Genomic DNA, 57671 nt, shown 5'->3' with positions numbered 1-57671 from the left:
GATCTTCCAGGCGGGCATTCCGAGGCTGCTGGCGAGCTGGTACGCGCTACCCCGCCCGGCCGACGCCACCCGGGCCACAGTGCGCACCCCGTCGGCCAGGGCATCGGCGATGGGCACCGGGTCGACCCCGACGTGCAGGGCCCAGCGCAGCGCCTCGAGCGCCGCCGGTACGTCGCCGACCATTGTGGCGTCCGCCACCGTGAAGCCGGTCACCTCGACCCGGCCCCGGTAGTAACGGGAGACCGTCTCGGCGCTGATCCGCCCGTCGGTGTCGGCGACCAGTTGGGAGCAGGCGGCGGCCAGCTCACGCATGTCGTTGCCGACAGCGGCGATGAGCGCCTCGGCGGCGTCGTCGGTGCACTTTCCGCCGGCCCGGCGGATCTCGTCGCGGACGAAGGCCACCCGGTCGCGGTGCCCCTTGAGCTTGGCGGCCGGGACCACCGTCGCGCCGGCCGCCCGCAGACCGTCGGCGAACGCCTTGCCCTTGGCGCCGCCCAGGTGCAGCACCAGCAGCTGGACCTCCGGGTCGGGATTCTTCGCGTACGCCAACAGCGCGGCGACCAGGTCCTTGCGGGCGTCCTGGCCGGAACGCAGGATCAGCAGCCGCCGCCCGCCGAACAGCGAGGGGCTGAGCATCTCGGCGATCTCGCCGACGGTGAGCGCGCTGGCCTGGTACTCGCGGACGTCCACCTCGGGGTCCACACTGCGAACCTTCGCGACAGCTTCGGTGACCGCGCGCGTGGCGAGCAGTTCCTCGTCACCGAGGACGAGCAGAATGGGGGCGAGGCTGGCGGGGGTCACGCCGCCCATATTCGCACGGCCTGCGGCGGGATCGTGCCTGCTCATTCACTGCTTGATCGGCGCAGCCCGCACACAGCGCAAATCCAGACATCCAACTCAATTACTCGCTTAAACCGCAAGTCGGCCGATTAATCGGAGGCCTATTCAAGACCGTCGGCCCGCGGGCACACCTCGCCGGGCTACCGCCAGACCGCCGTCCGTTCGGATCGCCGCCACGTCGCCGTCCGTGTCGGTGCGCAGCACCCGCACGCCGCCCCTGCCCAGTTGGGCGATCAGCCCCGGACTCGGGTGCCCGTAGGTGTTGCCCGTGCCCACGGGCACGAGCGCCACCGTCGGCCGCACCGCGTCGAGGAAACCCTGGTCCTGGTACGCCGACCCGTGGTGCGCGACCTTCAACACGTCCGCCCGTAACTGGCCGGGGGCCGCCCGCGCCACCATCGCGTGCTGCTCCTCGGTCTCCGCGTCGCCGGCCAACAGGATCCGTACCCCGGCCACAGTGGCGCGCAGCACCAGCGAGTTGTTGTTCGGGTCGGACCTGGTCCCGGCCAGCGGGTACGGCGGGCCGAGCACCAACAGGTCGACCCCGCCCACGGGGTGGCGAGCGCCGGCCACGGTGGTCAGCAGCGCAGCCCGCCCGCCGTTGGCCGCCGCCCGAACCAGGTCCCGACCGCTCTCCGGGTCGGTGGACGACGGCGTCAGCACGGCACCCACCCGCCGCCCCCGGAACACCCCGGCCACCCCGCCCACGTGGTCCGCATGGAAGTGACTGACCACCAGCAGGGGCACCTCCCGTACGCCGAGCCGACGCAGGCAACCGTCCACGGCACCCGGTTCCGGCCCGGCGTCCACCACCACGGCCCGGCCGGGGTCGACCGGGAGCACCAGGGCGTCGCCCTGCCCCACCGCGCAGGCCACCACCACCCACCCGGCTGGTGGCCAGCCGGCGGCCACCAGCCGAACCGGCAGGGCACCCAGCACGGCGGCGACCCCGACCACCGCCACCAGCCGGCGTACGAGTGGCCGGCGCACCGCGATCAGCAGCGCGACGGTCAGCCCGGTCAGCAGCAGTGCACCGGGCACCCCGCCCAGCCACGGCAGGGTGCCCCCCGGCAGTCGAGCACCCTGGCGGGCGATGAGCACAAGCCACCAGGCCGGCCAACTCGCGAGCCACGCGACGAACTCGGCGCCGGCCGGCCAGATCGGCGACACCATGGCCGCCAACACGCCCAGCACTGTCGCTGGCGCGATGGCCGGCACCGCCAGCAGGTTCGCCGGCACCGCCACCAAGCTCACAGTGCCGGAGATCCCGGCGACGACCGGGCCGCAGGCAAGTTGGGCAGCCGCCGGAACGGCCAGCGCCTCGGCCAGCCCAGGCGGGACGCCTCGCCGACGCAATCCGTCCCGCCAACGCGGCGCGAGCAGCAGCAGGCCACCGGTGGCCAGCACGGAGAGGGCGAACCCGGGATCCCCGGCCAACTCGGGGTCGACGAGCACCAGCACTGTCACGGCGGCGGCCAGCGCGGGCAGCGCCGCCCGAGGTCGCCCGGCGGCGAGCGCGGCCAGCCCGATCGCTCCCATCGTGGCTGCCCGTACGACGCTCGGCGACGGGCGGACCAGAATGACGAACCCCACCAGCGCCACCCCACACAGCGCAGCGGCGAGCCACGGGCCGGCGCGCGACCACCGGGCCAGCAACAACACCGCACCCACAACGATCGCGACGTTGGAGCCGGAGACCGCGTTGAGGTGGGTCATTCCGGTGGCCTGGAAGTCCGCCTCGACGGCGGGTGGCAGTCGGCTGGTGTCGCCCACCACCAGACCGGGCAGCAGCCCACCGGGGTCGTCGGGCAGCGGCGCGCAGGCGCGTTGCAGGCCGGTACGCAGCGTCCCGGCGGCGCGCTGCGCCCAGGACGGCGCGCCGTGCCGTTGCGGCGGACCGTTGGTGCTGAGCACCGCCGCGGTGAGGTCGCCGCCGCGCGGAACGCCGAGCCGGCCGTCGACGGTGAGGCGCTGCCCGGGCAGCAGGCCCCGCCACGCCGGATCGGTCGCCAGGACCAGTAGCCGCACCGACGCGTGGATCCGGCGACCATCCGGGCCGGTGAGCCGGACCAGCTCGGACGGCACCAGCAGCATCCCCGGCCGCCCGGCGCTCCGGATCGGGCGCGGGTCGTCCCGGACGACCAGGTCGGCGGTGATCGGAGCGCGTTGCTCCGCGAGGGCACGGATCGCCGGCGCGTCGCGAACGGCGAGCCGGGCGGCGGTGGCCGCACCACCGCAGACCACACCGAGGCCGACCGCCACGGCCACCCACCCGTAGCGCCGCACCATGGCTCGGGGACGGCCGAGGCGGCCGAGCAGATGCGCAGCACCAATTGCCGTCAGACCGGCCCCCGTGCCGGCCACCAGCAGCGTGGCGTGGCTGCCAAGGTGCAGGCCGGCGAGCGCCGTGAGCCAGGCCGCCACGGCGAGCCCAGCCAGTCGCAGATCCGGCGGCTCCGACCGGGCCCCGCCAACCGGTGGCGTGGCCTGAGCCGACCCAGCCGGCGGCCCGGGCTGAGCCCCGCCGGCCGGTGGGTCAGCGGTCACGGAGAACCCGCTCACACCGTCACCAGGTCCTTGAGCTGCTCGTAACGTGCGTCGCCGATCCCGTCGACCTGACGTAGGTCGCCGACGGACTTGAACCCGCCGTGCTGATCTCGATGGGTGAGGATCCGTTGGGCGAGCACCGGCCCGACCCCGGGCAGCGCGTCGAGCTGCGCCAGCGTCGCGGTGTTGAGGTTCAGCGGCCCGGCGGCGGTTGCCGCACCGCCCGCCGCAGGCCCGGCCGCACCGCCCGGCACCGGCGGTGGCGTCACCCCGACCACGATCAGCTCGCCGTCGGTGACCTTGCGGGCGGGGTTGAGCAGCGCCACGTCGACCCCCGGGAGCGCGCCGCCGGCCGCCTGCACCGCGTCGGCGAGACGGGACCCGGCCGGCAGGCGTACCAAACCGGGTTTTCGGACCTTGCCCGCGACCGCCACCACCAGCTCGGCGGAGCTGGACACGCTCGGATCACCCGCCGGTGCGGCCGACGCGGCGTCGCTGGCCAGCGGGGCGACCGGCTCCGACTGCGGCCGGGCCTGCCAGGCCCAACCTGCCGCACCCGCGACCACCACTACGGCGACCACCGCCAACGCCCGCACGCCCCGCCGCCCAGGATCGAACGCGGACGGGCCGGGCAACCGCGACTCGGGCGGGACCGCAAGGCCCGCCGACGACGGTTGCGCGGCGGGCTGCGAGGACAGCACGTCCGCCGGCAGCGCGCCGGCCAGAGACGACTGGGGTACGCCCGCGAGCGGCACCTCCGGCCGGGGCGGCGGCGCGGCGGCCGTCTCCGTCAGCCGGCGCAGGCGCTGGCGTACCTCTGTCTCCTCGTCGTGCGACACAGCGCGACGCTATGGCGGCGGCCGGGACGGTGGAGGGTCACCGCGTCGTCCTGTGGACAACCACCGGCACTGTGGACAACGCCCTGATCATGCTCGGATCTGCTACGCGGGCGTCGCCTGTCGGCGCGTGGCCTTGGGCGACGGGTCTGGTCGTCGGCGACAGCGTTGCGGGCTCCGCCTCACCAGGTGGGCTGTGGGTCGGTGGCATCGGGCTGGTCGGTCGCCACGATCGCGGGGCGTCAACGTCGGGCAGGGGCCGACCGGCCAGCATGCAGAACGCGGCGAGGACGGCGAAGACGACCGGCAGGAGGATCAGGTTGCCCTGGCCGGTGGCGGTCTCCTCGGGCAGGCGGGCGAGCTGCAGCACCCCGGCGAGCCAGGCACTGACAATTGAGTGTCTGCCGTAGGAGCGGCATCCGTACTCTCTCTGAGTGAGCGAGAGCAATGACTACGTGAGGCTGCGAGAAACTTTCAACGAGGACGCTGAACGGTATGACCGTGCGCGGCCCCGGTACCCGGCACAGATGTTCGATGATCTCGCTGCGGCCGGAGTAGCGCCCGGCGCAAGGGTGTTGGAGATCGGCTGTGGCACTGGGCAGGCGACCGTGCCGCTGGCAAAACGTGGCTACCGGATCGTGGCCGTCGAGTTGGGCGCAGACATGGCTGCTGTGGCTCGGCGAAACCTTGCCGGCTCCGACTCGGTGGAGGTCGTGACGGCAGCGTTCGAGGAGTGGCCCTTGCCTGCGGAACCGTTCGACGTGGTCTTCTCCGCGACGGCGTTTCATTGGATCGATCCGGCCGTGCGGGTGTCGAAGTCTGCTGACGCCTTGTGTATCGGTGGTCTGCTGGCCACCGTGGGAACCCACCACGTCGCCGGTGGCACCTGGACCGAGGCGTTCTTCGTTGAGATTCAGAAGCTTTACGAGCGCTTCGATCCGTCGACCCCACCGGGCCTGCGTCTTGAAGGTGTTCAAGACATTCCGGAGGACGATGGGGAGCTGACCTCGTCGGAGCGGTTCGGGCCTGCGAGCTTCTACCGATACGAGTGGGAGTTGCCGTACTCGACAGCGGACTACCTGGACCTGCTGTTGACCTACTCCGGCCACCGTGCCTTGCCGGACGCGCAGCAGAGCGCATTGCTGAACTCCATCGCGCGGCTCATCGACGTCAACTACGGGGGCCAAGTCGTCAAGCGCTACCTGACTGAGCTGAGGCTCGCCGAACGTGTCCGGTGAATCGCTTCTATCGGTAGCGGTCGTCGGATTCAGCAGAGTGGACGTGCATTCGGCCGAGTCCTGGTTGAGCGGCAACGACGACGCCCCGTGCAGTTCGCCTTGTTCGGCTGCACGGGGCGCCCAAGTTTCTGTGGGCCGCGGTTTCGTCACGGAGGCCCCTCCCGGAGGCTCGCGCGCAGGGCGGTGAGCGAAATGAAGGCCGCGCCGTCGCTGAGTTCGTTCGGTGTCGCGCCGGACGGAGTCGCGATGTCGGCGAGTCGGTTGATGAATCGACGACGACCACGCGGCCTCATGGGCAGCAGAGTAGGGGTCCGGTACGCAAGTCCCGGATCCCGCTACCCACGAGGCTCAGCAGCGAGGCTGACGGCCGGTCAGGCAACCTCGCCGGACCGGCCGACGGGCCTGCTACAGGTACGGCCGGGTGATGATTTCGATCGCGTGGCCGGCCGGGTCGAAGAAGTAGAACCCCCGGCCACCGTGCTCGGTGTTGGTCTCCCCCTCCCGCTTCAACTGCGGGTCGGCCCAGTACGTGATGCCGCGTCCCTCGACGAACGCCAGGCACCGCACGAACAACTCGTCGTCGACGAGGAACGCGTAGTGCTGCATCTGGATGTCCACCGGCGGCTCGGCGAACTGGAGCAGCACACCCTCGTCCAGTTGGACGTTGGCGAACGGCCCCCACGATGGCGCCTCCGGCAGCTCGAACAGCTCCCGGTAGAACGCGGCCGAGGCGCTCTTGTCCTTGCTGGCGATGATGGTGTGGTTGAACGTGACTGTCATCCGTACCGTCTTCTTCCCGGTCGATCCGAAGACCCGACCGGAGGCCCACAGCGTTCACCCAGCCACACAGATGACGAAGCCCCGAGGGCGCCGACGCCCCGGATCCCGCACGAGAGACGCGTATATCGCATCGATCTCGGCGTGGTGGCTGAAGTAGCCAGAACCTCCGGGGGGTAGGCCCATCTGGGGCGCACACGGAGGCTAACACAGCGGCGCGGGGCTGCGGCGCGACGAGAACGGTCAGCGGGCCTCGGGGTCGAGGCCAAGTACGGCCCGTCCGCCGTCCACCGGCAGCGTCACCCCGTTGACGAAGCTCGCCGCGGGCGACAGCAGGTACGCGACCGCCTCGGCCACCTCCTCGGCCCGCCCGATGCGGCCCACCGGGTGCAGGCGGGTCAACTCGGCGTCGATCCACTCGGCCTGGGTGGGCTCCTGTGTGGCGAGGAATTCGGCGTGCCGCTCGGTGGCGATCGAGCCGAGCGCTACCGCGTTGGCGCGGATGCCGTGCCGCCCGTACTCGACGGCCAGCGCCCGGGTCAGCCCTTCCACTGCGGCCTTCGCCGTCGCGTACGGCAGGGCACCGGACACCGGTCGGCGGGCCTGGTGCGACGAGACGTTGACGATCGCGCCGCCGGCGGCGCGGGCCAGGAAGCGGCGGACGGCGACCGCGGCGCCCACCACGGCTGGGCGCAAGTTCAGCCCGATCAGCTCCAGCACCGTGTCGGCCGACGCGGTGTGCAGCGTGGCGTCGCGGAAGACCGCCGCGTTGTTCACCCAGCCGGTCAGCGGCGCGGCGCGGTCGGCCAGCTCGGCGGCCTGCTCGGCCACCTGCTCGTCGGCGGCGTCACCGACCACCGCGACGAGCCGGTCGGCGGCCGGATGGTCGGTCAACCAGTCGACCGCGTCGGCGTCGCGTTCGAGTACGACGATGGTGGCGCCGGTCGCCAGCAGCCGTTCCACCACGGCCCTGCCGACACCGCGACCGCCTCCGGTCACCACGCACGACGTGGGCACGGCTCAGCCCTCCGGTCGGCGGTGGACGACCACGCAGGCCAGGCCCGGCCCGGCGTGCGCGGCGACGACGGCACCCGCCTCGGAGACGTACGTGTCGTGCAGCCGGTCACCGAACCGCTCGGTCAGCGCGGCGCGCAACGCCTCGGCCCGTTGCGGCGCGGCCAGGTGGTGCACGCCGAGATCCACGTCGTCGCCGTCGGCCGCCTCGACGGCCAGGTCGACGAGCCGGGCCACTCCCCGGCTGGCGGTGCGAACCTTCTCCCGCAGCACTATCGCCCCGTCCGGCATGTGCATGATCGGCTTGACGGACAGCGCGGTGCCGACCAACGCCTCGGCCGCGTTGATCCGGCCGCCCCGGCGCAGGAACTCCAGCGTGTCGACGTAGAACCAGACGGTGGTGCGGGCGATGGCGGCGAGCGCCGCGTCGCGTACGGCGGCAAGGTCGGCGCCGGCCTCGGCGGCGGTGGCGGCGGCGATGGCCGGAAAGCCAAGCCCCATGCCCGTCGAGCGGCTGTCCACCACCTCGACCCGGCCGTCCAGGTCGGCGGCGGCGAGCCGGGCCGCCTCGACCGTGCCGGACAGCGCGGCGGAGATGTGCACCGAGACGATCCCGTCGGCGCCGGCGTCGAGCAGTCGGCGGTACGTCCGGGCGAACTGCTCGGGCGCCGGGCGGGAGGTGGTCGCGGTGACCCGGCGGGCGCTCAGCGCCACTGTGGCGTCGGCCGGCTGGGTCTCCACCCCCTCCAGCCCTTCCGCCCCGTTGAGCACGACGGTCAGCGGCACGACGGTCAGCCGGTGCGCCTGCACCAGCTCGGGCGGAAGGTAGGCGGTGGAGTCGATGACAACCGCGACGGGCATGCCCGGCACGCTAGCCGATCGAGGCCCCGAACGCCGAGGCGCGAGTGCTCAGACCGCGTCGACGGCGACCGGGGCGGTGATCAGGCCGACGTTGTGCGCCCGCAACTGCCATCCGCGGACGTCGTCGTGGCGCAGCTCGGTCCAGTGGCAGTTGGCCAGCGAACCGACGGTGCGCAGCACGGCAGTGTCCCAACCGAGCAGGTGACCGATGCCCTGCCGGGAGCCGCCGCCGTGAGTGGCGATCACCACTGTGCCGCCCGGGGCCGCGTCGGCCGCCTCCTGTAGCGCGGCACCGACCCGCTCACCGAGGTCGTGCAGGGGCTCCAGATCCGCGCCCGGGTCGGGGTCGCCGGCCCGCCAGCGCGAGTACTCCTCTCCGAAGCGCTCGGCGACCTCGGTGAGGTGCAGACCCTGCCACTGGCCGAAGTGCCGCTCGCGCAGCCGGGCGTCGGTGCGTACCGGTAGACCCGTCAGCGCGGCGAGCGCGGCGGCGGTGTCGGCGGCGCGGCTCAGGTCGCTGGCCACGATGGCGTCGGGCCGCAGCCCCGCGAGCAGCGGGGCGGCGGCGCGGGCCTGGTCGCGGCCAAGCTCGTTGAGGGGTACGTCGGTCTGCCCCTGAACACGGTTGGCGGCGTTCCAGTCGGTGTTGCCGTGCCGCCAGACGATCAGTCGGGTCATTCGGCGGCGGCGGACCCGCTGGCGTCGGCCTCGACGAGGTCGCGATCGACGAACGGGATGGTGGGGCAGTCCTTCCAGAGGCGGTCGAGCCCGTAGAACTCGCGCTCCTCGGTGTGCTGGACGTGCACCACGATGTCGACGTAGTCGAGCAGCACCCAGCGGCCACCACGCTCGCCCTCGCGCCGCACCGGCTTCGCCTTGTCCGGCAGCTCCAGCAGGCTCTCCTCGATGGCGTCGACGATGGCCAGCACCTGACGCTCGTTGGGGGCAGCAGCGAGCACGAACGCGTCCGTGATGGCGAGCTGGTCGCCGACGTCAATGATCGTGATGTCCTGCGCCTTCTTGTCGGCGGCGGCCTGGGCGGCCGCGATAGCCAGCTCGTGAGCGCGTTCGGAAATCGTCACCGTTCTCCTTCGATCAAGCGTGCGATCCTCCAAGCGTCTCATACCCGGCGGCACCCCGATCGTCCAGTTCTGGTCGGTTAGCGCCACGAACCTGGGCATAACGGGTGCGCTCAGCGCTGATAGAGGCTCCGCTTGGCGATGTACTGCACCACACCGTCGGGCACCAGGTACCAGACCGGCTCGCCTCGGGCGACCCGAGCGCGACAGTCGGTCGACGAGATGGACATCGCGGGCACCTGGATCAGGCTGACGGTGTCCGCCGGGAGGTGCTTGTCACTCAGCGGGAAACCGGGCCGGGTCACACCGATGAAATGGGCCAACTCGAAGATCTCGTCCAGGTCTTTCCAGGACAGGATGCGTTGCAGGGCGTCCGCGCCGGTGATGAAGAACAACTGCACCTTCGGGCCGTACTCAGCCTGAAGGTCACGCAGCGTGTCGACCGTGTAGGTCGGCCCACTACGGTCGATGTCGACCCGGCTGACCTGGAAGCGAGGGTTGGAGGCGGTGGCGATCACTGTCATCAGGTACCGGTCCTCGGCCGGGCTGACCGGCTCATCGGCCTTCTGCCACGGCTGCCCGGTGGGGACGAAGACCACCTCGTCCAGGCCGAACCGGTCCGCCACCTCGCTGGCCGCGACGAGGTGCCCGTGGTGGATCGGGTCGAAGGTGCCACCCATGATCCCGATCCGCCGGATATCTTCCTCCACCCAATGATCGTAGGCCGAGCGTCGCGGCCGACCGTCCCGGCCCGGCACCGTGATCAACTCGACTTCCTGAAAGTCGGCCCATCTGGGAGACCCGGACACCGCGAGTTCACGAAACCCGAGTCGATCAAGCGAGGGGGCGCCGCACGCAGGGGGTCGCACGCAAGGGGTCGCAGCATCCTGACCGTCGGCGTATATTCGTGGACGAGTAACCGTCGACGAGCGAGGGGGTCATCGTGCCGAAGCGGCGCAAGGTCGGCAACCTGCTGGCGCTGGCAGTGCTGTCCGCCCTGGTCCAGCGGCCGATGCACCCGTACGAGATCGCCACCGCACTGCGGGCCTGGGGCAAGGACCAGGACATGGAGTTCAAGTGGGGGTCCTTCTACACGGTGATCGGCAACCTGGACAAACACCACCTGATCGAGGCGGTGGAGAGTGTGCGCGAGGGCCGACGCCCGGAACGCACCGTCTACCGGATCACCGACGCGGGGCGGGCGGAGCTGGTCGACTGGGCCCGCGAGCTGGTCTCCACCCCGATGGCGGAGCATCCCCGTTTCCGGGCCGGGTTGTCAGTGCTCGCCGCGCTGCACCCCGACGAGGCCACCGGCCTGCTGCGGCAACGGCTCGACCTGTTGGAGGCCGCGATCCGTCAGGACCGCGAGAAGCTCGACGCGCACCTGCGGGAGATCCCTCGGCTGTTCCTGGTGGAGTCGGAGTACGACCTCGCCATGCAGGACGCGGAGGCGGCCTGGCTGCGGGCACTGCTCGCGGAGCTGACAGCGGGGAGCTACCCCGGGTTGAGCACCTGGCGGGCCTTCCACGAGACCGGCGAGATGCCGGCCGAACTGACCGAGTTGGCCGAGAAGTCGCACGCCCCGAAGGCCAACCCCGACACCCCAACCACCCACACCCCGGAGGCCAGCACCGACAGCGCCGAACGCCCCGACAGCAGCAGCCGGAGTGCCGACACCACCGGCTGAAGAGCGGCCCCGGCGAGGTGCGCCAACACCTCACCGGGGCCCTGACCCCGAACCGACGCCTGGGAAGGCACCCGGCCCGAAGCGGCAACCACGAGGATAACCGGGCTCCCTCCCAGGTCCGCGCGCCCGCGCACCGACCACACCAGGTCCGCGCGCCCACGCATCGACCGCACCCAGGGAGAGAGCATGACCACTGTACGAACCGCGATCGTCATCGGCGGTGGCATCGCCGGGCCGGTGACAGCGCTCGCGCTGCGCCGCGCCGGCATCACCGCAACCGTCTACGAGGCGTACCCGACCACTGCCAGCGGCATCGGCGGCACCCTCGCCCTCGCGCCCAACGGCGTGGCGGCGCTGCGTACTGTCGGCGCGCACGAGGCGGTGACGGCGATCGCCACACCGATCGACCGCAGCGCTCTGGCAGTCGGTCGCCGCCGCATCGCCATGCCCACGCTGACCGGGGTGCCGCCGCTGCACGTGGTGCACCGGGCGGAGCTGTACCAGTTGCTGCACGACCAGGCATTCGCCGAGGGCGTGACGTTCGCGTACGGCAAGCGGCTGGTCGACGCCGAGCAGACCGGCGACGGCGTGACCGCACGCTTCGAGGACGGCAGCACCGCGACCGCCGACATCCTCGTCGGCGCGGACGGGATCCGTTCCACGGTCCGGGGTCTCATCGACCCGTCCGCGCCCGGTCCCCGGTTCACCGGGCTGCTCGGCTTCGAGGCGGTCGCCCGGCACGAGGTGGACGCTGAGCCGGGCACCATGACGTTCGCGTTCGGCCGACGCGGCTACTACCTGTACTGGCCGGAGCCCGGCGGCGGCACCCGGTGGGGGGCCAACCTGCCGCAGCAGCGGCCGATGAGCCTCGTCGAGGCCCGGGCGGTGCCGGCGGAGCAGTGGCTGGACACGTTGCGCGCCACCTACGGCGACGACGACCCGGGCCGGGAGTTGGTCGCGACCAGCAATGCCGACGACCTCCAGGTGGTCGGGTCGTTGCAGATCATGCCGCCCGTGCCGCACTGGCATCGGGGCCGGATGGTGCTGGTCGGCGACGCGGCGCACGCACCGTCGAACAGTTCGGGGCAGGGCGCGTCGCTGGCCATCGAGAGCGCGGTACAACTCGCCCGCTGCCTGCGCGACCTGCCGGACGTCCAGGCGGCGTTCGCCGCGTACGTGCGGCTGCGTCGTAGCCGGGTGGAGAAGGTCGCGGCCCGCGCGGCCCGGATCAACCACGCGAAGGCCCCCGGTGCGGTCGCGCGGACGCTGATGCCGTTGCTGATGCCGCTGATGGTGCGCACGGTGCTGGACCCGGAGAAGACCGTCGCCGACGAGCAGCGCTACGTCATCGACTGGGACGCGCCGGTCACGGCGGAGCCCGCCCTGCGCTGAGCGTGGCTGCGGGGTGGCCGGCCAGCCACCCCGCAGCGGCCAGGCCAGGCCAGGCCACGCCGGGCCAGGCCAGGCCACGCCGGGCCAGGCCAGGCCACGCCAGGCCAGGCCACGCCGGGCAGCGGTCAGGCCGAGGCGGCGGCCACCGCCGTCCGGGCGACCAGCGCGCGACGCAGGTCGTCGTCGGCGTCGGTCACCACCCGGCGCAGACCGGGGGTCAGGTCGTCGCGGGCCAGCAGCGCCGCGGCCGCCTCCCGGGTGGGCTGCGCCACGGCGTAGCGGGGGAACGCCAGGGCGGCCACCCGATCGGCCGTCCAGGGGGTACGCCGGTGCGCGGCGGCCGGCATCTCCGCGAAGTACCGATCGACGTACGCGGCGGTCAGGTCGGCCTGCTCGGGCTGCCAGAACCCCTCGCTGATCGCCTCCAGCAGCCGACCGGACAGCGCGGTGTCCCGCACGATGATCTCCCAGGTCGCCTGCTTCGCCACCGGGTCGGGCAGTGCCGCCCGGCAGTGGGCGGCCCGTTCCGCGCCCGCGGAACTGTTGTCGGCGGCGGCCTCGATGGCGATCTCCGCCTCGCTGGCGGCGCCCAGCACCACCAGGCGACGCAGCACCGCCCAGCGCAACTCCGCGTCGACCTTCAGACCGGCGGGCACGTCCCGGCCGGCGAGCCAACCGACGAGCAGATCCGCGTCGGTGGTCGCGGCGATCCAACCCCGTGCGGCGGCGAGCTGCAGCGACTCACCGGCCGGCGCGCCGTCGAGCAGCCGCTGGCACGTCCCCGCGACCCTGGCCAGCGCCGCGGAGCGGGTCAGCGGGTCGAGGTAGCGGTCCACCAGGGACCGGCTGAGTGTCAGCACGTCCTCCGCGATGATCACCTCGGTCTCGGCGGGCAGCGCGGCGGCCATCAGGTCGACCAGGCCGGCGACCGGGCGCTCGCCGTCGGTCACCGCGTCCAGTGCCTCGCGCCAGAGGACCGCTCGCGCCAGCGGGTCGACCAGACCGGGCAGCACCAGCGGGACGGCGTCCGCCGACGCCGGGTCGAGGCGCACCTTCGCGAAGGTGAGATCACCGTCGTTGAGCAGCAACAACCGGGCCGCCGGCTCGCCGGTCAACGCACCGAGCACTGTGCGGCCTCCGTCGGCGTTCGGGTCGATGTCCACCTCGTCGTGTCGCCCGGTGCCGTCCATCGAGTAGCGACCCACGCCGATCCGGTGTGGGCGCAGCACCGGGTACGACTCGGGCGCGGTCTGCACCACTGCCACCTCGGTGTAGCGACCGCCGGCGTCCACTGCGACCTCGGCACGCAGCGTGTTGACCTGCGGGCGGCGCAACCACAGCTCGGCCCAGTCGGACAGGTCCCGCCCACTGCTGGCGGAGAGGCTGGCCAGCAGGTCGGCGAGGGTGGCGTTGCCGAAGCGGTGTGCGGCGAAGTGCGCGTTCAGGCCGGCGAGGAACGCCTCGTCGCCGAGCCACGCGACCAGTTGCCGCAGCACGCTGGCGCCCTTGGCGTAGGAGATGCCGTCGAAGTTGAGCAGGCCCGCCTCAGCGTCGACGACCTCCTGCGGGGCGATCGGGTGGGTGGAGGGCCGCTGGTCGGCGGCGTAGCCCCAAGCCTTGCGCCGCATGGCGAAGGTGGTCCAGGACTGATCGAAGCGGGTCGCCTCGGCGGTGACCCGGGTGCCCAGGTACTCGGCGAAGGACTCGTTCAACCAGAGGTCGTCCCACCAGCTCATGGTGACCAGGTCACCGAACCACATGTGGGCCATCTCGTGGGCGATGGTGCCGGCCCGCTGCTCGCGCTGGGTGTCGGTGACCGCCGAACGGAACACGTAGTCGTCGCGGAAGGTGACCAGGCCCGGGTTCTCCATCGCACCGGCGTTGAACTCGGGCACGAACGCCTGGTCGTACTTGCCGAACGGGTAGCGTTCGGTGAAGAGCTGATGGAACCGGTCCAGGCACTGCCGGGTGACGGTGAAGATCTCCTCGGCGTCGGCGTCCAGGTGCTCGGCGAGCGACCGACGGCAGTAGATGCCCAGCGGTATGCCGTCGTGCTCGGCCCGCCGGACGTGGTACGGCCCGGCGATCAGCGAGAAGAAGTACGTGGCCAGGGGCTCGCTCGGGGCGAACTCCCAGCGCCCGGGGGCGGGGTTGGCGGCCAGCTCGGCGTTGCCGGCGACGATCCACTGCGGCGGCGCGGTGACCGAGAGCGTGAACGGGGCCTTGAGGTCGGGTTGGTCGAAGGCGGCGAAGATGCGCGGCGCGTTGTCGAGGAAGGACTGGGCGTAGAGGTAGGTCTCGCCGTCGGCCGGGTCGACGAAGCGGTGCATCCCCTCCCCCGTCTTGGAGTACGCCATCTCGGCCTCGACGACGAGCGTGTTGTCCTCGGCCAGGTCGTCGAGCGGCAGCCGGTCGTCGGTGAGCAGGGCGGGGTCCAGGTCGCGGTCGTTGAGGCGTACACCGCGCAGTTTGGCGGGCTTGACCTCGACGAAGGTCGCGGCGCCGACGGTGGCCCGGAACCGGATCTCGACGCGGGAGCGGAACAGGTCACCGTCACCGGTCAGGTCGAGGTCCACCTGATAGGACTCGACAGTAATCGCCGCGCCACGCGCGGTCGCCTCTACACGGGTCAGGCTCGGCATCCGCTTATCCTGCCCGATGGGGATCGGCAACCGGTCACCACACGACCCTCGGCACTGGAGGAAAGAACCATGGCGCAGCACCCCAAGGGCGACTTCGACCTCTCTCGGGCGGTCTGGCAGCGGGCCGAGGGGGACACCTCCGACAGCGCCGTCGAGGTCGCCTTCGTCGACGACCTGATCGGGATGCGCAACTCGGCCGAGCCGAACGGGCCGGTGCTGGTCTTCACCCAGGCCGAGTGGGACGCCTTCGTGGCCGGCGCGCAGGACGGCGAGTTCGACCTGGACTGACAGTGCCCGCCGACCCGTCGGTGGTGGAACGCCGTGCCGGTGCCCGTAGTCGGGACACCGGCACCGCCACGCTGGCGGGTCGGCCGGCGCACCCTCGGACCGGCTGTCCGGGGCTGGTGGTCAACCATCGCCGGGGCCGTCGCCGTCGCCCCAGCCGAGGCCACCCGGGCCCGGGGCGTGGTGGAAGCCCGGATGGTCGGTCACGTCGACGCAGCGTTCGCCGTCCGGGCCGACCGCGCCGCAGAACAGCCGCTCGGCCCGCTGCCAGGCGTCCGCCGGTGACAGGGCCGCCGCGCCGAGTGCCACCTCCGAGCGGAGCAGGCTCAGCGCCTCCGCGTACGCCACGGCCAGCTCGCGGGCCTCGGCCGGGCTGGGCGCGGTGAAGCCCAGGTGCACCGTGAAGAACCGGTGCGGGCGGGTGGGCCGCCGTGGTGGCCCGATCAGTGACCGCCCGTCACGGCCTCCGCCGAGTGCCTCGGCCGCTCGCCGCTGCCGCCAGTGCGGTGATCTGTTGTCGCGCATCCGCCCTCCCCCGTGCTCGTCCCACCAGCAGCAAACCAGGTTCCGCCGCCCCTGGGAGGGGCCAGCCGGGCGGGGTTCAGCGGCGTGGACGGGGGTAAGCGCAGCGGCAAACGGCGATCAGCCGCACCTGCGCGTGAGGAGACCCGATGGCGTCCATGCCGGCCGACCGCAGCCCGGACAGCACCCTCGCGTTGCTCCGCGCCGGTTACCGGTTCATCGGCGAACGCTGTGAGCGGTACGGCAGCGACGTCTTCGAGACCCGGATCCTGCTCGCCCCGACCATCTGCCTGCGCGGCCGGCCGGCGGCGGAGCTGTTCTACGACAACGACCGCTTCCAACGCGCCACAGCGATGCCGCTGCGCGTGCAGCGAACGCTGACCGGGCGGGGCGGGGTGCAGGGACTGGACGGGCCGGAGCACTCCGACCGCAAGGCCATGTTCATGTCGATCATGACACCGGCGGCGATCCAACGGCTCGGTCAGCTCTTCGACGACGAGTGGCGGACCCGGGTCGCCGCCTGGGAGGGCGCCGGACCGGTGCCGCTCTACGACGAGCTGGGCCGAATACTGACCCGGGTGGTCTGCGCCTGGGCCGGGGTGCCGCTGCCCGCGTCGCAGGTCCAGCGCCGCGCCGTCGAGCTGCACGCCATGATCGAGGCGCCGGCCGTGCTGGGACCCCGGCACTGGAGGGGACGGCTGGCCCGGTACCGCGCCGAACGCTGGCTCGCCGACCTCATCGAACGGACCCGGGTCGGTTTCGCTCCGGCACCGGCCGGTAGCGCCCTGGCCGTGATCGCCGAACACCGGGACGGGCGCGGCAACCTCCTTCCCCGGCGGATCGCGGCGGTGGAGTTGCTCAACGTGCTGCGCCCGGTCGTCGCCGTCGACCAGTACCTGGCCTTCGCGGCGCTCGCCCTGCACGACCATCCGGCCTGGCGGGAACGGGTCCGTGACGACGACGAGGCCACCGAGCAGTTCGTCCAGGAGGTACGCCGCTACTACCCGTTCTTCCCGATCGCGGCGGCCCGGGTCCGGCGGTCCTTCGACTGGCAGGGCCACCACTTCCCGCGCGGCCGACGGGTGCTGCTCGACCTCTACGGCACCAACCACCACCCGACGCTCTGGCCGCAACCGGAGCTGTTTCGCCCGGAGCGGTTCGCCGGCCGCCGGGTGGACCCGTTCGAGCTGATCCCGCAGGGCGGCGGCGACCACTGGGCCGGGCACCGCTGCGCCGGTGAGTGGATCACCATCGACCTGATGAAGCGGGCGGTCGCCAACCTCGTCACCACCATGCGCTACGACGTTCCCGTTCAGAACCTGGCCCTGGATCTGCACCGGATGCCCGCCCTGCCGCCCCTTGGGCTGACCATCACCAACGTGCGCCGCGCCGGCTGACCCCGCCCCGCCGATCCCCGCGACCGGCGAGGCGGGTACGCCCAGCCGTCAGGGGTGCAGGACGCTGCGCAGACAGCCGTCCTCCTTCTTCTCGAACAGCTCGTATCCCTGGGCCCCCTGCTCCAGGGAGAGCGGGTGGGTGGCCAGATAACCGGGGTCGATCTCGCCGGCGGCGAGCCGGTCGAGCAACATCGGGATGTAGCGCTGCGCGTGCATCTGGCCCATCCGCAGCACCAGGGCCTTGTTCATGGCCGCGCCGAGCGGAAACTTGTCGACCAGACCGGCGTACACACCGACGATGCTCACGGTGCCGCCCTTGCGGCACGCCATGATCGCCTGGCGGACCGAGGTCGGACGGTCGGTCTGCAACCGCGCCGCCTGCTTCACCCGGTCGTACGCGTAGGTCGGTCCGACGTCGTGCGACTCCATCCCGACGGCCTCGATGCAGGCGTCCGGCCCGCGCCCGGCGGTCAGCTCACGCAGCGCCTCCAGCACGTCGGTCTCCGCGTAGTTGATCGTCTCGACCCCGATCCGTTCGGTGGCGGTCTTGAGCCGATCCGGGAATCGGTCGATCATGATGACCCGCTCGGCGCCCAGGAGTTGCGCCGAACGGGCCGCCATCTGACCGACTCCACCGGCGCCCCAGACGGCCACCACCTCGCCGCCGGTGAACCCGCAGAAGTCCGCCGCCATCCACCCGGTCGGCATCGCGTCGGAGGCGAACACCACCGAGTCGTCCGGCACCCCGTCGGGTACGGCGAAGGCGCCGATGTCGCCGAACGGCACCCGGATGTACTCCGCGTGTGATCCCGAGTAACCGCCGGCGGCGTGCGAGTAGCCAAGGATGCCGGCCGGCGAGTGCCCCCACAGCTTCTCGGTGAACACCGGTTGCGGATTGGAGTTGTCGCAGAGCGAGTACTGCTCGGTCCGGCAGTACCAACAGCCACCGCAGGCGACCACCGACCCCACCACCACCCGGTCGCCGACGCGGTGCCGCCGTACGCCGGGCCCGGTCTCCACCACCTCGCCCATGAACTCGTGGCCGAGGATGTCCCCCTCCCGCATCGCCGGCAGGTACCCGTTGATCAGGTGCAGGTCGGAGCCGCAGACGCTGCTGGCCCGGACCCGCACGATGATGTCCCCCTCGGCGCGGATCTGGGGCTCCGGCACGTCCCGGACGGCCAGCTTGCCGACGCCTTCCCAGCAGAGCGCCCTCACGCCCGTCCTCCCGTCATCAGCGTCTCCCGTACCTTGTCGGTCGACTTCTCCTGGGCGGGGCTCCGGCCGGACGGGTCGTCCCGGGTGTCCACCACCTGGCCACACTCGATCAGCGCCTTCACCCGCCGCAGCGCGTCCCGCAACGCCAGGTCCGGCTCGTCGCCGCCGACCAGGCCGGCCAAGCGACGCACCGGGCCGGAGCGGTAGCGCAACTCGGCCCTGATCTCCGTGCCCCGGCCCTGGGGTGCCTCGGTCAGCTCGATCCGTCCCAGCTGCGGAATCGGCCCGTCCTCGACCCGCCACCGCAGGGTGCCCGCCCCCTCGACGGTGATCTCGGCCTGCCACTGCGTCTCCCCGCCGGCCCGGTCGCGGGCCACGCACCGCCAACGCCGCTCGTCGAGCTGCTGCAACGTGGCCCATCCGGCCAGCGCGCGGTCCAGCCGTTCGCGGTCGGTCCAGAAGCCGATCACCTCGTCCCGGGACCGGTCCACCGTCACCCCACGACGCACCACGTACCAACCGTCCTGCCGCTCGGGCTGATGCCGATGCCGACGGCGGGCCACCGCCCGCCCGACGCCGACCGCCGTCGCCGCGGTGACGCCGAGCAGCGCCCACCTGGTTCCGTTGTTTGTCATCACGCTCTCTCCTCCACCCGGACAACCGGGCATGGACAGCTCTTGAGGGCAGCGCTACCCGGGGCCCGGCGGTCGAAACGAGCCGCTGTTTGATCGACGGAAATGCGGGCAGATGCTGCTCAGCACCGACCGCGACCCTGGCCGCCACGGAGTTGCCATGTCCTCGTTCAGCAGTACTGGAGACGCCAGGCCCGCCACCCGCCGGCGGGAGGTCGAGCACGAGAGTGCCGGGACGTCGCCGGTCCGCCTACCGATGACGTACGTGCTGCCGCTGCGCTGGCACGCCGACACCGGCCTGGCCGAGCTGACCGACTACCTGCGCTGGCTGGGCGACCGGGTGGAGCTGCTCGTGGTCGACGGCTCCCCTCCGCCCCTCTTCGCCCGGCACGCCGAGGCGTGGCGAGGGCTGGTCCGGCAGCTCCCACCGGATCCGGGTGAGCGTGGGCTCAACGGCAAGGTGCTGGGCGTTCACACAGGCGTCCGCGCGGCCGGCCACGAGCACGTGGTGATCGCCGACGACGACGTCCGGTACGACGAGTCCACGCTGAGCGCGGTACACCGACTGCTGGACCGGGCCGACCTGGTACGACCGCAGAACTACTTCGACCCGCTGCCCTGGCACGCCTGGTGGGACACCGGCCGCACGCTGCTCAACCGGGCGCTCGGGGCGGACTACCCGGGCACCCTCGCCGTGCGGCGCAGCACCTTCCTCGCCATGGGCGGGTACGACCCGGACGTGCTCTTCGAGAACCTGGAGCTGATCCGAACGGTGCGCGGGTACGGCGGCACCGAGGCCGCCCCGGCCTGGCTGTACGTCCGCCGGCTGCCTCCGGAGGCCGCGCATTTCCGTGGTCAACGGGTCCGTCAGGCGTACGACGATCTGGCGCAGCCGGCTCGCCTGCTGACCGCGCTCGCGGTGCTGCCGGCGCTGGCGGCGGCGGTAGCGGCGCGCCGCCCCAGGCTGTTGCTCGGCGCGGTGGCCGGTGTCGTCGCCCTGGCCGAGACGGGTCGCCGCCGCGCCGGCGGCACCCGGGTGTTCCCGCCGGCCACGGCGCTGGCGGCACCACTCTGGCTGCTGGAACGCGGGCTGTGCGGCTGGCTGGCGGTCAGCCAACGCCTCCTGCTGGGCGGCGTCCGCTACGGCGACACCCGAATCCGCCGAGCCGCCAACCCCGCCCCGCGCAACCCACGACTCCCCGCGATCTTGCATCTTTGGTTGGGACAGAACCGCCGGTAGACCCATAGAACTCCAGCCGAAACCGCAAGATCGGCGCTGGCCCCGACGCGACAGCTCGCGGGCACCCGAGGGTGACCGCGAGCTGTCGTGCTGGTTGGGGTGGGTCAGGAAGTTGCGTGGTCCTTGACCTGGTGGGCGGCGGACTTCGTGTCGTCCTTGACCGCGTGCACGGCGTCCTGAGCGGTGGACTTCACCGACTCGGCGGCCTGCTGGGCCGGCTCGCGCAGCTCGCTGGCCACCTCGCCCAACTTCTCCTTCACGGCGCCGCTGTGCTCGCTGACCTTGGCCTTCACCTGGGAGGCGGCCTGCTGCTCGCGGCGGGAGGCCGGGATCAGCGACGAGGCCAGCCAGCCGACCCCGAACGCGATCAGGCCGGCGGCGAGAGGGTTGCCCTGGGACTTCTGCCGGATCACGCGCGGCGCGCTGTGCGCGGCGTCGCTGACGGTGGTCGCCGCCGAGTGCGCGGCGTCGCTGACGCTGGAGGCCGCCGACGAGGCGCGGTCACCCACCGAGTGGGCGGCCTGGCCGGTGCCGTGGCCGAGGTCAGACGCGGTTCCCATGACCTTGTCCCTCACATTCTGCAAAGCGGAACGGGCCCGCTGCTTGCGGTCGTCGACGATGCGGCTGGGGCTGACCTTGTACGCCAGCGCATCCACATCGGAGCTGAGGCTGTTACGGGTGGCTTCGATCTCCCGGCGGATCTGATCGGGATCGGTGCTCATCGGGTGACTCCCTCCGGGTGCGGCTTGAGCGCGTCGGGGATCCGCTGCACGCTGTCGTTGGTCTGCTTGAGCCCGCGTACGTGCTGGGCGTTCTTCTTGGCCATCGAGTAGAGGACCGCGGCGACCACGGCCCAGATCACGGCCACGATCAGCGCGGCCAGACCGGAGTCCATGACGTTGTCCAGGAACTGCCAGATGGCGATGGACACGAAGAGGGCCACCATGTAGCCGCCGAAGCCGGCACCGCCGAAGAGGCCCGCGGCCTTGCCGGCCTTCTTGCCCTCCTGCCGGATCTCGGCCTTGGCCAGCTCGACCTCCTGGCGCATCAGCGTCGACAGGTCGGTGGTGACCTGACGCATCAGATCACCCAGCGAGCTGCCCTTCACCTCGGACGCGGTGTGCGGGGCACCCGCGTCAGGGTGGTAACCGGAGTCCAGTCCGGACCCCTGCGTCGGCATGCTCATGCCGTCGCCTCCCTTCGGATGACTCGGCGGCTCACGGGCGAGGGCTGCCGCTGGACGGCACGCCCGGCAGCGGGTCGGTCTGGGTCACCGGCGGCAGCGGCTGGCCGGTGCCGGAGTGCTCCGGGTAGTCGCCCCGGCCCGGCTCGGAGGAGCCGCCGGGCGCCGGGTCGGCGTAGGTACCGGGCGTCTGGTCGGTGTAGCCACCGGACGTCGGCGGGGTGTGCGTACCGGGGGTCGGGTCGAGGTAGCCGCCCGGCGGAACGGCGTCCGGCACCTCGCGGGGCGCCGGCGGCTGCGTCGGGATCACTGCGGTCTCCTCCGGGTCGTACGCCCCGGCGCCCCGGAAGGTCGAGGAACCGTTGCCGGAGTCGTCGCCGGCGGCCGAGATGCCACGGGTCAGCCGGCCGGCCAGCACACCGAGCACCGCCGCGCCGACCAGGAACGTGCCCGGGTTACGCCGCGCGTAGTCGCGTGCCTCGGTGATCAGGTCGCCGGGCTCGCGCTGCTCGAGCCAACCGGCGACGCCCTGCACCCGGTCGGCGGCCTGGCGGGCCAGCTCGGTCACCGGGCCGGCCTGGCCACCCTGCTCGGCCATCGAGCGCATCTCGTCGGCCAGCGAACGCAGCCCACCGGCGGCCCGGCGCTGCTGCTCACCGGTCTGGCTGGCGAGCTGGCTGCGGGCCTCGCCGTACAGGTTGCGGGCCTGCCGGGCCGCCTCACGGCCGACCTCGGTGCCCTGCTCCTTGGCGGTCTGGGCGACAGCGCCACCAGCCTGCGCGGCGTCCGACCCGACCTGGCGCGCCTGGTCGCGGACGCCACCGCCGTTGGTCGACTGCTGCCCGTACGTGGAAGACGTAGGTGAAAGATCGTAAGTCATGATTTCCCTTCCGCTCAGAAAGTCGTAGCGGTTGTGCTGGGGGGATGCGGCGCGTTGCCACCGCCGCTGACCATTCACCTACCCTGCGTTTCGGCTTCCATACCTCTTCGTGCATTTATCTGCGCGGCCCGCCGGTTGGTCTTCAAAATGGAGGATCGTCGGGCTGCGTCACGTCGCCGCTGCGGACAGTGAGGTTCGCGAAGGTTGGCAGATCCACGGAGGGGGCAGCGATGGCACGAGGCGCACGGGGCGGCCGAGCGGCCGGTCCTCGACCCCGGGTCCAACTCGCCGCGCTGGTCGTGGCCGGGGTCTTCCTGCTGATCGGCGTCCTCGGCTTCATCCCCGGCATCACCACCGACTACGGTGAGCTGCGGTTCGCCGGGCACCACTCGGACGCGCACCTGCTCGGGCTGTTCCAGGTGTCGATCCTGCACAACGTGGTGCACCTGCTCTTCGGGCTGGTCGGCCTGGTGCTGGCCCGCAGCGTCGCCGGGGCCCGCGTCTTCCTGGCCGCCGGTGGCGCGATCTACCTCGCTCTCTGGCTGTACGGCCTGGCGATCGAGGCGGTCAACCCGGAGGGCGGGGCGAACATCCTGCCGGTGAACGACGCCGACAACTGGCTGCACCTCGCGCTCGGCTTCGGGATGCTCGCGCTCGGGCTGCTGCTGTCGAACCAGGCCGGCACCGGCGGACGCCTGGACAGCCCTGCCGACCGGCACTGAACTGGACTTTTGTGGTTTCGCGGTCACGCCCGTAGGGGTAATCGACCGGCGAAGGAGGTGCGATCATGCCTCGTTGGCTGCGTGACAACGCCCTGGCCGTCGCCATGCTGGGGGCGTTCCTGGTGTTCCTGGTTCTGCAGAGCGTCTTCGGTTGGCAGACCCACAATGAGGAGCTGACCGAGTTCGGGGCCGCGCCGCTGAGTTGGCCGGCGTACCTGACCAGTGGGCACTTCGCCGAGTCGGTCTTCGAGAACTGGGAGTCCGAGTTCCTCCAGATGGGCGGGTACGTGCTGCTCACCGCGTACCTGGTGCAGCGGGGTTCGGCCGAGTCGAAGCCGATGGACCAGACCGACCGACCGGAGGACGACGAGCGCCGGGCGACCCCGCAGTCACCCTGGCCGGTACGCGTCGGCGGCCTGCCGCTGGTGATCTACCGGAACAGTCTCTCCCTCGCGCTGCTGCTGATCTTCGCCGGTTCGTTCGTCGGTCACCTGCTCGGTGGCACCGCCGCGTACAACCAGGAGCAGGCGCTCCAGAGCGGGGCGCCGCCGATCGGGGTGTGGGAGTTCCTCCGCACCAGCGACTTCTGGTTCCAGTCCATGCAGAACTGGCAGAGCGAGTTTCTCGCGGTCGGCGCGTTGATCCTGCTGAGCATCGTGCTGCGCCAGCACGCCTCGCCGGAGTCGAAGCCGGTGACCGTCGAACATGCCAGCACCGGCGCCTGAGCCGGCGACGCGGCAGCGGCGACGCGGCCGTCAGGCCGCGACCGGCAGCCGCTTGGCGAAACAGACGCTGTACGGGTTGCCCACGTACTCGCCGTAGACCGGGATCTGCTGGTAGCCACACGCGGTGTACAAGGCGATAGCGGCCGGCAGGTAGGTGCCCGTCTCCAGGCAGACCACCGAGTGCCCCTGCCGGAACGCGCACTCCTCCAGCGCGGCGAGCAACTGACGACCGATCCCCCGCCCCCGGTACGCGGGCCGGACGTACATCCGCTTGACCTCGCCGGTCTCGGCATCGAGCGCCTGGAGCCCGCCGCAGGCGACCGCCCGACCGTTCACCACCACCGCCAGGTAGCGGACGTCGTCATGGGGGACGAAAACCTGCCCGTCCAACCCACCATCGGCCTCGCGCAGCTCACGCTGCTGCGCGATGACCATGGCGGCGATCTCCGGATCGATGGCAGGCCGGGACTCGATCAGCATCACCCCACGCTAGGAGGCGTGGATTTCGGGGAGGTTTCCGGAAATCAACCCCACCACGGAGCGCAACGAACTACTCGGCGTCGTCCTCGTCGTCGATATCGTCGTCGGACGCGTCCGCGCCCAGATCGTCGGCCGAACGCACCCGGCGAGCCTTCCGGGCGGCGAGTCGATCCGCGGCGGAGGCCCGGTTCGACTTCTCCTCCAGGCGGACGTCGGTGCCCCGGTTGCCGGGTACGAAGTCCACACCGGCGAAGAGGGTCGGCTGCCAGTCGAACTCGCGCGCGCCGATCCGCACCAGATCACCGGGCTGCGCGCCGGCCTTGGCCAGCTTGTCCTCCACCCCGAGCCGGGCCAGCCGGTCAGCCAGGTAGCCGACCGCCTCGTCGTTGTCGAAGTTGGTCTGCTTGACCCAGCGCTCCGGCCGGACACCGCGCACCGTGAACGAGCCGTCCGCCTCGGCCGTGATGGTGAAACCGTCGTCGTCCACGGCCATCGGGCGGATGACGATCCGGGTCGGCTCGGCGGGCGGAGCGGCCTTACGCTCTGCGTCGACCAGATCGGCCATCGCGTAGGTCAGCTCCTTGAGCCCCTCCCGGGTGGCCGCGGAGACCTCGAACACCTGATAACCGCGTTCCTCCAGGTCGGGGCGCACGATCTCGGCGAGGTCGCGGCCGTCCGGCACGTCGATCTTGTTGATGGCGACCAGCCGTGGACGGTCGGTCAGGCCGCCGTACTGGCTCAGCTCGGCCTCGATGGCGTCGATGTCAGCCACCGGGTCACGGCCGGGCTCCAGGGTCGCCGAGTCGATGACGTGCACCAGCACGGCGCAACGCTCGATGTGCCGCAGGAACTCCAGGCCCAGGCCCTTACCGGTGGCCGCGCCGGGGATCAGGCCCGGCACGTCCGCGACGGTGAAGGTGTGGTTGTCCATCCGCACCACGCCGAGGTTGGGCACCAGTGTGGTGAACGGGTAGTCGGCGATCTTCGGCTTCGCGGCGGAGATCACCGAGATCAGCGACGACTTGCCGGCGGACGGGAAGCCCACCAGGCCCACATCGGCGACGCTCTTCAGCTCCAGCACGATGTCCAGTTGGTCGCCGGGCTCCCCCAGCTCGGCGAAGCCGGGCGCCTTGCGCTTGGCGTTGGCCAGCGAGGCGTTGCCCCGCCCGCCACGCCCACCACGGGCGACCTCGAAGGTGGTGCCGGCGCCGACCATGTCGGCCAGCACGGTGCCATCGGAGGTCTGCACCACGGTGCCGTTGGGCACCTTCAGCACCAGGTTGTGGCCGTTGGCCCCGTCCCGGTTCGAGCCGGCGCCGCCCTTGCCGTTGTCGGCCTTGACGTGCGGGTGGAAGTGGAAGTCGAGCAGCGTGGTCACCTGCGGGTCGACAACCAGGGACACGCTGCCCCCGTGCCCACCGTTGCCGCCGTCCGGCCCACCGAAGGGCTTGAACTTCTCGCGGTGGATCGAGGCACAACCGTGCCCGCCATCGCCGGCCTGCAGATGCAGAACGACCCGGTCAACGAACGTTGCCACGGCGTCAATCCTTCCAGCGAGGCTCGACCTCGCACTTCGCTAAAAAGGCTAAGCGGGCCGGGACCCGGAGGTCCGCGGCCCGCTTAGCCCGAGAACTACTGCTGCGGAACGATGCTGACGGTCTTGCGACCGCGCTTGGTGCCGAACAGGACCGCACCGGCGGACAGCGCGAACAGCGTGTCGTCGCCGCCACGGCCGACCAGGTCACCGGGGTGGAACTTGGTGCCACGCTGCCGGATGATGATCTCACCGGCGCTGACGACCTGACCACCGAAGCGCTTCACGCCGAGTCGCTGGGCCGCGGAGTCACGACCGTTACGCGAGCTGGACGCACCCTTTTTGTGAGCCATTGGAGGACGACCTACTTCCCGCTGGAGATGCCGGTCACCTTGACCTGGGTCAACGGCTGGCGGTGACCCTGGCGCTTGTGGTAGCCAGTCTTGTTCTTGAACTTGTGGATCCGGATCTTCGGGCCCTTGGTGTGCGCGGCGATTTCGCCGGACACCGCGACCTCGGCAAGCTTCGCCGCGTCGGTCACCAGGTCGTCACCGTCGACGAGGAGCACCGCGGTGAGCTTCACCGCGTCACCGGGGGCACCGGTGAGCTTCTCGACCTCGATCACGTCGCCCTCGGCGACCTTGTACTGCTTGCCGCCGGTCTTGACGATCGCGTACATCGGAGGCGGACTCCCTGTCGTTGAGGCTGCTGGCGGTCGTTCCCGCAGCGGCTCGCCGGGTAGCAGTGCACGGCGGCGCGGGCACACGGGAACTCGGCACACCAAAGGTGGGCCGCAGGCAAGAGTACGCCATCGCTGGCCCGGACCCCAAACCGGCCCGCCCTGGTCAGCGCGCGCAGAGCTGGTCGAGGCGCTGCTGGAGCCGGTCGAGTTCGGTCTCGTCGATCGACTCGACATCGGCACCGAGCGCGGAAACCTCGGTGCCGAGGTCGGTGAGCAGCGTCTTGAGCTGCGGATCGGCGGTCCGCTCCGACTGCTCCCGCAGCACGGTCCGCCAGTCCGCCAGCGCCGCCTCGGCCCGTCCCCGGGCAACCTCGGCCGTACGGCTGTCCCCCGCGCCCACCGCCGCGAGCATCCGACCCAACTCCCCCACGTACGTCCGAACGGCAGTCGTGCTGGCCTCCTGCGCGGCGGCGCAGACCTGGGTGGCGTTGCCGCCGGCCACACCACCGCTGGCCGGCACGCCGGTCGGGCCGGTAGGGGTGCCAGCGGCCGCCGAGCCGGCGCCCTCGGCGGTCTGACCGGTGGAGCAGCCGGCCGCGACGGTGAGCATGGTGAGCAGCGCGGTGACCGCGAGCAGACGGCGCATCTTCTTCTCCTGACCTGGGACGGCCGATCGAGGACCGGGTGGCCACAACGACGAGGTCCCTCCCCCGTCACTTTGCCGGGAGAGGGACCTCGTCAAACACGTGGCCGGTCAGGCGCTCAGGGGCGGGTCCGCCGACGGGCGCCACCGCGACGCGACCGGCGACGGCCGCCACCGCCCTCGGTGGTCTCCTCGTCGCCCTCACCGTCAGCGAGCGCGTCCGGGTCGTCCGCCGCGGCCAGCCGAGCCGACTCACCCTGCTGAGCGTCGGAGATCGCCGGTGCCGCGGCGGTGTCCGACTCGTAGCGGGACAGGTCGTAGCCCATGGTGTCCTGGTAGTCGGCGCCCGGCTCGGCCGTGGTGTCGGTGTCGACGACCTCGACCGCGGTCCGCTCGGCCGCGGCCGGGGCGTTCTTGCGCGCCCGGCGGCGGGACGAGGTGACAGCCGGCTCGGCCGCCGGAGCGGGAGCCACCGCCGAGGCGACCGCCTTGACCTTCTCCCCCGCACCGGCGGGACGCGGCTTCTCCGGCACCGGCTCGGTGTGGATGATGACGCCCCGGCCCTTGCAGCACTCGCAGGTCTCGCTGAACGCCTCCAGCAGGCCCGCGCCGATCCGCTTACGGGTCATCTGCACCAGGCCGAGCGACGTGATCTCGGTGACCTGGTGCTTGGTGCGGTCCCGGCCCAGGCACTCCGTGAGTCGGCGCAGCACCAGCTCACGGTTCGACTCCAGCACCATGTCGATGAAGTCGATCACCACGATGCCGCCGATGTCCCGCAGCCGGAGCTGACGGACGATCTCCTCCGCCGCCTCCAGGTTGTTGCGGGTGACGGTCTCCTCCAGGTTGCCCCCGGAACCGGTGTACTTGCCGGTGTTGACGTCGACGACAGTCATCGCTTCGGTGCGGTCGATCACCAGCGAACCGCCGGAGGGCAGGAAGACCTTGCGGTCCAGGCCCTTGATGATCTGCTCGTCGATCCGGTACTCGGCGAAGACGTCGCTCGTGCCGACGTGCCGGCGCACCCGGTCCACCAGGTCCGGGGAGACGTGCGACAGGTACGACTCGACGATGTCGTACGACTGCTCGCCCTCGATCACCAGCTCGCGGAAGTCCTCGTTGAACAGGTCCCGGACCACGCGGATGACCAGGTCGGGCTCCCCGTAGAGCAGCGCCGGGGCGCCACCCTCTGCGGCCTTGGCCTGGATGTCCTCCCACTGCGCCTGGAGCCGCTTGACGTCGCGGGCCAGCTCGTCCTCGGTGGCGCCCTCGGCTGCCGTCCGGACGATCACGCCCGCGCCGTCCGGGACCAGCTTCTTGAGCACGTCCCGCAGCCGCTTGCGCTCGTTGTCCGGCAGCTTGCGGCTGATCCCGGAGGCGTTGCCGTTGGGTACGTAGACCAGGTGCCGGCCCGAGAGCGCGATGTGGCTGGTCAGCCGCGCGCCCTTGTGCCCGATCGGGTCCTTGGTGACCTGGACCAGCACCGAGTCGCCGGAGCGCAGCGCCTGCTCGATCGAGCGGGCCCGCCCCTCCAGCCCGGAGGTGTCCCAGTTGACCTCACCGGCGTACAGCACGGCGTTGCGGCCCCGACCGACGTCGACGAACGCGGCCTCCATGCTCGGCAGCACGTTCTGCACCTTGCCGAGGTACACGTTGCCGGCCATCGTCCCGGAGGAGTTGCGGGTGACGTAGTGCTCGACCAGCACGCCGTCCTCCAGGACGGCGATCTGGGTGCGGTCACCGCGCTGGCGGACCGCCATCACCCGGTCGACAGCCTCCCGGCGCGCCAGGAACTCCGACTCGCTGAGGATCGGCGGGCGGGTACGGCGCTGCTCACGACCGTCCCGGCGGCGCTGGCGCTTGGCCTCCAGCCGGGTCGAGCCGGACACACCCTGCACCTCGTCGACGGTCCGGCGCGGCTCGCGGATCTTCACCACTGTCGGCACGCCGTCATCCGCAGCGCCCTCGGTGTCACCGGCGCCACGACGACGACGGCGGCGACGACGACGGGTCAGACCGTCCCCGCCCTCGGACTCCTCGTCCTCGTCGGCCTCGGCCTCTGCCTCCGCGGTCTCTTCCTCGTCGGCCTGCGCCGCCTCCTCGGACTCCTCGTCCTCGGCGTCGTCGGCCCCGCCCTTGCCACGGCCACGGCCACGGCGACCACGCCGGCGGCGGCGGCGCGCGGCGGCGCTGTCCTCGTCGTCCTCATCCGCCTCGGCGGCCTCGTCGGCCTCCTCGGTCGGCTCCTCTTCGGCCTCGATGGCCTCGATCGGCTCCACCGGCTCGACCTCGCGGCGACCACGCCGACGGCGGCGGGACGGCTCGGCGGCCTCCTCGACGGCCGGCTCCTCGGTCGCTGCGGCGGGCTCCACCGGTCGGGTCACCGGCACGGCGTCCGGCTGGGGTGCCATGAACAGCACTGTGGGCGCGGAGAGCGCGGCGCGCCGACGACGGGTACGCGGCTGCTCCGGCTCGATCTCGGCCGGCTCGTTCGGCTCATCCGTCACGCCGGAGACGGCCACACCCGGTGGCACCTCACCGGAGCGGTCCTGCGCACCACTGCTCCAGGCCAGATCGGCGGCGGACGTGCCCGGGAGGGCCGGGGAGTCGTTCAACTCGGCCTCGGCCTCGCGCAGGTCGGACTCCGCCGGCTCCTCGGTGACGTCCGGCTCCTCGACGACCGGCTCCTCGACCGCAAGCGACTCGTCGGCGACGGCCGGCTGCTCGGTGGCCGGCGGCTCCTCGACGGCTGCCGGTGTGGCCTTCTTGCGCCGGGTACGGGTCACCTTGACCGGCGGCACCACCTCGGCCGAGGCCGCCTCCGCAGAGGCGGCGACCAGCGGCTCCTCGGCGGTCGTCTCGACGGGGGTGGCCTTGCGGCGGCGCCGGGGGGTCTTCGGTGCGACGTCCAGGTCGCCGGAGACCGGGGCGAAGACCTCCGCCTGCGGGGACTCGACGTTGCCGGCGCCACCGGTGGGCGCCTCGATCGGGGCGTCGGTCTGCTCCGGCTGGTTGAGCGGGGCGGCCCGACGACGGGTCGCCCGGGCGCGCCGCACCGGCGCGGCCGGTTCGACGGCCTCAGCGGGAGCGCTCTCCGCGCCGGCCGGTTCCACCGAGGCCGAACCGACAGCCGTGGTGGAGGTCTCGACGGCGGCGCCGTCGGCCGTGGTGCTCTGGTCGGCGGTGTCACCGGCCGGCTGTGAACCGGTCCGTTCGCCGCCCTCGGGCTCGTTCTCGAGCATGGACGTTCTCCAGTTCTGGCTAGCCCGGGCGCGGGTGAGCGCTGCCACGCAGGGTCGCCGCAAAAGTGTTTCCGCCGGGCGCGCGTGGTGCGCGACCGCCGAAGTCTGCCTGCCAGAACACCGACCGTCGGTCAGTGCCCAACGATGGCTGCCCCGTCGCGGTCCGCATCCAACGGATCCACGATCGCACCCTGCGCGGTCAACGTGCCCTGAGCCAGCCGTGTCACCCTCGGCGAAACCGGCGGCTCCAGGTCGGCCACCACGCGGAGGCCGGAAAGGACGTCATCGGGCCGTACGGACGGGGTGACCTGCCGCACGACCAGTTCGAGTATCGCACACGGTACGGCCGGCGCCCCGGAAGGCGTCGGCGTAGGCAGTTGGACATCGATAGATATCACGGCGGCTCGGGCGTCGAAAGTGCGTCGCCCCTGCTTGGTCATCCGCTCGACCAGCACCTCCTCGGCCGCGACGAAGGCATCCACAGCGGCGCGCAGCACCGCCGTGTCGACCTCAGGCAACTCGATGTGCCAGTGCGACGCCTCGATCCGGTCCGGCAGGTTGCCCCCTTCGGCGATCACGGCGTCCAGGACGTCCAGCCCCGGCGAGAGCGCGGCGTCCAACGCGGCGCGCAACGCCTCCGGGTCGACGGCCGCTTGAAGGGCGATTTCCAGGTACTCCGCCTCGCTCGCCACTCCGGTCGGGGCGGCGCTGGCGTAGGAGATCTTCGGGTGCGGGTGAAAACCCTGGGAGAAGGCGACCGGCACGGCGGCCCGGCGTAGCGCGCGCTCGAACGCCCGGGCGAAGTCCCGGTGCGAGGTGAATCGCAGCGGCCCGCGCTTGGCGTACCGGATGCGGACGCGCTGGACGACCGGTGCCTGGCCGCCCTCGGGTTGAGGCTTTCTGGCGATCGTGGGCTCCTCGGGTGTACCTGCGTGTCCGCCCATCCTGGCGCAGGGCTCGTGACGGTACGCAGCCGGGGCGGCCGAATCGCCAGACAGACGGGTACAGAACGGTCGCCGGGGTCGCGACCACCCGGCGCGAAGGCCGATGGCCGGCCGGCGACGTGGAGGTCACCGGCCGGCCACCATGAACGGACCGGTTACCGCTCCCTCGGCGGCGCGGGCGGCGACCCACCCGGCGGCGGGCCGTAGCCGGAGGGAGGGGTGTAGCCCGAGGGCGGGGCGTAGCCGGAAGGCGGGGCATACCCGGAAGGCGGCGCGTAGCCGGGCGGGGGCGGATAGCCCGGCTGTGGCGCGTAACCCGCGGCAGGCGGCGGGTACGCGCCCTGGGCCGCCCGGTCGAGCACCTCGTCCGGGATGTCGGCGGCCCGGGCCGCCTCCCGCCGGTACCGACGGCGGTTCCAGATGAGGAAGACCACCAGACCCAGCAGCAACACCAGCACCACTGCGATGCCGATGCCGATCACCATGACCTGCTGGTCGGTGGGGCCACCGCGGTCGCCGTGCTGGGTGACGTCGAACTCCTCGTCCGCGCCTCCGGCACGGGCCGGGCCCGGGTCGGTCGCCGCCGCGGCCGGGCCGAGCAGCGGGTTGGCGGTGACCGGCGGCACGTTCGCGGTCAGCGCCTTGGTCGGGTCGATCACCCCGAAGCCGTACTGCGGATCCCGCCCGGACGCACCGGCGTCCCGCGCGGTCCGGATGATCCGGTTGATCACGTTGGGAGCGCTGAGGTCCGGATGTTTCGACCGGATCAGCGCAGCGAGACCGGAGACGATCGCGCTGGAGTCGGAGGTCCCGTCGCCCCAGCCGTAGCCCCCCTCGTTGGCGACGTTGTAGATGCCGTCGCCGGGAGCGGCGACCACCGCCTCCGGCCCCTGGACCGAGCCGGACCAGAACGCACCACCCCTGGTCGTCCCGGTCACCGCGATCACGCCCGGGGCGTTGGCGGGGCTGCCCACGGCGGTGCGGCCGCTGGCGGTGTTGCCCGCGGAGGCGACCACGACGACGTCATGGTCCAGGGCGTACTTGATTGCGCTCTCTTCCACGGGGTTGGCGAGGCCCGCGCCACCGATGGAAATGTTGATCACCTTGGCGCCGCCGTCGACGGCCATCCGGATGCCCCGAGCCATCCCGGCGCTCTTGTAGACCCCATCCTCCTTGCGCAACTTGATGGGAAGGATCTTCACACCGGGGGCGATGCCAGTCACGCCGTCGCTGCTGCCCTTGGCCGCGATGATGCCGGCCATGTGTGTGCCATGCCCGTCCTCATCGGCTCGACCATCTCCGGAGGCACCGTAGCTGCGGCCACCTGCGAGCACCTGACCGCGCAGGTCCGGATGGCCGGCCTCGACACCAGTGTCGATCACGGCCACGACCACGCCTCGACCGGTCGAGATCTTGTGCGCCTGATCGATCCGGAGCTCGTCCAGATACCACTGCTCGGCCCGTCGGGGCGCGGCGGCCGCCGGCTGAGCGGCCCCCACCACCAGGAGCCCCGCCAGCAGGCAGGCGGTCACTGGCCGGAGGCTTCCGACGTTCACCCTCATCCGTCCATCCTCATCGAAGGACACCCGGGGACGCCCCGTCACCAGGGCCCCACGGATCGTCATCCTCAGTCAACCACGACGAGTGCTCGGAGCCGGTGCCGCCACCGTGCCCGGCGCCACCCGCGCCGCCCATCATGCCGCCGCCCATCATTCCGGCACCGCCGACGCCCGCACCACGCGCGCCACCCGCCATCCCGGCGCCGCCGGCGGCCTGGGCCGTGCGCAACGCGTTCGCCGCGCTCGTCATCGGCGGCAGTTTTCCGTTGCCGCCACCCACCATGCCGGGGATGCCGCCCACGCCGATCCCGGCACCGCCGCCGAGACCACCGCCGGCACCGCCGCCGATCCCGCCGGCCGAGCCGACGCCGGCACCGCCGCCGAAACCACCGCCGGCGCCACCGAGACCAGCGCTGCCGACCCCGCCGCCGCCGATGCCGCCACCCAGGCCGCCGACCCCGCCCGGGGTGGCGCCAGCCAGACCGCTGCTGTAGCCGGCGTCGCCGTCCGCGTAGCCCGGCAAGCTGGAGCCCGTCGACGGGGGCGTGAACTGACCCGTGCCGCCGGTGGGCGAGCCATCGCCGAGCCCACCGGGCTTGGTCGGGGAGAACGGGTCGACGGTGGACGTCGGACCACCCGTGTCACCGATGCCCGGCGGCCTGCTGCCGATCGTGGGGCCACCACCGATGTCGGGCTTCCCGCCGATTTCGCCACTGCCGATGTCCGGCCGCCCCGACGGCGGGACCCGGGGGTCGCGACGGAGGTCATCCTCGACGATTCCACTTTCCGGCCTGTTCACGGTGAGCTTCGGACGCTCGGTGTAGACCGCCTGGGGCAGCGGCGCCATCGCGGTGTTCGCCGCGTTCTGATTGTCCCGGTACCAGTTGTCCAGGTGGGCTCCGGTGTCCCACCAGCCGCCCCGCTTCTGGTCACCGGCCTGACCGTCGACCTTCATCGTCGCTTCGAGGTCGTCGGCCTTGTCACGGAACGCGCCGTCGGCGTACGAGCCGGGATTGCTCTGGTAGTCCTTACGCAGCGCGGCGAGGAACCCCGACGAGCTCTCGCCGTCGCGGGCATCGTCGAGCTCGGTGCCGTTGGGCAGGCTCCACTCGTTGAAACCGAAGTCGTCCATCAGCGGGATCGGGATCGTGGAGACCGACTTGCGGATGTCGCCCTCGATCCGCGTCAACGCGCCACTGACGTTCGTCGCGTCGGTGATCAGATCCTCGATCTGCTTGCCGATCTTGCCCAGGTGCTCGCGGTACGCGTCACCACCGCCGCCCTTCCAGCCGGCGAGCATGCCGGGCAGACCGCCGACGTGCGGGCGTTCCTGGCCCGTCGCGATCGGACCGACGAACGAGCGGCCGACGAGCGCGTCCCGCAGTTGTTGAAGGCCACTGGAGAGGTTGCTCCAGCCCGCTCCGACCGATCCGACCGTTTCCGGGTCCGCGGAGAGCGTCACCTCACGGACGCACCGCTCCCAGGTTCCTCCAGCCATGACGTCCCCCTCAGGCCGTGTACGGGTAGGTGGGTGCGCCGCTGGCAGTGGGCGGCGGCGCCGCCGACTCCAGCAGCCGCTCGATCTCCTTGCCGTTGGCGCCGTTGCGCGCCTCGGTGTCGCGGAACGCCTTGGCGATCTCCTCGGTGCCCTCCTTGAGCGCGGCAAGCTTCTGGGAGAGCGTGGTGAGGTGCGCTTCCATGTTCACCGTTGACGCCTCCAGTGCCCGCCACTGCATGACGGCGTCCTCGTACGCGCCGAACGGGGTCCCGTTCGGGACGGTCTGGGCGTTGTTGCTGTCGCCCTTCATCCGCGTCTTGATGCGTTCCATCTCGTACTTGATGGTGTCGTCGATGTACTGCCTGAGCCGCTCGACGTACGTGGCGGCGGCGTCCAGGTCCTCGACGCTGACGTGCAGATCGCCGATGCTCGGCGGCGGGATGCTCCCCATGCGATTCCTCCCCCGTCCCCGACCCGCCGGGTCGGTCCATGTCAGACGCAGCGTATCGAGTCTGACCTAGTCGAGGCAGCCCCAGCCACCAGCACGTGGTACAGATGGCGGCCGATATCGCGGAAAGGTCCGGTGCGGGCCACCGTGCAGGCCGAGCCCGAACAACGCCAACGGGCCCGCGAGACGCGGGCCCGTTGGGCGACATGTCGGATGTGGAGGGTGGTGGGTCACCACCAGCCGGCGTTTCCCGAAGGCAGCTCGGTCAGGGGTGCGAGTGCGAGTGGCCCGACGGGACCTTCATGCCGTTGCCACCCACCGGGGCGAGCGGCAGCAGCTTCTTGCCGGTGGGGCCGATCTGGATCTCGGTGTCCATCGATGGGCAGACGCCGCAGTCGAAGCAGGGCGTCCACCGGCAGTCGTCCTGCTCGAACTCGCTGAACGAGTCCTGCCAGTCCTGCCAGAGCCAGTCCTTGTCCAGGCCCGAGTCGAGGTGGTCCCAGGGCAGGACCTCCAGCTCGTCGCGCTGGCGGGTGGTGTACCAGTCGAGGTCCACCCCGAACGCGGGCAGCGTCTCGGCCGCCGCGTCCACCCAGCGCTGGTACGAGAAGTGTTCGCTCCAACCGTCGAACCGGCCGCCGTTCTCCCAGACCTTGCGGATGACCGAACCGACCCGGCGGTCACCCCTGGAGAGCAGCCCTTCGATGAGCGACGGCTCGCCGTCGTGGTAGCGGTAGCCGATGGCCCGGCCCAGCGAGCGGTCCGCGTTGATGGCCTGCTTGAGGATCTTGAGCCGGTGGTCGATGACCTCCGGACGGTCCATCGCGGCCCACTGGAACGGGGTGTGCGGCTTCGGCACGAACCCGCCGATGGAGACCGTGCAGCGGATGTCCTTGGAGCCGGTCGCGGCCCGGCCGGCCCTGATGACCTCGTGGGCCATCTCGGCGATCTCGAGGACGTCCTCGTCGGTCTCGGTGGGCAGGCCGCACATGAAGTAGAGCTTCACCTGCCGCCACCCGTTGGTGTACGCGGTGACGACCGTACGGATCAGGTCTTCCTTCGACACCATCTTGTTGATGACCTTGCGGATCCGCTCCGACCCGCCCTCCGGGGCGAAGGTCAGGCCGGTACGCCGCCCGTTGCGGGACAGCTCCTGCGCGAGGTCGATGTTGAAGGCGTCCACCCGGGTCGAGGGCAGCGACAGCGAGACGTTCGTGCCCTCGTACTGCTGGGCGAGGCCCGAGCACATGTCGCCGATCTCGGAGTGGTCCGCCGAGGAGAGCGACAGCAGGCCGACCTCGTTGAAGCCGGAGAACTCCAGGCCCTCGCGGACCATCTGCGCGACAGTGGTGATCGACCGTTCCCGCACCGGACGCGTGATCATCCCGGCCTGGCAGAACCGGCAACCCCGGGTGCAGCCCCGGAAGATCTCCACCGCGTACCGCTCGTGCACCGTCTCGGCCAGCGGAACGAGGGGCTTCTTCGGGTACGGCCAGGCGTCCAGGTCCATCGTCGTGCGCTTGTGCACCCGGAACGGCACGTCCGCCCGGTTCGGCACGACCCGCTGGATCCGGCCGTCCGGCAGGTAGTCGACGTCGTAGAAGCGCGGCACGTAGACGCTCTCGGTGCGGGCCAGCCGCAGCAGCAGCTCGTCGCGGCCGCCCGGGGAGCCCTCGGCCTTCCACTCCCGGACGATCGCGGTGATCTCCAGGACCGCCTCCTCGCCGTCACCGAGCACCGCGGCGTCGATGAAGTCGGCGATCGGCTCCGGGTTGAACGCGGCGTGCCCGCCGGCCACGATCACCGGGTCGGCGTCGGTGCGGTCGGCTGCCAGCATCGGGATGCCGGCCAGGTCGATCGCGGTGAGCATGTTGGTGTAACCCAGCTCGGTGGAGAAGGAGATGCCGAACACGTCGAACCCGCGCACCGCCCGGTGCGCGTCGACGGTGAACTGCGGCACGCCGTGCGTGCGCATCAGCGTCTCCAGGTCCGGCCAGACCGCGTACGTCCGCTCGGCGAGGGTGTCCGGCAGCTCGTTGAGCACCTCGTAGAGGATCTGCACGCCCTGGTTGGGCAGGCCCACCTCGTAGGCGTCGGGATACATCAGCGCCCAACGCACGGTCGCCGAGTCCCAGTCCTTCGTCACCGCACCCAACTCGCCCCCGACGTACTGGATGGGCTTGGAGATCTGGGGTAGCAGCGGCTCGAGCTGGGACCACACGGAGTTGGTCGCGGCCGCGCGCGGCGTCGTGGACGGGGCACTCATGATGCCCAAGGGTACGCGTTCCTCCGACGGCGATCGCGCGCACGCCCGATCGGCGGTGGTGGCGGCGCGGTATTAACCTCGGTTCGGCGCGAGAGGAGATTGCCGCGATGCCGGAGCCCCAGCCGGGAGCACGGCCGGCCGACGGGAGCACCCCGGGCGCGGAGCCGGAGCGGGACCGGGCGGTCGCCGACGAGCCGACCTCCCCACCCGTACCCCCGGACCAGCCGGAACCCTCGGACCAGCCGGAACCCACGGACGACCCGGACCAGCCGGAACCCTCGGGCCAACCGGACCAGCCGGAACCCACGGACCAGCCGGAACCCCCGGACCAGCCGGAGCCTGCCGCGACCGCGGAGGTCCCGGCGCCCAGGTGGAGTGGCTCGGCCCCGGTGCCGCCGCCGCTGCCCCGCCGACCCGCCTGGGGCGAGTCGGCCGAGCCGACCCCTCCCCCGCCGGTGGCCGTCGGGCCGCCGGAGCACCAGACCCCTGTCGACCCGTGGGCCGGCGTGGACACCGGTGGCTGGGACCTGCCCTCCGCCGAACTGCCCCCACTGCCGCCCACACTGTCGTATCCGAGGCCGCCGGACACCCGGCAGTGGTCCGGGCCGCCCGCTCCTGCGGCCCCGTCGCGGGACACCCGGCAGTGGTCCGGGCCGCCCGCACCCCCGGCCGGGTCGCACCAGGTGCCGCCGCCGGCCGCCCCGAGCGCACCCCGGGCCGTCGGACCCATGGTGCCGGCCCGGCCGATGTCGCCACCCGCACCACCCGCGCCGCCGAAGGTGCCGAAGCAGCGCCGGGGTCGGCGATCCACAGCGCCACCGCCATCGGCACCGCCCGGTTGGCAGGCCCCCAAGGGGTACGTGCCGGTACCGGTCCGCCGACGACGCCGCTGGCCGTGGCTGCTGCTGCTCACCCTCGCCTGCTGCTGTGGCTGCCCCGCCTACTACGGGTTCCCGATTTCGGCCCAGTACCCGGCGCGCGCAGCCCTGCCCGCCCAGGTGGAAGACCTCAGCCTGCGGCAGGACAGCCGCAGCACCGAGGCCGCCCAGAATTTGGAGAACGAGGTACGCAAGGAGCACTGGCTGGCCGAGGACACGTTCGCCGGCGTCTACGCCACGACGAGCGGCAAGCGGGTAACGGTCTTCGGCGGCACCGGCTTCCGGCTGAGCCCGGAGTCGGACGCGGAGGCCGAGATCAGCCGGCTCACCAAGCGGTACGCGTTGGATGCCCCGGAGAGCGTGGACACCGGTGTGCGGGGCAGGCACGAACGGTGCGCGGTGGGTAGCGCCGACGGCAGTGCCGTGGTGGTCTGCACGTCGGTCGACCACGGCAGCATCGCCACCGGCGTGTTCACCCGACTCTCCGTCGCCGACAGTGCCGACCTGCTGGCCACCCTGCGCGCCCAGATCGTCCAGCCCGAGCGGGGCTGAGCGGCACCCCGGGCGGCCGGGGTGCTGTGGTCCACAAGCCGGGCATTCGCCCGTGCGGCACGGCCGGGAGGCCAAGGGCCGGGCAGGGTGCGCCCGGCGGGATCAGGCGTCGCGGGTCGGGTCCGGGTGAGCGCGCGGCGGGGCGTAGCGGGGCACGTACTCCTGGCCGGTGAGCTTCTGGATCTCACTCATCAGCTCGTCGGTCATCTGCCGCAGCGAGGTGCGGTCGTCCGGTCGCCCGGTGAAGTCCAGCGGCTTGCCGAATCGAACCGTGATCTTGGCAGTGCCCGGTCGGGGCACCCGGGCACCGATCGGCTGCGCCTTGTCCGTGCCGATCATGCCGACCGGGATGATCGGCACGCCGGCCGAGATCGCCAGCCGGGCCGCGCCGGTCCGCCCCCGGTAGAGCTTGCCGTCCGGCGAGCGGGTGCCCTCCGGGTAGACCACCACCAGGTCACCGCCCTTGAGCGCCGGGATCGCCGCGTCGAACGCGGACAGCGCCGCACGGCCACCGGCCCGCTCGACCGGGATCGCACCGAGGCCGGTGAGGACGAACTTGGAGATCGCACCCTTCACGCCGGTGCCCTTGAAATATTCCGACTTGGCCCAGAACGCCAGGTGCCGGGGCACTACCGTGCCGAGGAACAACTCGTCTGCCACCGAGAGGTGGTTGCCGGCGAAGACAGCGCCACCGGTCTCCGGCAGGTGTTCCAGCCCCTCCACGGTCGGGCGGAACGCCAACCGCAGCGTGGGCGCCACGGTGAGCTTGCCGATGGTGTAGAGCAGGGGCACTGGTCCTCCGGCAGATGAGGTGCGAACAGGCGGTGTCACGGTAGCGGACGCCTCCACACCTCCCGGACGGAGGTGGTGAGGCGCCCGCACCCTGGCGATGGTCCGTTATACCCGGCGGACGACCACAGTTACCCGCTCACCATCGCCGACCTCGCCGGCGAAGCCCTCCAAGCCCTCGACAACGGCGCCGTCGGCGGAGCCGCCCGGACCCTCGGTGAAGTCCACCGAGTCGGCCAACACCTCCGCGGAGACGAAGTCGACGTACGCGGACACCGCCGCGCGTACCTCCTCGGACGCCGACACCGACACCACGATCCGGTCCGAGACGTCCAGGTCGGCGTCCCGCCGGGCCTGCTGGACCACCCGCACCACGTCGCGGGCCAGCCCTTCGGCGGCCAACTCGGGGGTGACGTCGGTGTCCAGCACCACCACGCCCTCGCCGCCGGGCAGCGGCGCGGAGTGCTCGGCGTCGGCGGCGACCAGGCGCAACTCGTACTCACCCTCGGCGAGGGTGACGCCGGCGGCCACCGGGGCGCCGTCGACCAGCTCCCACTCGCCCGCCTTGACCGCCTTGATCACCTGCTGCACCTGCTTGCCGACCCGTGGGCCGAGCGCCCGGGGCACCACAGTCAACACCTGCTCGCAGTACGCGGACAGCTCCGCGCTGAACTCCACTGTCTTGACGTTGACCTCGTCGGCGACCAGGTCGGCGAACGGCCGCAGCTGCTCCGCGGCCGGTGAGGCCACTGTCAGCTTCGACAGCGGCAGTCGCACCCGCAGCCCCTTGGCCTTGCGCAGCGACAGAGCCGCCGAGGCGACCGCCCGCACGTTGTCCATCGCGGCCACCAGGTCGTGGTCGGCCGGGAACTCGCTCGCCTCCGGCCAGTCGGTCAGGTGCACCGAACGCTCACCGGTCAGGCCACGCCAGATCTCCTCCGCCGTCAGCGGCGCGAGCGGCGCCACCACCCGGCAGAGGGTCTCCAGCACCGTCGACAGGGTGTCGAAGGCGTTGGCGTCACCGGACCAGAACCGGTCCCGGGACCGGCGCACGTACCAGTTGGTCAGCGCGTCCAGGTAGGACCGGACGGTGGCGCAGGCACCGGAGATGTCGTACGCGTCCATCTGCGCGCCGACAGTCGACACCAGCTCGTTCGTCTTCGCCAGCACGTACCGGTCGAGCAGGTGGGTGGAGTCGGTGCGCCGCCGCGCCTGATACCCGTCGGCGTTGGCGTAGAGCGTGAAGAAGTACCACACGTTCCACAGCGGCAGCAGCACCTGCCGGACGGCGTCGCGGATGCCCGCCTCGGTGACCGCCATGTCCCCACCGCGCAGCACCGGCGAGGACATCAGCATCCAGCGCATCGCGTCCGAGCCGTACGCGTCGAAGACGTGGTAGACGTCCGGGTAGTTGCGCAGGCTCTTGGACATCTTGCGCCCGTCCGAGCCGAGCAGGATGCCGTGGCTCAGGCAGTTGCGGAACGCCGGCCGGTCGAACAGCGCGGTGGCCAGCACGTGCATCGTGTAGAACCAGCCACGGGTCTGCCCGATGTACTCGACGATGAAGTCACCCGGGTAGTGGTGCTCGAACCAGTCGGCGTTCTCGAACGGGTAGTGCACCTGGGCGAACGGCATCGACCCGGACTCGAACCAGCAGTCCAGCACCTCCGGCACCCGGCGCATCATCGACTGACCGGTCGGGTCGTCCGGGTTGGGGCGGACCAGGTCGTCCACCGCCGGCCGGTGCAGGTCGGTCAGGCGTACACCGAAGTCCCGCTCGATGTCGGCCAGCGAACCGTAGACGTCCAGACGCGGGTAGTTCGGGTCGTCGGACTTCCACGCCGGGATCGGCGAGCCCCAGAACCGGTTCCGGCTGATCGACCAGTCCCGGGCGTTGGCCAGCCACTTGCCGAACGAGCCGTCCTTGATGTGGCCGGGCGTCCAGTTGATCTCCTGGTTCAGCTCGACCATCCGGTCCCGGAACTGCGTCACGGCGACGAACCACGACGACACCGCCTTGTAGACCAGCGGGGTGTCGCAACGCCAGCAGTGCGGGTACGAGTGGGTGTAGGTGTCCTGCTTGAGCACCACCCCCCGGTCCTTCAGTTCCCGGATCACCGGCTTGTTGACGTCGAAGACCTGCTCACCCTGGTACGGCGGGACCAGCGCGGTGAACCGGGTGTGGTCGTCCACTGTGACGATGGTGGGGATGCCGGCGGCGTTGCAGACGTTCTGGTCGTCCTCACCGAAGGCCGGGGCCAGGTGGACGATCCCGGTGCCGTCCTCGGTGGTGACGAACTCCGCGCCGAGCACCTGGTAGGCGTTCTCCCCGGCCTGCTCGACGAGGAAGTCGAACAGCGGCGTGTAGCGGCGCCCGGCCAGGTCCCGGCCGTACACCGTGCCGACCTGCTCGTAGCCCTCCAGCTCCTTGGCGTACGCGGCCAGCCGCGCCGCCCCCACCAGGTAGCGGTCGCCACTGCGCTCGCTGTCGGGGGAACCCCGGTGTTCGAGCACCGCGTACTCGATGTCGGGTCCGACGGCGAGCGCCAAATTCGACGGCAGGGTCCACGGCGTGGTGGTCCAGACGCCCAGCTTGACCGGCCCGCGCACCAGCTCCGGCGCGGACTCGTCGGCGGTCAGCTCGAACCACACCGACAGGGTGGGGTCGTGCCGGTCCCGGTAGACGTCGTCCATCCGGGTCTCGGTGTTCGACAGCGGCGTCTCACAGCGCCAGCAGTACGCCAACACCCGGAAGCCCTCGTAGATCAGACCCTTGTCGTGCAGGGTCTTGAAGGCCCACATGACGCTTTCCATGTAGTCCAGGTCGAGGGTCTTGTAGTCGTTTGTGAAGTCGACCCAGCGGGCCTGCCGGTTGATGTACCGCTCCCAGTCCTGGGTGAACTCCAGCACCGAGGTACGGCAGGCCTCGTTGAACCGGTCCACGCCCAGGTCGATGATCTCCGCCTTGCTGGTGATGCCGAGCTGCTTCTCGGCCACCACCTCGGCGGGCAGTCCGTGGCAGTCCCAGCCGAAGCGCCGCTCGACGTGCCGGCCGCGCATGGTCTGGTAGCGCGGCACCACGTCCTTGACGTAGCCGGTGAAGAGGTGACCGTAGTGCGGCAGGCCGTTGGCGAACGGCGGGCCGTCGTAGAAGACGTACTCGTTCTTGCCGTCCGTGCCGGCGGGGCGGGCCTCGATGCTGGCCTCGAAGGTCTTGTCGGCCGTCCAGTGCTCCAGCACCCGGCGCTCGACCGTGGGCAGGTCCGGGCTCGCCGGCACACCGGCGGCGGTCGGGTCGTGCAACGGATAGGCCATCGGGGGTCGCTCTCCTCATGCAGCTCACTCAACGTGGGACTGCGAGGACGAACCTTCCGGGGTACGCCTCGAACGGCGCTCCCGGGTGGCCCGCGGTACCACCCCGCTTGGCGGTCAGGATCGACCGCCCGCTCATTGTCGGCTGTGACGGGCCGCACCCGTCCGGTTCTACTGGGCCGGTTGCCCGGCTGTTCTTCCGGAGGCTCACCGGTGATGGCCGGGTCGTCGCCTTACGGGGTCCAACGATACTCGACGCGCCCGCCACCACGCCTTCGAGCCGCCCACCCCGCCCACCTCGGCGGCATGAGCGGGATCACATCCCCGGTTGTCACGACCCGACCCGGCCCACTCGTCGTACCGGCGTCGGACCGATCAGGAGGTAGTCGTGCAACGGATGAACCCGGCCGAGGTCGCGCCGCAGGCGTACAAGGCCGTCTTGGGGTTGGAGAAGTACGTCCAGACGAACGTCGACCGCACAGTGCTGGAGCTGGTGAAGCTGCGGGCGTCGATGATCAACGGGTGCGCGTACTGCGTGGACATGCACAGCCGGGACGCGCTCGCCGACGGCGAGTCGAGCCGGCGGCTGTTCGCTGTCGCCACCTGGCGGGAGGCGCCCTTCTTCGACGAGCGGGAGCGGGCCGCGCTGGCACTCACCGACGCGGTGACCCGGCTCGGCGAGCACGGGGTGCCGGACGAGGTGTGGGATGACGCCGCGAAGGTCTGGTCGGAGAAGGAACTGGCCGACCTCGTCATCGCGATTGCCACAATCAACGTGTGGAATCGGATCGGGGTGACGATGCGGCTGGAGCCTCCGGCCGAGGCGTGACCACCGGGGCGGCAGCGGAGGCGGCCGGTGCGCTCGAGGCGCACCGGCCGATGCTGCTTGGGCTCGCGTACCGCCTGCTCGGCAGCCGGCACGACGCGGAGGACGTGCTCCAGGAGGCGTACCTGCGCTGGCTGGGTGTGGACCGGGCCCGCGTCGAGGAGCCGCGCCGGTACCTGTCCCGGGTGGTCACCCGGTTGGCAGTGGACCGGCTGCGCGCCCGGCAGGCGGCCCGGGAGACGTACGTCGGGACGTGGCTGCCCGAGCCGGTGCCGACCGCGCCCTCGCCGTTCGGACCGTTGGACCGGGTGGAGCTGCGCGACTCGCTCTCCACCGCGTTGCTGCACGTCCTGGAGCGGCTCACCCCGCCGGAGCGGGCGGTGTACGTCCTGCACACCGCCTTCGACCTGCCGTACGCGGAGATCGCCGAGATCCTGGACCGGTCCGTCGCCGACTGCCGGCAGCTGCACCACCGGGCGACCGCGCGGGTACGCCACGAGCAGCGTCGGTTCACCGCCAGCCGCCCGGAGCGGGAGCGGCTGCTGGACGCGTTCCTCGCCGCCGCCCGCGACGGTGACCTGGCGAGGCTCACCGGCCTGGTGGCCGCCGACGCCACCGCGTGGAACGACGGCGGCGGTCGGGTGCGGGCCGCCCTCAACCCGGTCACCGGCGCGGACCGGATCGCCCGGTTCTACGCCGGGGTCTACGGCCCGCGTCACCGGGTGGCGATGGATCCGGTCGAGCTCAACGGCGAACCGGCGATGCTGATCACCCGCGCGGACGGCAGTCGGTACACGCTGACCATCGCCGCTGCCGACGGACGGATCACCGGGATCTACGTGGTCGGCAACCCGGCGAAGGTGCCGGCGGTCGACTGAATCCGGGCGTCGTCGGTCGGCCCCGGGCCGGTGGGCGTCAGCCCAGCTCGGGGAACCAGAGCGCGATCTCGCGCTTGGCACTGTCCGTCGAGTCGGAGGCGTGCACCAGGTTCTCCCGGTTGGACAGCGACAGGTCACCCCGGATGGTGCCGGCGGCGGCCTTGCGTCCGTCGGTGGCGCCGACCAGCCCGCGGACCACGTCGATGACCTGGTCGCCGGAGAGCACCAGGGCGACCAGCGGGCCGCCGGTCATGAAGTCCTTCAGCGGCGGGTAGAACGCCTTGTCGACGTGCTCGGCGTAGTGCTCGTCGGCGAGCGCGGCATCCATCGTCCGGTGCGCCATCGCGTCGATCCGCAGCCCCTTGCGCTCGAAGCGGGAGAGGACCTCGCCGACCAGGCCGCGGCGGACCGCGTCGGGCTTGATCAGAACGAGGCTGCGCTCATCCGGGCTGTTGCTGGACACGCTGGGTTCCTCCTGTACGCGCTGAACGCTTGGGATCGGTACGGTCAGCCTAGCGACCCGGTCCCGGCGCCGGCGCGGCGGCCGGTCTTTCCCCCGGTGGCCGATCCGGCCTAGCCTGGTCCTGACCCTGGGAGGTCCACTGTGGCGAATGGCGGGAACCGACCCATCGCGCCGGTACGCAAGCTGATCGGCGCGGTGCTGGGCACCGTGGCCACGTTCGTCGTCCTGTTCGGGCTCGGCATGACGAGTTGGGCCATCGTGGCCCTCGGGGTCGCCCTGCTGGTGCTGGCGATCGCGCTGGCGACCGTACGCGGCGGCGGTCGCACGTGGGTCGTCGGCGTCGGGCACGTGCACAGCGCCTCCGAACCACCCACCCAGTACGCGTTCGGCCGCTGCGAACTGCAACTGGTGATTGACGCCCCTGGGCTACCGCCCCGTTCGAAGAAGATCATTGAGCCGAGGGTGCCGGTCTCCAAGTGGCCGTCGCTGGGCCAGACCCTGCCGATCCGGGTCGCATTGGACGACCAGCGGCACGTCAAGGTCCTCTGGGACGAGGTGCCGACCCATGCCGAGACCGCCGCTGCCGTCGCCGACCTTCCGCCCGAGTTCGCCGACGCGGAGGCGATGGACGAGTTGTTGATCCAGCAGGACGCGCCGCCGTGGGCCGACCGCGCACCCGACGACGACTTCCGCGACCCGGTCGGTGACCCGTTCCGGGATCCGGTCGGTGACCCGTTCCGCGACCCGCTGGGTGACCCGCTGCGCACCGACGCTTCGCGCGACGACCTCCGGCGCGACGACCTCCGGCGCGACGACCTCCGGCGCGACGATCCGGGCGTCGTGCCCGAGGAGCGCGAGCCCGTGGTGATGCACCAGAGCCCGGGTGGCCCGGTGGTGTTGGAGGGCGTCGTCGTCGAGCCGCAGGCCGGCGGGCTGCCCCGACGGGCAACCACTCCGGCGCCGCGCCCGCCCGCCGAGGAGCGCTTCGACGAGCCCGCCGCCGACCGGTTCGACACTTCCGACGAGGGCGGCAGTACCGCCCCACCCGCCGAGGACCCCGCCGACCAGCCCGGCGCGCAGCGCTTCGAGCAGCCCGGCGCGCAGCGCTTCGACCCGCCGCCCGTGCAGCGGTCCGGCCCGGGAGCGGCCGACCCGCTGGACCCACTCGATCTTCCGCTGGACGATCCCTCCCCGGCCGGGGCCGCACGCGCGACGGTGATCGACGAGGAACTGGACCAGGCGATCTTCGGGTTCGACGCCGGCTCGGCCGCGGACCCGGCCGCGCCGATCAGCGGGGTGGGCCTCACCCTGCTGGTCACCGACCTGCCCCGGTCGCTCAACTTCTACCGCGACGTGCTCGGCTTCAGCGAGGTCGACCAGGGTGCCCACAACGCCGTCCTGGCCTCCGGGTCGACCCGGATCGTCCTGCGCGAGGTGACCGGGGCGGCGCCCATCAGCCGCCGACTCGTGCACGTCAACCTTGAGGTGAGCGACATCGAGGCGGCGTACGAGCGGTTGCGCGGGTCGGGCGTCCGCTTCACGTACGCGCCGCGGGTGGTCAACCGGGGCACCAAGCTGGAGGGGTGGGCGGCTGCCTTCCGCGACCCGGACGGCCACGGTGTCGCCCTCACCCAGTGGCGCGAACGCGCCGACGCCTGACCCGGCCCGCCGTCGGACGGCGCCGGCCGGGCCCGGCGTCAGCCGAGAATGACGCGGCGAACGTGCAACGCGTACGCCCAGACCAGGGCGAAGATGATGCCCAGCCCGAGCAGCGACCAGTGCAGCAGGCCGCCCAGCAACAGCAGGCCCTGGAGCACGGTGCCGGCGTTCCAGGCCCACTGGCGACGCATCATGCCGGCGAGCACCACTGCGGCCACCGCCAGTGCCACCACCGCCCCGATCGCGGCGCCGCCGAGGTCACCGCCGACCACCCGGATCGGCTGGATCGCCAGCAACAGCACCAGCGCCTCCAAGCTGAGCGTGCCGGCACCGAGACCGCGTACCGCCCGCTCCGGGTTGCGCAACCCGGAGCGTCGCGGCTCCCCAGCAGTGGGCTCCTCCCCCACCGGCTGCTCGACCGGCGGGCCGGCCGGGTCCTCGGTGGGGTGCGGGTCCCGCTCCGGGCTGGTCATCGCTTCAGCAGCCGGCGCGCGTCGGCGACAGTCACCACGGACCCCGTGACCAGCACCCCGACCCCGCTCAGCTCACCGGGGACGTCCTCCTCGGCCATCGCCACCGCCAGCTCGATCGCATCCGGCATCTCCTCGGCCGAAGCCACCCGCTCCTCGCCGAAGATCTCGGCGGCCAGCGCGGTGAGTTCCTCCGTCGGCATCGCCCGCGGCGAGCTGTTGCGGGTGACCACCACCTGGTCGACCACCGGCTCCAGCAGCTCCAGCAGCGCTTCGGCGTCCTTGTCGGCCAGTACGCCGATCACGGCCACCAGCTTGCTGAACGCGAACTCCTCCTGGAGCGCGGTGACTGTGGCCTTCATGCCGTGCGGGTTGTGCGCACCGTCCAGCAGGATGGTCGGGGCGTTACGGACCCGCTCCAGCCGGCCCGGGGAACTGGTCGAGGCGAAGCCCTCCCGGACCGCCTCGATGTCCAGCTGACGCCGAGCCCCCGCTCCCAGGAACGCCTCCACGGCGGCGAGCGCCATTGCCGCGTTCTGCGCCTGGTGGGCACCGTGCAGCGGAATGAACACGTCGTCGTACACGCCACCCAGCCCCTGGAGGGTGAGCACCTGACCGCCGACCGCGACCGCCCGACCCAGCACGCCGAACTCGCCGCCCTCCCGGGCGATGGTGGCCCCGACCTCGGCGCAGCGTTCGAGGAGGGGACCAGCGGCCTCCTCCTCCTGGGCCGCCGAGATCACTGTGGCCCCCGGGTGGATGATGCCGGCCTTGGCCAGCGCGATGTCCTGGAGCGTGTCACCGAGCCACTCGGTGTGGTCCAGCCCGATCGGGGTGATCACACAGACCCCGGCCTGGAGGACGTTCGTGGCGTCCTCGGCCCCGCCGAGGCCCACCTCGACCACCGCGATGTCGACCGGCGCGTCGGCGAAGGTGGCGAACGCCAGCGCGGTGGTCATGTCGAAGTACGTCAGCGGCTCGTCCGACCGTGCGTCGACCAGCTCGGCCAGCGGTTTGATCTCCCGGTACACCGACGTGAACCGTTCCTCGCTGACCGGCTCCCCGTCCAGGCTGATCCGCTCCCGGACGGTCTCCAGGTGCGGGCTCGTGTACCGCCCGGTGTGCAGCCCGTGCGCCCGCAACAGCGAGTCGATCATCCGCGCGGTGGAGGTCTTGCCGTTGGTCCCGGTCAGGTGGATCGCCGGGTACGCCCGCTGCGGGCTGCCGAGCAGGTCGAGTAGCGACTCGATCCGGTCCAGCTCGAAGACCATGCGGGTGAAGCCACGGGCGTTCAGCTCGGCCTCGACGGCGGCGAATTCGGTACGGTCGGTCACGAGGGCAGTGTCTCCAGAGCAGCGTTGATCCGGACCAGGTCGGCCTCGGCGGTGGCGAGCCGGTCGCGGATCTTCGCGACCACCGGCTCGGGGGCCTTGCCGATGAAGGCAGGGTTGTCGAGCTTCGCCCGGGCCTGCGCGACCTCCTTCTCGGCTGCCGCGCGGTCCTTCGTCAGCCGGGCCCGCTCGGCGCCCACGTCGATCGACCCCCGGGTGTCCAACGCGACACCGACGGCGCCGGGCATGGCCAACGTGGCGCTGGCCTGGAAGTCGTCACCGGCCGGATCCAACCGGACCAGCGAACGGATCAGCGGCTCGTGGGCAGCGATACCCGCGCCGGACAGCCCGTCCAGGCGGGCAGCCACCCGCTGCGTGGGGCGCAGCCCCTGGTCGGAACGGAACCGGCGAATCTCGGTGACCACCCGCTGCACACCGACCAACTCGGCCTCGGCGGCGTCGTCGACCAGCGACCGGTCGGCCACCGGCCAGGCGGCGGCCTGCACCGTCTCGCCGCCGGTCAACGCGAGCCACAGCTCCTCGGTGACGAACGGGATGACCGGGTGCAGCAGCCGCAGCAGTTGGTCGAGCACGTGCCCGAGCACCCGGCGGCTGGCCTCCGCGCGCTCACCGCCCTCGGCGAGCACCGGCTTGCTCAGCTCGACGTACCAGTCACAGACGTCGTCCCAGGCGAAGTGGTACAGCAGGTCGCACACCTTGGCGAACTCGTACGCCTCGAACTGCTCGTCGACCTCGGCGGTGACGTGCGCCAACCGGGACAGGATCCACCGGTCGACGGTGGAGAGCTGCTCGGTGGGGGGCAGGTCGCCGGTGGTGTGCGCGCCGTTCATCAGGGCGAACCGGGTGGCGTTCCAGAGCTTGTTGCAGAAGTTGCGGGAGCCCTGGCACCACTCCTCGCTGACCGGGACGTCCTGGCCGGGGTTCGCGCCCCGCGCCAGGGTGAACCGGGTGGCGTCGGCGCCGTACCGGTCGATCCAGTCCAGCGGGTCGACCACGTTGCCGAACGACTTCGACATCTTCTTGCCGAACTGGTCACGGACCATGCCGTGCAGCGCGACCACGTCGAAGGGCGGCCGGCCGTCCATCGCGTAGAGGCCGAACATCATCATCCGGGCGACCCAGAAGAACAGGATGTCGTACCCGGTGACCAGCACGCTGGTCGGGTAGAACTTCGCCAGGTCCGGGGTCTGCTCGGGCCAGCCCAGTGTGGAGAACGGCCACAGGCCGCTGGAGAACCAGGTGTCCAGGACGTCCTCGTCCTGGTGCCAGCCCTCGCCGCTCGGCGGCGCCTCGTCGGGGCCGACGCAGACGATCTCACCCGCCGGGCCGTACCAGACCGGGATGCGGTGCCCCCACCACAGCTGGCGGGAGATGCACCAGTCGTGCATGTTGTCGACCCAGGCGAAGTAGCGCTTGGACAGCTCGGCCGGCTCGATGCGCACCCGGCCGTCGCGCACCGCGTCACCCGCGGCCTGGGCCAGCGGGGCGGTGTTGACGAACCACTGCAGCGACAGCCGCGGCTCGACTGTGGTCTTGCACCGCGAGCAGTGCCCGACCGCGTGCACGTACGGGCGCTTCTCGGCGACGATCCGGCCCTGCTCCCGCAGCGCCGCCACGATCGCCGGTCGCGCCTCGAACCGGTCCAACCCCTCGAACGGGCCGGGAACGGTGATCACACCGCGCTCGTCCATCACGGTCAGCGCGGGCAGGTCGTGCCGCTGGCCGATCTCGAAGTCGTTCGGGTCGTGGGCCGGCGTCACCTTGACCATGCCGGTGCCGAAGGACGGGTCGACGTGCGCGTCGGCGACGATCGGGATCCGGCGGCCGGTCAACGGCAGCTCGACCTCGGTGCCGATCAGGTGCTGGTAGCGCTCGTCGTCGGGGTGCACCGCCACGGCGGTGTCGCCGAGCATCGTCTCGGCCCGCGTGGTGGCCACCACGACCTCGTCGCTGTAGCGGATCGAGATCAGCTCGCCGTCGTCGTCGGTGTGCTCGACCTCGATGTCGGAGAGCGCCGTGAGGCAGCGCGGACACCAGTTGATGATCCGGTTGGCCCGGTAGATCAGGCCGTCGTCGAAGAGCTTCTTGAAGATCGTCTGGACGGCGCGGGTCAACCCCTCGTCCATGGTGAAGCGCTCGCGGTCCCAGTCGACTGAGTCGCCGAGGCGGCGCATCTGGCCGAGGATGGCGCCACCGGACTCGGCCTTCCACTGCCAGACCCGCTCGACGAACTTCTCCCGGCCGAGATCGTGCCGGGACAGCCCTTCGGCGGCGAGCTGACGCTCGACCAGGTTCTGGGTAGCGATGCCGGCGTGGTCCATCCCCGGCAGCCACAGCGCCTCGAAGCCCTGCATCCGCTTACGCCGGGTCAACGCGTCCATCAGCGTGTGCTCGAACGCGTGGCCCATGTGCAGCGAGCCGGTGACGTTCGGCGGCGGGATGACGATGGTGAAGGGGGGCTTGTCGCTGTCGGCGGAGGCCCGGAAGTGCCCGCCGGCTACCCACTGCTCGTACCGTCGCTGCTCTACCTCACCGGGCTGGTACTGGCCGGCAAGGGTCGGGGCGTCGGGGCGTCGGGCATCCAGTCTCTCGGTCACCGGACAAGTCTACGGAGGGCTTCCGCAGACCTGACGTGCGCCACCTGCCGTTCGCGTACGGTGTCGGCTATGTCCGACGCACATCTCACCGAGCGGTCGCGCGACGGCGGCCGCGAGCCGGTCGAGCTGACCGAAGAGCCGATCCAGCTGAGCACCCGGGACTCCGGAGGCGACCCCGACGAGGGGTCCAGCGGCTGGTCACGCCGGCGCAAGATCGGTTGGACGGTCGCATTGGTGGTCGGTCTCGCGGGTGCCGGCGTGCTTGGTGTCGGTGGGTGGCGGGTGGCGCAGCAGAAGGACACCCAACTGGCCTCACCCGATCGGGTGGCGGGTCTGACCCGCGACGACAGTGAGCGGGCGAAGAGCACTGCCGACTATCTGCGCAGCGGCTTGGCGGCGAACATCGAACTGGACCGCAGTTTCGGCACCGTCTACCGCGACCCGGCCGACGACAAGCGCTCCGTGCTCATCTTCGGAGGCACCACCCTGCTCTGGCAGCCGGAACGCGACCTGGACAGCCTCTTCCGCCTGATGTCGGACGAGACCGGTGCGGTGAACGGTCTGCGGGAGCTGCCCGCGGGTGATCTCGGCGGGTTGCTGAAGTGTGGCAGCACCAGCGGCGAGGGCGGAGACTTCGCGGTGTGCGGCTGGGCCGATCACGGCAGCGTGGTCATGGCGATGTTCCCCGGCCGGTCGGTCAGCGACGCCGGCGGGCTGCTGCGCAACCTCCGCGACGGCATGCAGACCCGAGACTGACCGAACACGCAGGTCGCCCAAGTGGACGCCGACCGATCGGCAACGCGAAACCCGCGGCCATCCCCGCCCATCCCCCATCCCGCCCGACCCTCCGGCACCAAGATCGCGCAACATCCTGGATGTAGTGGCCTCACGACGTGCGAACACCACTACAACCAGGATCGAGCATGACCTTGCCGGCCTCGGCCAGCTCGGACCCCTGACCCGGCCTAACCGGCCGTCCGGGTAACCCCGGTGTCAGGAAACCCGGGCCGATCAACCAGGCAGGTAAACGCAGGAAAGGGCGAACGCAGAAAAGGCCATCCCCGTTGGGGGATGGCCTTTTCTGAAAGATTGTCCGGCGGCGTCCTACTCTCCCACACCCTCACGAGTGCAGTACCATCGGCGCTGGAGGGCTTAGCTTCCGGGTTCGGAATGTAACCGGGCGTTTCCCCTCCGCCATGACCGCCGTAACTCTATGAACATATCAAACAACCCCGGCACAATTTCACGGGTGTTCGCTTGTTCAGAGTTGCACAGTGGACGCGTAGCAGCTTAGTAGTCAAGTCCTCGGCCTATTAGTACCGGTCAACTGAACCCGTTACCGGGCTTACATTTCCGGCCTATCAACCCAGTCGTCTAGCTGGGGGCCTTACCCCACAAAGTGGGTGGGATACCTCATCTTGAAGCAGGCTTCCCGCTTAGATGCTTTCAGCGGTTATCCCTTCCGAACGTAGCTAACCAGCCGTGCCCTTGGCAGGACAACTGGCACACCAGAGGTTCGTCCGTCCCGGTCCTCTCGTACTAGGGACAGCCCTTCTCAAGTATCCTACGCGCACGGCGGATAGGGACCGAACTGTCTCACGACGTTCTAAACCCAGCTCGCGTACCGCTTTAATGGGCGAACAGCCCAACCCTTGGGACCTGCTACAGCCCCAGGATGCGACGAGCCGACATCGAGGTGCCAAACCATCCCGTCGATATGGACTCTTGGGGAAGATCAGCCTGTTATCCCCGGGGTACCTTTTATCCGTTGAGCGACACCGCTTCCACTCGCAAGTGCCGGATCACTAGTCCCGACTTTCGTCCCTGCTCGACCTGTCAGTCTCACAGTCAAGCTCCCTTGTGTACTTGCACTCAACACCTGATTGCCAACCAGGCTGAGGGAACCTTTGGGCGCCTCCGTTACCTTTTAGGAGGCAACCGCCCCAGTTAAACTACCCACCAGACACTGTCCCTGAACCGGATAACGGTCCGAAGTTAGATACCCAAATCAACCAGAGTGGTATTTCAAGATTGCCTCCACCCATACTGGCGTATGGACTTCACCGGCTCCCACCTATCCTACACAAGCTAATTCGAGTACCAATGTCAAGCTATAGTAAAGGTCCCGGGGTCTTTCCGTCCTGCCGCGCGTAACGAGCATCTTTACTCGTACTGCAATTTCGCCGGGCCTGTGGTTGAGACAGTGGGGAAGTCGTTACGCCATTCGTGCAGGTCGGAACTTACCCGACAAGGAATTTCGCTACCTTAGGATGGTTATAGTTACCACCGCCGTTTACTGGCGCTTAAGTTCTCCGCTTCGCCCCGAAGAGCTAACAGGTCCCCTTAACGTTCCAGCACCGGGCAGGCGTCAGTCCATATACATCGAATTACTTCTTCGCATGGACCTGTGTTTTTAGTAAACAGTCGCTTCCCCCTGCTCTCTGCGGCCATACAACGCTCCACCCGCGCGGGGCTTCACGTCTCCGGCCCCCCTTCTCCCTAAGTTACGGGGGCAATTTGCCGAGTTCCTTAACCACAGTTCGCCCGATCGCCTCGGTATTCTCTACCTGACCACCTGTGTCGGTTTGGGGTACGGGCCGCTAAGAACTCGCTAGAGGCTTTTCTCGGCAGCATAGGATCACTGACTTCACCTGAATCGGCTCGGCATCACGTCTCAGCCTTCATGTGTTGCGGATTTGCCTACAACACGGCCTACACGCTTACCCCGGCACAACCACCGGCCGGGCTCAGCTACCTTCCTGCGTCACCCCATCGCTTGACTACTACCCATCAGGTTCCCACGCTCCCTCAGCTCAGTCCGAAGACCTCACCAAGTTCGGGTGGTTAGCACAACGAGGTTCATCAGGGACGCTCTTTCGCGGGTACGGGAATATCAACCCGTTGTCCATCGACTACGCCTCTCGGCCTCGCCTTAGGTCCCGACTCACCCAGGGCGGATTAGCCTGGCCCTGGAACCCTTGGTCATCCGGCGGAAGGGTTTCTCACCCTTCTTTCGCTACTCATGCCTGCATTCTCACTCGTGCCGCGTCCACAACTGGGTCACCCCGCTGCTTCACTCGCGGCACGACGCTCCCCTACCCATCCACACACCTGCACAAGGAATCAAGTCCAAGCGAGGATAAAATGTGAATGCCACAGCTTCGGCGGTGTGCTTGAGCCCCGCTACATTGTCGGCGCGGAACCACTTGACCAGTGAGCTATTACGCACTCTTTAAAGGGTGGCTGCTTCTAAGCCAACCTCCTGGTTGTCTATGCGACCCCACATCCTTTTCCACTTAGCACACGCTTAGGGGCCTTAGCTGGTGATCTGGGCTGTTTCCCTCTCGACTACGAAGCTTATCCCCCGCAGTCTCACTGCCGCGCTCTCACTTACCGGCATTCGGAGTTTGGCTGATTTCGGTAAGCTTGTGGGCCCCCTAGACCATCCAGTGCTCTACCTCCGGCAAGAAACACGCGACGCTGCACCTAAATGCATTTCGGGGAGAACCAGCTATCACGGAGTTTGATTGGCCTTTCACCCCTAACCACAGGTCATCCCCCAATTTTTCAACATTGGTGGGTTCGGCCCTCCACGCGGTCTTACCCGCGCTTCAGCCTGCCCATGGCTAGATCACTCCGCTTCGGGTCTAGGACACGCGACTGAATCGCCCTATTCAGACTCGCTTTCGCTACGGCTCCCCCACACGGGTTAACCTCGCCACATGCCACTAACTCGCAGGCTCATTCTTCAAAAGGCACGCCGTCACCCCGCAAGGCTCCGACGGATTGTAGGCGAACGGTTTCAGGTACTATTTCACTCCCCTCCCGGGGTACTTTTCACCATTCCCTCACGGTACTTGTCCGCTATCGGTCACCAGGAAGTATTTAGGCTTACCAGGTGGTCCTGGCAGATTCACGGCAGATTTCAGGGGTCCGCCGCTACTCGGGAACACCCACAGAAGGTCAGCAACTTTCACCTACCGGACTCTCACCGTCTACGGTCAGCCATTCCAGACTGTTCGACTAGCCACTGACTTTGTAACTTCTCGAACAAGTGTCAGCTTGTTCAGCAGGGTCCCACAACCCCGACCACGCAACCCCTGACAGGTATCACACGCAGCCGGTTTAGCCTCGATCCGCTTTCGCTCGCCACTACTCACGGAATCACTAAATTGTTTTCTCTTCCTACGGGTACTGAGATGTTTCACTTCCCCGCGTTCCCTCCACACACCCTATGTGTTCAGGTGTGGGTGACACCACATGACTGGTGCCAGGTTTCCCCATTCGGACACCCTGGGATCACAGCTTGGTTGACAGCTCCCCCAGGCCTATCGCGGCCTCCCACGTCCTTCATCGGCTCCTGGTGCCAAGGCATTCACCGTTCGCCCTTGACAACTTGACCACAAAGATGCTCGCGTCCACTGTGCAATTCTCAACAAACGACCAACCCACAACCCGATCCGCCCCACACCAAACCCAACAACAGTTGGCGGTATGTGGGGCCAGGCCATGCCTGGCAGACTGCCAGCCCCCACACAGGAGGCCAGCCACGTCTCTGAAACAACAACACAACGGTTGTTCCTTCAGGACCCAACAGGGTGCTTACATTCCTTCTCAGCCGCACCGAGACCAACCGTTCCCACCACCCCGAAGAGCAGCTGTACTAGGTGAACCCGACCGTTGCCGAGGAAAAACTTGCCAGTGTCTCCGCCATCTGAGCACCCCGACCCAACATTCGTGGGCCGCGGGCTCCTTGCACCCTTTCAGGTGAAGGTGCTCCTTAGAAAGGAGGTGATCCAGCCGCACCTTCCGGTACGGCTACCTTGTTACGACTTCGTCCCAATCGCCAGCCCCACCTTCGACGGCTCCCTCCACAAGGGTTGGGCCACCGGCTTCGGGTGTTGCCGACTTTCGTGACGTGACGGGCGGTGTGTACAAGGCCCGGGAACGTATTCACCGCAGCGTTGCTGATCTGCGATTACTAGCGACTCCGACTTCACGGGGTCGAGTTGCAGACCCCGATCCGAACTGAGACCGGCTTTTTGGGATTCGCTCCACCTCACGGTATCGCAGCCCATTGTACCGGCCATTGTAGCATGCGTGAAGCCCTGGACATAAGGGGCATGATGACTTGACGTCATCCCCACCTTCCTCCGAGTTGACCCCGGCAGTCTTCGATGAGTCCCCGCCATAACGCGCTGGCAACATCGAACGAGGGTTGCGCTCGTTGCGGGACTTAACCCAACATCTCACGACACGAGCTGACGACAGCCATGCACCACCTGTGACCGCCCCCGAAGGACCTCACATCTCTGTGAGTTTTGCGGCCATGTCAAACCCAGGTAAGGTTCTTCGCGTTGCATCGAATTAATCCGCATGCTCCGCCGCTTGTGCGGGCCCCCGTCAATTCCTTTGAGTTTTAGCCTTGCGGCCGTACTCCCCAGGCGGGGCGCTTAATGCGTTAGCTGCGGCACAGGGAACCGGAGAGGCCCCCCACACCTAGCGCCCAACGTTTACAGCGTGGACTACCAGGGTATCTAATCCTGTTCGCTCCCCACGCTTTCGCTCCTCAGCGTCAGTATCGGCCCAGAGACCCGCCTTCGCCACCGGTGTTCCTCCTGATATCTGCGCATTTCACCGCTACACCAGGAATTCCAGTCTCCCCTACCGAACTCTAGCCTGCCCGTATCGACCGCAGGCTTGGGGTTGAGCCCCAAGTTTTCACGGTCGACGCGACAAGCCGCCTACGAGCTCTTTACGCCCAATAAATCCGGACAACGCTCGCACCCTACGTCTTACCGCGGCTGCTGGCACGTAGTTGGCCGGTGCTTCTTCTGCAGGTACCGTCACTCTCGCTTCGTCCCTGCTGAAAGAGGTTTACAACCCGAAGGCCGTCATCCCTCACGCGGCGTCGCTGCATCAGGCTTCCGCCCATTGTGCAATATTCCCCACTGCTGCCTCCCGTAGGAGTCTGGGCCGTGTCTCAGTCCCAGTGTGGCCGGTCGCCCTCTCAGGCCGGCTACCCGTCGTCGCCTTGGTAGGCCATCACCCCACCAACAAGCTGATAGGCCGCGAGCCCATCCCAAGCCGAAAAACTTTCCACCACCAGCCATGCGGCCAGCAGTCCTATTCGGTATTAGCCCCCGTTTCCGAGGGTTATCCCAAAGCTTGGGGCAGGTTGCTCACGTGTTACTCACCCGTTCGCCGCTCGAGTACCCCGAAGGGCCTTTCCGCTCGACTTGCATGTGTTAAGCACGCCGCCAGCGTTCGTCCTGAGCCAGGATCAAACTCTCCAACAAAAAATTAGTTGAACAGCATCCTGACAACAAACAAATGTTGCCAAAGGAATCCCAACCAGCCAGCAAAAACTGACCAGTCCGGGGTATAAATCATAATTGGCACTGGCTTTACAAGCACCCTGTTGAGTTCTCAAAGAACAACCACACACCGACCAGAAGCCCCACCACGTGGAACCCCAACCGGGGTATTCCGTACCGCGCCCTTAGCGCTTTCCAGCGCCAGGCACTTTTACTACGTTACCCGCTCGTTTCCGCCGTGTCAAACCGATATTTCGCGGTTCGTCGTGCTTCACCCGACAATGCGGATAGTGTTGCTTGCTCGAGTCCACGATGACGCACGTCGTTGCCGACGTTCGTTTCTGTCGTGGGAAGCCGCAGACCGGCCGATCACCGCTTCGCGGCTCTCCGCCCGGCTCCTGCCGGCTTCAGAACTCTACCCGGTCGGCTCCGCGTTCGCAACCCCGTTTCCGGAGTGTTCCGCACCGCCCGATCCTCAGTCTCGCTCGGCGTTCCCGCCACGAGCCTGGCGCCCGTTCTCGGCCCGTTTGTCCGGCCTCCCCCGTGCAGAGAGAAAGTTACGCGG

The 57671-nt window shown here is 70.2% G+C and carries 48 protein-coding genes and 3 rRNA genes (1 of these 51 running past the window's edge); 13 read left to right on the top strand and 38 right to left on the bottom strand.

What is annotated here, in order from left to right; translation table 11 throughout:
* The 4 genes from holA to OG598_RS00240 form a co-directional block, all read right to left on the bottom strand.
* Positions 1-810, bottom strand: the 5' portion of a protein-coding gene (holA, locus tag OG598_RS00255) for a DNA polymerase III subunit delta (protein ID WP_328655230.1). 171 nt of this gene lie to the left of the window's left edge; the window shows 810 of its 981 coding nt (coding positions 1-810); it begins with the start codon at positions 808-810; its stop codon lies beyond the left edge, outside the window.
* A gap of 135 nt (positions 811-945) precedes the next feature.
* Complete coding sequence (locus tag OG598_RS00250) at positions 946-3387, bottom strand: ComEC/Rec2 family competence protein (protein ID WP_442931481.1); 2442 nt, start codon at positions 3385-3387, stop codon at positions 946-948.
* A gap of 11 nt (positions 3388-3398) precedes the next feature.
* Positions 3399-4226 carry a ComEA family DNA-binding protein gene (locus tag OG598_RS00245; protein ID WP_328652531.1) on the bottom strand — a complete coding sequence of 276 codons (828 nt, stop codon included), beginning with the start codon at positions 4224-4226 and terminating at the stop codon, positions 3399-3401.
* A 37-nt stretch (positions 4227-4263) separates the two neighbouring features.
* Positions 4264-4593: a hypothetical protein gene (locus OG598_RS00240; RefSeq protein WP_328652530.1), complete on the bottom strand. Its 330-nt coding sequence runs from the start codon at positions 4591-4593 to the stop codon at positions 4264-4266.
* Positions 4594-4657: 64 nt separating this feature from the next.
* On the opposite strand from OG598_RS00240, the gene OG598_RS00235 reads away from it, so the two are divergent.
* Entirely contained in the window at positions 4658-5461 is an 804-nt protein-coding gene (locus OG598_RS00235; protein ID WP_328652529.1) for a class I SAM-dependent methyltransferase, read from the top strand.
* Positions 5462-5607: 146 nt separating this feature from the next.
* On the opposite strand, the gene OG598_RS00230 is transcribed toward OG598_RS00235, so the two are convergent.
* The 7 genes from OG598_RS00230 to nadD all read right to left on the bottom strand — a co-directional run bounded on the left by OG598_RS00230 (position 5608) and on the right by nadD (position 9902).
* A complete protein-coding gene (locus tag OG598_RS00230) occupies positions 5608-5754 on the bottom strand; it encodes a hypothetical protein (protein WP_328652528.1) in 147 nt (48 codons plus the stop codon).
* A 112-nt stretch (positions 5755-5866) separates the two neighbouring features.
* Positions 5867-6241 carry a VOC family protein gene (locus tag OG598_RS00225; protein ID WP_112604312.1) on the bottom strand — a complete coding sequence of 125 codons (375 nt, stop codon included), beginning with the start codon at positions 6239-6241 and terminating at the stop codon, positions 5867-5869.
* 240 nt (positions 6242-6481) lie between these two features.
* Entirely contained in the window at positions 6482-7255 is a 774-nt protein-coding gene (locus tag OG598_RS00220) for an SDR family NAD(P)-dependent oxidoreductase (protein ID WP_328652527.1), read from the bottom strand.
* Positions 7256-7258: 3 nt separating this feature from the next.
* Complete coding sequence (locus tag OG598_RS00215; protein WP_328652526.1) at positions 7259-8113, bottom strand: DegV family protein; 855 nt, start codon at positions 8111-8113, stop codon at positions 7259-7261.
* 48 nt (positions 8114-8161) lie between these two features.
* Positions 8162-8791 carry a histidine phosphatase family protein gene (locus OG598_RS00210; RefSeq protein ID WP_328652525.1) on the bottom strand — a complete coding sequence of 210 codons (630 nt, stop codon included), beginning with the start codon at positions 8789-8791 and terminating at the stop codon, positions 8162-8164.
* The gene (rsfS, locus tag OG598_RS00205) at positions 8788-9195 is read right to left on the bottom strand and encodes a ribosome silencing factor (protein ID WP_210785344.1); all 408 of its coding nucleotides are present in this window, start codon (positions 9193-9195) and stop codon (positions 8788-8790) included. The genes OG598_RS00210 and rsfS overlap by 4 nt, the downstream gene beginning before the upstream one ends.
* A gap of 110 nt (positions 9196-9305) precedes the next feature.
* Complete coding sequence (gene nadD, locus OG598_RS00200; RefSeq protein ID WP_030336528.1) at positions 9306-9902, bottom strand: nicotinate-nucleotide adenylyltransferase; 597 nt, start codon at positions 9900-9902, stop codon at positions 9306-9308.
* 233 nt (positions 9903-10135) lie between these two features.
* Between nadD and OG598_RS00195 the strand changes: the two genes are divergently transcribed.
* Together OG598_RS00195 and OG598_RS00190 are read left to right on the top strand one after the other, a co-directional pair.
* A complete protein-coding gene (locus tag OG598_RS00195; RefSeq protein WP_328652524.1) occupies positions 10136-10879 on the top strand; it encodes a PadR family transcriptional regulator in 744 nt (247 codons plus the stop codon).
* A 186-nt stretch (positions 10880-11065) separates the two neighbouring features.
* Complete coding sequence (locus OG598_RS00190; protein ID WP_328652523.1) at positions 11066-12271, top strand: NAD(P)/FAD-dependent oxidoreductase; 1206 nt, start codon at positions 11066-11068, stop codon at positions 12269-12271.
* Positions 12272-12396: 125 nt separating this feature from the next.
* On the opposite strand, the gene pepN is transcribed toward OG598_RS00190, so the two are convergent.
* Entirely contained in the window at positions 12397-14913 is a 2517-nt protein-coding gene (gene pepN, locus OG598_RS00185) for an aminopeptidase N (protein ID WP_328652522.1), read from the bottom strand.
* Positions 14914-14982: 69 nt separating this feature from the next.
* On the opposite strand from pepN, the gene OG598_RS00180 reads away from it, so the two are divergent.
* Entirely contained in the window at positions 14983-15201 is a 219-nt protein-coding gene (locus OG598_RS00180; RefSeq protein WP_124817462.1) for a DUF397 domain-containing protein, read from the top strand.
* A 120-nt stretch (positions 15202-15321) separates the two neighbouring features.
* Here the strand turns inward: OG598_RS00180 and OG598_RS00175 are convergent, their stop codons facing one another.
* Positions 15322-15723 carry a hypothetical protein gene (locus OG598_RS00175; protein WP_328652521.1) on the bottom strand — a complete coding sequence of 134 codons (402 nt, stop codon included), beginning with the start codon at positions 15721-15723 and terminating at the stop codon, positions 15322-15324.
* A gap of 146 nt (positions 15724-15869) precedes the next feature.
* On the opposite strand from OG598_RS00175, the gene OG598_RS00170 reads away from it, so the two are divergent.
* Positions 15870-17117 carry a cytochrome P450 gene (locus tag OG598_RS00170; protein ID WP_328652520.1) on the top strand — a complete coding sequence of 416 codons (1248 nt, stop codon included), beginning with the start codon at positions 15870-15872 and terminating at the stop codon, positions 17115-17117.
* 48 nt (positions 17118-17165) lie between these two features.
* Here OG598_RS00170 and OG598_RS00165 read toward each other — a convergent pair whose 3' ends face one another.
* Positions 17166-18335: a zinc-dependent alcohol dehydrogenase gene (locus OG598_RS00165; protein ID WP_328652519.1), complete on the bottom strand. Its 1170-nt coding sequence runs from the start codon at positions 18333-18335 to the stop codon at positions 17166-17168.
* Positions 18332-18970 carry an SRPBCC family protein gene (locus tag OG598_RS00160; RefSeq protein WP_328652518.1) on the bottom strand — a complete coding sequence of 213 codons (639 nt, stop codon included), beginning with the start codon at positions 18968-18970 and terminating at the stop codon, positions 18332-18334. Before OG598_RS00160 ends, OG598_RS00165 begins: the two co-directional genes overlap by 4 nt.
* 157 nt (positions 18971-19127) lie before the next feature.
* Here OG598_RS00160 and OG598_RS00155 point away from each other — a divergent pair, with 157 nt between their 5' ends.
* Positions 19128-20207, top strand: a complete 1080-nt coding sequence (locus tag OG598_RS00155) for a glycosyltransferase (protein WP_328652517.1) — start codon at positions 19128-19130, stop codon at positions 20205-20207.
* A 104-nt stretch (positions 20208-20311) separates the two neighbouring features.
* Here OG598_RS00155 and OG598_RS00150 read toward each other — a convergent pair whose 3' ends face one another.
* From OG598_RS00150 to OG598_RS00140, 3 genes are read right to left on the bottom strand one after another with little or no spacing between them, the layout of a single operon-like run.
* Positions 20312-20929 carry a DUF3618 domain-containing protein gene (locus OG598_RS00150; RefSeq protein WP_328652516.1) on the bottom strand — a complete coding sequence of 206 codons (618 nt, stop codon included), beginning with the start codon at positions 20927-20929 and terminating at the stop codon, positions 20312-20314.
* On the bottom strand, positions 20926-21393 hold the full coding sequence (locus OG598_RS00145) for a phage holin family protein (protein WP_238678469.1): 468 nt from the start codon (positions 21391-21393) through the stop codon (positions 20926-20928). The genes OG598_RS00150 and OG598_RS00145 overlap by 4 nt, the downstream gene beginning before the upstream one ends.
* Positions 21394-21424: 31 nt before the next feature.
* The gene (locus OG598_RS00140) at positions 21425-22270 is read right to left on the bottom strand and encodes a hypothetical protein (RefSeq protein ID WP_328652515.1); all 846 of its coding nucleotides are present in this window, start codon (positions 22268-22270) and stop codon (positions 21425-21427) included.
* A 230-nt stretch (positions 22271-22500) separates the two neighbouring features.
* Between OG598_RS00140 and OG598_RS00135 the strand changes: the two genes are divergently transcribed.
* Positions 22501-22992 carry a DUF4383 domain-containing protein gene (locus OG598_RS00135; RefSeq protein WP_328652514.1) on the top strand — a complete coding sequence of 164 codons (492 nt, stop codon included), beginning with the start codon at positions 22501-22503 and terminating at the stop codon, positions 22990-22992.
* 65 nt (positions 22993-23057) lie between these two features.
* Positions 23058-23717 carry a DUF6766 family protein gene (locus OG598_RS00130; protein ID WP_328652513.1) on the top strand — a complete coding sequence of 220 codons (660 nt, stop codon included), beginning with the start codon at positions 23058-23060 and terminating at the stop codon, positions 23715-23717.
* 30 nt (positions 23718-23747) lie between these two features.
* Here OG598_RS00130 and OG598_RS00125 read toward each other — a convergent pair whose 3' ends face one another.
* The 11 genes from OG598_RS00125 to OG598_RS00075 all read right to left on the bottom strand — a co-directional run bounded on the left by OG598_RS00125 (position 23748) and on the right by OG598_RS00075 (position 37013).
* Positions 23748-24197 carry a GNAT family N-acetyltransferase gene (locus OG598_RS00125; protein WP_328652512.1) on the bottom strand — a complete coding sequence of 150 codons (450 nt, stop codon included), beginning with the start codon at positions 24195-24197 and terminating at the stop codon, positions 23748-23750.
* Between the two features lie 70 nt (positions 24198-24267).
* Entirely contained in the window at positions 24268-25734 is a 1467-nt protein-coding gene (obgE, locus tag OG598_RS00120; protein ID WP_328652511.1) for a GTPase ObgE, read from the bottom strand.
* A 95-nt stretch (positions 25735-25829) separates the two neighbouring features.
* Positions 25830-26084, bottom strand: coding sequence for a 50S ribosomal protein L27 (gene rpmA / locus OG598_RS00115; protein WP_007464062.1), 255 nt, complete (start codon positions 26082-26084; stop codon positions 25830-25832).
* 11 nt (positions 26085-26095) lie between these two features.
* Positions 26096-26410 carry a 50S ribosomal protein L21 gene (gene rplU / locus OG598_RS00110; RefSeq protein WP_007464063.1) on the bottom strand — a complete coding sequence of 105 codons (315 nt, stop codon included), beginning with the start codon at positions 26408-26410 and terminating at the stop codon, positions 26096-26098.
* Positions 26411-26576: 166 nt separating this feature from the next.
* The gene (locus tag OG598_RS00105; RefSeq protein ID WP_328652510.1) at positions 26577-27059 is read right to left on the bottom strand and encodes a hypothetical protein; all 483 of its coding nucleotides are present in this window, start codon (positions 27057-27059) and stop codon (positions 26577-26579) included.
* Between the two features lie 116 nt (positions 27060-27175).
* Positions 27176-30298: an Rne/Rng family ribonuclease gene (locus OG598_RS00100; RefSeq protein ID WP_328652509.1), complete on the bottom strand. Its 3123-nt coding sequence runs from the start codon at positions 30296-30298 to the stop codon at positions 27176-27178.
* 131 nt (positions 30299-30429) lie between these two features.
* A complete protein-coding gene (locus OG598_RS00095) occupies positions 30430-31242 on the bottom strand; it encodes a TIGR03936 family radical SAM-associated protein (protein ID WP_112586001.1) in 813 nt (270 codons plus the stop codon).
* Positions 31243-31397: 155 nt separating this feature from the next.
* Positions 31398-32804, bottom strand: a complete 1407-nt coding sequence (gene mycP / locus OG598_RS00090; RefSeq protein ID WP_328652508.1) for a type VII secretion-associated serine protease mycosin — start codon at positions 32802-32804, stop codon at positions 31398-31400.
* A gap of 10 nt (positions 32805-32814) precedes the next feature.
* Positions 32815-34299 (bottom strand): hypothetical protein, encoded by a 1485-nt coding sequence (locus OG598_RS00085; RefSeq protein ID WP_328652507.1) that lies wholly within the window; start codon positions 34297-34299, stop codon positions 32815-32817.
* Positions 34300-34309: 10 nt separating this feature from the next.
* Positions 34310-34750 carry a hypothetical protein gene (locus OG598_RS00080; RefSeq protein WP_328652506.1) on the bottom strand — a complete coding sequence of 147 codons (441 nt, stop codon included), beginning with the start codon at positions 34748-34750 and terminating at the stop codon, positions 34310-34312.
* Between the two features lie 262 nt (positions 34751-35012).
* Positions 35013-37013 (bottom strand): TIGR03960 family B12-binding radical SAM protein, encoded by a 2001-nt coding sequence (locus tag OG598_RS00075; protein WP_328652505.1) that lies wholly within the window; start codon positions 37011-37013, stop codon positions 35013-35015.
* 107 nt (positions 37014-37120) lie between these two features.
* On the opposite strand from OG598_RS00075, the gene OG598_RS00070 reads away from it, so the two are divergent.
* The gene (locus OG598_RS00070) at positions 37121-38443 is read left to right on the top strand and encodes a hypothetical protein (RefSeq protein WP_328652504.1); all 1323 of its coding nucleotides are present in this window, start codon (positions 37121-37123) and stop codon (positions 38441-38443) included.
* A gap of 102 nt (positions 38444-38545) precedes the next feature.
* Here the strand turns inward: OG598_RS00070 and OG598_RS00065 are convergent, their stop codons facing one another.
* Positions 38546-39235 (bottom strand): lysophospholipid acyltransferase family protein, encoded by a 690-nt coding sequence (locus OG598_RS00065; RefSeq protein WP_328652503.1) that lies wholly within the window; start codon positions 39233-39235, stop codon positions 38546-38548.
* A gap of 105 nt (positions 39236-39340) precedes the next feature.
* Positions 39341-42547, bottom strand: coding sequence for an isoleucine--tRNA ligase (ileS, locus tag OG598_RS00060; RefSeq protein ID WP_328652502.1), 3207 nt, complete (start codon positions 42545-42547; stop codon positions 39341-39343).
* A 394-nt stretch (positions 42548-42941) separates the two neighbouring features.
* Here ileS and OG598_RS00055 point away from each other — a divergent pair, with 394 nt between their 5' ends.
* Together OG598_RS00055 and sigJ are read left to right on the top strand one after the other, a co-directional pair.
* Positions 42942-43373 (top strand): carboxymuconolactone decarboxylase family protein, encoded by a 432-nt coding sequence (locus tag OG598_RS00055; RefSeq protein WP_442931480.1) that lies wholly within the window; start codon positions 42942-42944, stop codon positions 43371-43373.
* Positions 43370-44248, top strand: coding sequence for an RNA polymerase sigma factor SigJ (gene sigJ / locus OG598_RS00050; RefSeq protein WP_328652500.1), 879 nt, complete (start codon positions 43370-43372; stop codon positions 44246-44248). The genes OG598_RS00055 and sigJ overlap by 4 nt, the downstream gene beginning before the upstream one ends.
* 37 nt (positions 44249-44285) lie before the next feature.
* On the opposite strand, the gene ndk is transcribed toward sigJ, so the two are convergent.
* Positions 44286-44711 carry a nucleoside-diphosphate kinase gene (gene ndk, locus OG598_RS00045; RefSeq protein ID WP_088949743.1) on the bottom strand — a complete coding sequence of 142 codons (426 nt, stop codon included), beginning with the start codon at positions 44709-44711 and terminating at the stop codon, positions 44286-44288.
* Between the two features lie 141 nt (positions 44712-44852).
* Between ndk and OG598_RS00040 the strand changes: the two genes are divergently transcribed.
* The gene (locus tag OG598_RS00040; RefSeq protein ID WP_328652499.1) at positions 44853-46370 is read left to right on the top strand and encodes a VOC family protein; all 1518 of its coding nucleotides are present in this window, start codon (positions 44853-44855) and stop codon (positions 46368-46370) included.
* Positions 46371-46408: 38 nt separating this feature from the next.
* Here the strand turns inward: OG598_RS00040 and OG598_RS00035 are convergent, their stop codons facing one another.
* Genes OG598_RS00035 through OG598_RS00025 form a run of 3 tightly spaced genes read right to left on the bottom strand, consistent with a single transcriptional unit; the run spans position 46409 to position 50789 of the window.
* On the bottom strand, positions 46409-46843 hold the full coding sequence (locus OG598_RS00035; RefSeq protein ID WP_328652498.1) for a DUF4233 domain-containing protein: 435 nt from the start codon (positions 46841-46843) through the stop codon (positions 46409-46411).
* Complete coding sequence (locus tag OG598_RS00030) at positions 46840-48174, bottom strand: bifunctional folylpolyglutamate synthase/dihydrofolate synthase (RefSeq protein WP_328652497.1); 1335 nt, start codon at positions 48172-48174, stop codon at positions 46840-46842. Before OG598_RS00030 ends, OG598_RS00035 begins: the two co-directional genes overlap by 4 nt.
* A complete protein-coding gene (locus OG598_RS00025; protein ID WP_328652496.1) occupies positions 48171-50789 on the bottom strand; it encodes a valine--tRNA ligase in 2619 nt (872 codons plus the stop codon). The genes OG598_RS00030 and OG598_RS00025 overlap by 4 nt, the downstream gene beginning before the upstream one ends.
* A 69-nt stretch (positions 50790-50858) precedes the next feature.
* On the opposite strand from OG598_RS00025, the gene OG598_RS00020 reads away from it, so the two are divergent.
* Positions 50859-51545, top strand: a complete 687-nt coding sequence (locus OG598_RS00020; RefSeq protein ID WP_328652495.1) for a hypothetical protein — start codon at positions 50859-50861, stop codon at positions 51543-51545.
* Between the two features lie 335 nt (positions 51546-51880).
* Here OG598_RS00020 and rrf read toward each other — a convergent pair.
* The 3 genes from rrf to OG598_RS00005 form a co-directional block, all read right to left on the bottom strand.
* A 5S ribosomal RNA gene (rrf, locus tag OG598_RS00015) occupies positions 51881-51997 on the bottom strand.
* Positions 51998-52082: 85 nt separating this feature from the next.
* Positions 52083-55191: ribosomal RNA gene (locus OG598_RS00010) — 23S ribosomal RNA — on the bottom strand.
* 382 nt (positions 55192-55573) lie between these two features.
* Positions 55574-57088 (bottom strand): 16S ribosomal RNA (locus OG598_RS00005).
* The 16S, 23S and 5S rRNA genes sit together here, the layout of an rRNA operon.
* Between the last annotated feature and the right edge of the window lie 583 nt (positions 57089-57671).

Origin of the sequence: Micromonospora sp. NBC_00330 (assembly GCF_036136635.1) — a bacterium.
Lineage (GTDB): Bacteria > Actinomycetota > Actinomycetes > Mycobacteriales > Micromonosporaceae > Micromonospora > Micromonospora salmantinae.
The sequence above is the reverse complement of the archived record's forward strand: the minus strand, read 5'-3'. Positions and strand labels throughout refer to the sequence as shown.

Coding starts and splice junctions, on each gene's coding strand:
- OG598_RS00230 (WP_328652528.1), bottom strand. CDS start 5,754: ATGAGGCCGCGTGGTCGTCGTCGATTCATCAACCGACTCGCCGACATC.
- OG598_RS00225 (WP_112604312.1), bottom strand. CDS start 6,241: ATGACAGTCACGTTCAACCACACCATCATCGCCAGCAAGGACAAGAGC.
- OG598_RS00215 (WP_328652526.1), bottom strand. CDS start 8,113: ATGCCCGTCGCGGTTGTCATCGACTCCACCGCCTACCTTCCGCCCGAG.
- OG598_RS00210 (WP_328652525.1), bottom strand. CDS start 8,791: ATGACCCGACTGATCGTCTGGCGGCACGGCAACACCGACTGGAACGCC.
- OG598_RS00190 (WP_328652523.1), top strand. CDS start 11,066: ATGACCACTGTACGAACCGCGATCGTCATCGGCGGTGGCATCGCCGGG.
- pepN (WP_328652522.1), bottom strand. CDS start 14,913: ATGCCGAGCCTGACCCGTGTAGAGGCGACCGCGCGTGGCGCGGCGATT.
- OG598_RS00180 (WP_124817462.1), top strand. CDS start 14,983: ATGGCGCAGCACCCCAAGGGCGACTTCGACCTCTCTCGGGCGGTCTGG.
- OG598_RS00175 (WP_328652521.1), bottom strand. CDS start 15,723: ATGCGCGACAACAGATCACCGCACTGGCGGCAGCGGCGAGCGGCCGAG.
- OG598_RS00170 (WP_328652520.1), top strand. CDS start 15,870: ATGGCGTCCATGCCGGCCGACCGCAGCCCGGACAGCACCCTCGCGTTG.
- OG598_RS00160 (WP_328652518.1), bottom strand. CDS start 18,970: ATGACAAACAACGGAACCAGGTGGGCGCTGCTCGGCGTCACCGCGGCG.
- OG598_RS00155 (WP_328652517.1), top strand. CDS start 19,128: ATGTCCTCGTTCAGCAGTACTGGAGACGCCAGGCCCGCCACCCGCCGG.
- OG598_RS00150 (WP_328652516.1), bottom strand. CDS start 20,929: ATGAGCACCGATCCCGATCAGATCCGCCGGGAGATCGAAGCCACCCGT.
- OG598_RS00145 (WP_238678469.1), bottom strand. CDS start 21,393: ATGAGCATGCCGACGCAGGGGTCCGGACTGGACTCCGGTTACCACCCT.
- OG598_RS00140 (WP_328652515.1), bottom strand. CDS start 22,270: ATGACTTACGATCTTTCACCTACGTCTTCCACGTACGGGCAGCAGTCG.
- OG598_RS00135 (WP_328652514.1), top strand. CDS start 22,501: ATGGCACGAGGCGCACGGGGCGGCCGAGCGGCCGGTCCTCGACCCCGG.
- OG598_RS00130 (WP_328652513.1), top strand. CDS start 23,058: ATGCCTCGTTGGCTGCGTGACAACGCCCTGGCCGTCGCCATGCTGGGG.
- OG598_RS00125 (WP_328652512.1), bottom strand. CDS start 24,197: ATGCTGATCGAGTCCCGGCCTGCCATCGATCCGGAGATCGCCGCCATG.
- rpmA (WP_007464062.1), bottom strand. CDS start 26,084: ATGGCTCACAAAAAGGGTGCGTCCAGCTCGCGTAACGGTCGTGACTCC.
- rplU (WP_007464063.1), bottom strand. CDS start 26,410: ATGTACGCGATCGTCAAGACCGGCGGCAAGCAGTACAAGGTCGCCGAG.
- OG598_RS00105 (WP_328652510.1), bottom strand. CDS start 27,059: ATGCGCCGTCTGCTCGCGGTCACCGCGCTGCTCACCATGCTCACCGTC.
- OG598_RS00100 (WP_328652509.1), bottom strand. CDS start 30,298: ATGCTCGAGAACGAGCCCGAGGGCGGCGAACGGACCGGTTCACAGCCG.
- OG598_RS00095 (WP_112586001.1), bottom strand. CDS start 31,242: ATGGGCGGACACGCAGGTACACCCGAGGAGCCCACGATCGCCAGAAAG.
- mycP (WP_328652508.1), bottom strand. CDS start 32,804: ATGAGGGTGAACGTCGGAAGCCTCCGGCCAGTGACCGCCTGCCTGCTG.
- OG598_RS00085 (WP_328652507.1), bottom strand. CDS start 34,299: ATGGCTGGAGGAACCTGGGAGCGGTGCGTCCGTGAGGTGACGCTCTCC.
- OG598_RS00080 (WP_328652506.1), bottom strand. CDS start 34,750: ATGGGGAGCATCCCGCCGCCGAGCATCGGCGATCTGCACGTCAGCGTC.
- OG598_RS00075 (WP_328652505.1), bottom strand. CDS start 37,013: ATGAGTGCCCCGTCCACGACGCCGCGCGCGGCCGCGACCAACTCCGTG.
- OG598_RS00070 (WP_328652504.1), top strand. CDS start 37,121: ATGCCGGAGCCCCAGCCGGGAGCACGGCCGGCCGACGGGAGCACCCCG.
- ileS (WP_328652502.1), bottom strand. CDS start 42,547: ATGGCCTATCCGTTGCACGACCCGACCGCCGCCGGTGTGCCGGCGAGC.
- OG598_RS00055 (WP_442931480.1), top strand. CDS start 42,942: ATGAACCCGGCCGAGGTCGCGCCGCAGGCGTACAAGGCCGTCTTGGGG.
- OG598_RS00035 (WP_328652498.1), bottom strand. CDS start 46,843: ATGACCAGCCCGGAGCGGGACCCGCACCCCACCGAGGACCCGGCCGGC.
- OG598_RS00020 (WP_328652495.1), top strand. CDS start 50,859: ATGTCCGACGCACATCTCACCGAGCGGTCGCGCGACGGCGGCCGCGAG.